Annotated in this window: 55 protein-coding genes, 2 tRNA genes and 2 other annotated features (2 of these 59 cut by a window edge); of the genes, 9 read left to right on the top strand and 48 right to left on the bottom strand. The window is 37.1% G+C overall.

Going from position 1 to position 57671, the window contains the following annotated elements:
- The 7 genes from FGL89_RS07755 to leuS all read right to left on the bottom strand — a co-directional run.
- On the bottom strand, positions 1–970 hold the 5' portion of the coding sequence (locus FGL89_RS07755) for a C40 family peptidase (protein ID WP_014974535.1). It extends 347 nt beyond the left edge of the window; only the first 970 of its 1317 coding nucleotides appear in the window; the start codon lies at positions 968–970; the stop codon falls past the left edge of the window.
- 186 nt (positions 971–1156) lie between these two features.
- Positions 1157–2050 carry a zinc metalloprotease HtpX gene (htpX, locus tag FGL89_RS07750; RefSeq protein WP_014974536.1) on the bottom strand — a complete coding sequence of 298 codons (894 nt, stop codon included), beginning with the start codon at positions 2048–2050 and terminating at the stop codon, positions 1157–1159.
- Entirely contained in the window at positions 2050–2598 is a 549-nt protein-coding gene (locus FGL89_RS07745; protein ID WP_014974537.1) for a LemA family protein, read from the bottom strand. Before FGL89_RS07745 ends, htpX begins: the two co-directional genes overlap by 1 nt.
- A gap of 77 nt (positions 2599–2675) precedes the next feature.
- Positions 2676–3593, bottom strand: a complete 918-nt coding sequence (locus FGL89_RS07740; protein WP_014974538.1) for a hypothetical protein — start codon at positions 3591–3593, stop codon at positions 2676–2678.
- A gap of 3 nt (positions 3594–3596) precedes the next feature.
- Positions 3597–4451, bottom strand: a complete 855-nt coding sequence (locus FGL89_RS07735) for a hypothetical protein (RefSeq protein ID WP_014974539.1) — start codon at positions 4449–4451, stop codon at positions 3597–3599.
- 115 nt (positions 4452–4566) lie between these two features.
- Positions 4567–6537 carry a putative polysaccharide biosynthesis protein gene (locus tag FGL89_RS07730; protein WP_014974540.1) on the bottom strand — a complete coding sequence of 657 codons (1971 nt, stop codon included), beginning with the start codon at positions 6535–6537 and terminating at the stop codon, positions 4567–4569.
- A 103-nt stretch (positions 6538–6640) separates the two neighbouring features.
- Entirely contained in the window at positions 6641–9052 is a 2412-nt protein-coding gene (gene leuS / locus FGL89_RS07725; protein WP_014974541.1) for a leucine--tRNA ligase, read from the bottom strand.
- A gap of 375 nt (positions 9053–9427) precedes the next feature.
- Here leuS and FGL89_RS07720 point away from each other — a divergent pair, with 375 nt between their 5' ends.
- From FGL89_RS07720 to FGL89_RS07710, 3 genes are read left to right on the top strand one after another with little or no spacing between them, the layout of a single operon-like run.
- Positions 9428–10063 carry a phosphatase PAP2 family protein gene (locus FGL89_RS07720; RefSeq protein WP_041773157.1) on the top strand — a complete coding sequence of 212 codons (636 nt, stop codon included), beginning with the start codon at positions 9428–9430 and terminating at the stop codon, positions 10061–10063.
- On the top strand, positions 10050–10571 hold the full coding sequence (locus tag FGL89_RS07715) for an SAM-dependent methyltransferase (RefSeq protein WP_014974544.1): 522 nt from the start codon (positions 10050–10052) through the stop codon (positions 10569–10571). Before FGL89_RS07720 ends, FGL89_RS07715 begins: the two co-directional genes overlap by 14 nt.
- A 17-nt stretch (positions 10572–10588) precedes the next feature.
- Entirely contained in the window at positions 10589–11347 is a 759-nt protein-coding gene (locus tag FGL89_RS07710) for a peptidylprolyl isomerase (protein ID WP_014974545.1), read from the top strand.
- Positions 11348–11396: 49 nt separating this feature from the next.
- Here FGL89_RS07710 and FGL89_RS07705 read toward each other — a convergent pair whose 3' ends face one another.
- From FGL89_RS07705 to FGL89_RS07695, 3 genes are all read right to left on the bottom strand, one after another.
- Positions 11397–11825, bottom strand: coding sequence for a universal stress protein (locus FGL89_RS07705; protein WP_014974546.1), 429 nt, complete (start codon positions 11823–11825; stop codon positions 11397–11399).
- Between the two features lie 100 nt (positions 11826–11925).
- Positions 11926–12624 carry a ribose-5-phosphate isomerase RpiA gene (gene rpiA, locus FGL89_RS07700; protein ID WP_014974547.1) on the bottom strand — a complete coding sequence of 233 codons (699 nt, stop codon included), beginning with the start codon at positions 12622–12624 and terminating at the stop codon, positions 11926–11928.
- 50 nt (positions 12625–12674) lie between these two features.
- Positions 12675–13409 carry an amino acid ABC transporter ATP-binding protein gene (locus FGL89_RS07695; RefSeq protein ID WP_014974548.1) on the bottom strand — a complete coding sequence of 245 codons (735 nt, stop codon included), beginning with the start codon at positions 13407–13409 and terminating at the stop codon, positions 12675–12677.
- A gap of 135 nt (positions 13410–13544) precedes the next feature.
- Between FGL89_RS07695 and FGL89_RS08665 the strand changes: the two genes are divergently transcribed.
- The gene (locus FGL89_RS08665; protein ID WP_014974549.1) at positions 13545–13682 is read left to right on the top strand and encodes a hypothetical protein; all 138 of its coding nucleotides are present in this window, start codon (positions 13545–13547) and stop codon (positions 13680–13682) included.
- 193 nt (positions 13683–13875) lie between these two features.
- Here the strand turns inward: FGL89_RS08665 and tuf are convergent, their stop codons facing one another.
- The 3 genes from tuf to FGL89_RS07680 form a co-directional block, all read right to left on the bottom strand.
- A complete protein-coding gene (gene tuf, locus FGL89_RS07690) occupies positions 13876–15063 on the bottom strand; it encodes an elongation factor Tu (protein ID WP_014974550.1) in 1188 nt (395 codons plus the stop codon).
- Positions 15064–15226: 163 nt separating this feature from the next.
- Complete coding sequence (locus FGL89_RS07685; protein ID WP_014974551.1) at positions 15227–16156, bottom strand: hypothetical protein; 930 nt, start codon at positions 16154–16156, stop codon at positions 15227–15229.
- A gap of 84 nt (positions 16157–16240) precedes the next feature.
- Positions 16241–18082: a ribonuclease J gene (locus tag FGL89_RS07680; protein WP_014974552.1), complete on the bottom strand. Its 1842-nt coding sequence runs from the start codon at positions 18080–18082 to the stop codon at positions 16241–16243.
- Between the two features lie 208 nt (positions 18083–18290).
- Here FGL89_RS07680 and FGL89_RS07675 point away from each other — a divergent pair, with 208 nt between their 5' ends.
- Entirely contained in the window at positions 18291–18932 is a 642-nt protein-coding gene (locus FGL89_RS07675; protein WP_041773221.1) for a hypothetical protein, read from the top strand.
- A gap of 73 nt (positions 18933–19005) precedes the next feature.
- Here the strand turns inward: FGL89_RS07675 and rplT are convergent, their stop codons facing one another.
- The 8 genes from rplT to larD all read right to left on the bottom strand — a co-directional run bounded on the left by rplT (position 19006) and on the right by larD (position 25896).
- The gene (rplT, locus tag FGL89_RS07670) at positions 19006–19425 is read right to left on the bottom strand and encodes a 50S ribosomal protein L20 (protein ID WP_014974554.1); all 420 of its coding nucleotides are present in this window, start codon (positions 19423–19425) and stop codon (positions 19006–19008) included.
- A gap of 83 nt (positions 19426–19508) precedes the next feature.
- On the bottom strand, positions 19509–19706 hold the full coding sequence (gene rpmI, locus FGL89_RS07665) for a 50S ribosomal protein L35 (protein ID WP_004900365.1): 198 nt from the start codon (positions 19704–19706) through the stop codon (positions 19509–19511).
- Positions 19707–19768: 62 nt separating this feature from the next.
- A complete protein-coding gene (gene infC, locus FGL89_RS07660; protein WP_373306179.1) occupies positions 19769–20308 on the bottom strand; it encodes a translation initiation factor IF-3 in 540 nt (179 codons plus the stop codon).
- Positions 20309–20479: 171 nt separating this feature from the next.
- The gene (locus FGL89_RS07655; protein WP_014974556.1) at positions 20480–21115 is read right to left on the bottom strand and encodes a DUF1361 domain-containing protein; all 636 of its coding nucleotides are present in this window, start codon (positions 21113–21115) and stop codon (positions 20480–20482) included.
- Between the two features lie 89 nt (positions 21116–21204).
- The gene (locus tag FGL89_RS07650) at positions 21205–22578 is read right to left on the bottom strand and encodes an amino acid permease (protein WP_014974557.1); all 1374 of its coding nucleotides are present in this window, start codon (positions 22576–22578) and stop codon (positions 21205–21207) included.
- An 85-nt stretch (positions 22579–22663) separates the two neighbouring features.
- Positions 22664–24628, bottom strand: a complete 1965-nt coding sequence (thrS, locus tag FGL89_RS07645; RefSeq protein ID WP_014974558.1) for a threonine--tRNA ligase — start codon at positions 24626–24628, stop codon at positions 22664–22666.
- 103 nt (positions 24629–24731) lie between these two features.
- Positions 24732–24939 (bottom strand) — a binding site (T-box leader).
- A gap of 37 nt (positions 24940–24976) precedes the next feature.
- Positions 24977–25099, bottom strand: coding sequence for a hypothetical protein (locus FGL89_RS08790; protein ID WP_014974559.1), 123 nt, complete (start codon positions 25097–25099; stop codon positions 24977–24979).
- Between the two features lie 77 nt (positions 25100–25176).
- Positions 25177–25896: a D/L-lactic acid transporter LarD gene (larD, locus tag FGL89_RS07640; protein ID WP_014974560.1), complete on the bottom strand. Its 720-nt coding sequence runs from the start codon at positions 25894–25896 to the stop codon at positions 25177–25179.
- Between the two features lie 255 nt (positions 25897–26151).
- On the opposite strand from larD, the gene FGL89_RS07635 reads away from it, so the two are divergent.
- Entirely contained in the window at positions 26152–26601 is a 450-nt protein-coding gene (locus FGL89_RS07635; protein WP_014974561.1) for a flavodoxin, read from the top strand.
- A 59-nt stretch (positions 26602–26660) separates the two neighbouring features.
- On the opposite strand, the gene FGL89_RS07630 is transcribed toward FGL89_RS07635, so the two are convergent.
- From FGL89_RS07630 to serC, 4 genes are all read right to left on the bottom strand, one after another.
- Positions 26661–27386, bottom strand: a complete 726-nt coding sequence (locus FGL89_RS07630; RefSeq protein ID WP_014974562.1) for a YebC/PmpR family DNA-binding transcriptional regulator — start codon at positions 27384–27386, stop codon at positions 26661–26663.
- 88 nt (positions 27387–27474) lie between these two features.
- Positions 27475–27960 carry a phosphatidylglycerophosphatase A family protein gene (locus tag FGL89_RS07625; protein WP_014974563.1) on the bottom strand — a complete coding sequence of 162 codons (486 nt, stop codon included), beginning with the start codon at positions 27958–27960 and terminating at the stop codon, positions 27475–27477.
- Positions 27961–27976: 16 nt separating this feature from the next.
- Positions 27977–29155, bottom strand: coding sequence for a 3-phosphoglycerate dehydrogenase family protein (locus tag FGL89_RS07620; RefSeq protein WP_014974564.1), 1179 nt, complete (start codon positions 29153–29155; stop codon positions 27977–27979).
- Between the two features lie 2 nt (positions 29156–29157).
- Positions 29158–30237: a 3-phosphoserine/phosphohydroxythreonine transaminase gene (gene serC / locus FGL89_RS07615; RefSeq protein ID WP_041773222.1), complete on the bottom strand. Its 1080-nt coding sequence runs from the start codon at positions 30235–30237 to the stop codon at positions 29158–29160.
- A 271-nt stretch (positions 30238–30508) separates the two neighbouring features.
- Between serC and FGL89_RS07610 the strand changes: the two genes are divergently transcribed.
- A tRNA-Leu gene (locus FGL89_RS07610) sits at positions 30509–30592 on the top strand.
- A gap of 398 nt (positions 30593–30990) precedes the next feature.
- Here the strand turns inward: FGL89_RS07610 and pta are convergent.
- Positions 30991–31977, bottom strand: a complete 987-nt coding sequence (pta, locus tag FGL89_RS07605) for a phosphate acetyltransferase (RefSeq protein ID WP_014974566.1) — start codon at positions 31975–31977, stop codon at positions 30991–30993.
- Positions 31978–32084: 107 nt separating this feature from the next.
- A complete protein-coding gene (locus FGL89_RS07600) occupies positions 32085–32744 on the bottom strand; it encodes a uracil-DNA glycosylase (protein ID WP_014974567.1) in 660 nt (219 codons plus the stop codon).
- A gap of 45 nt (positions 32745–32789) precedes the next feature.
- Between FGL89_RS07600 and FGL89_RS07595 the strand changes: the two genes are divergently transcribed.
- A complete protein-coding gene (locus FGL89_RS07595) occupies positions 32790–33326 on the top strand; it encodes an LURP-one-related/scramblase family protein (RefSeq protein WP_014974568.1) in 537 nt (178 codons plus the stop codon).
- Between the two features lie 97 nt (positions 33327–33423).
- On the opposite strand, the gene metE is transcribed toward FGL89_RS07595, so the two are convergent.
- The 11 genes from metE to FGL89_RS07540 form a co-directional block, all read right to left on the bottom strand.
- Positions 33424–35721, bottom strand: coding sequence for a 5-methyltetrahydropteroyltriglutamate--homocysteine S-methyltransferase (metE, locus tag FGL89_RS07590; RefSeq protein ID WP_014974569.1), 2298 nt, complete (start codon positions 35719–35721; stop codon positions 33424–33426).
- Positions 35722–36000: 279 nt separating this feature from the next.
- Positions 36001–36298: a binding site (T-box leader), on the bottom strand.
- Positions 36299–36335: 37 nt separating this feature from the next.
- Positions 36336–37232, bottom strand: coding sequence for a methylenetetrahydrofolate reductase (locus FGL89_RS07585; protein WP_014974570.1), 897 nt, complete (start codon positions 37230–37232; stop codon positions 36336–36338).
- Positions 37233–37996: 764 nt separating this feature from the next.
- Complete coding sequence (locus FGL89_RS07580; protein ID WP_041773159.1) at positions 37997–38713, bottom strand: ABC transporter ATP-binding protein; 717 nt, start codon at positions 38711–38713, stop codon at positions 37997–37999.
- Positions 38714–38715: 2 nt separating this feature from the next.
- Entirely contained in the window at positions 38716–39498 is a 783-nt protein-coding gene (locus FGL89_RS07575; RefSeq protein WP_014974573.1) for an ABC transporter ATP-binding protein, read from the bottom strand.
- Complete coding sequence (locus FGL89_RS07570) at positions 39470–40444, bottom strand: branched-chain amino acid ABC transporter permease (protein ID WP_014974574.1); 975 nt, start codon at positions 40442–40444, stop codon at positions 39470–39472. The genes FGL89_RS07575 and FGL89_RS07570 overlap by 29 nt, the downstream gene beginning before the upstream one ends.
- Before the next feature lie 4 nt (positions 40445–40448).
- On the bottom strand, positions 40449–41327 hold the full coding sequence (locus FGL89_RS07565; RefSeq protein ID WP_014974575.1) for a branched-chain amino acid ABC transporter permease: 879 nt from the start codon (positions 41325–41327) through the stop codon (positions 40449–40451).
- 12 nt (positions 41328–41339) lie between these two features.
- Positions 41340–42512, bottom strand: a complete 1173-nt coding sequence (locus tag FGL89_RS07560; RefSeq protein ID WP_014974576.1) for an ABC transporter substrate-binding protein — start codon at positions 42510–42512, stop codon at positions 41340–41342.
- A gap of 39 nt (positions 42513–42551) precedes the next feature.
- Complete coding sequence (locus FGL89_RS07555) at positions 42552–43694, bottom strand: PTS sugar transporter subunit IIC (RefSeq protein WP_014974577.1); 1143 nt, start codon at positions 43692–43694, stop codon at positions 42552–42554.
- 373 nt (positions 43695–44067) lie between these two features.
- On the bottom strand, positions 44068–44697 hold the full coding sequence (gene upp, locus FGL89_RS07550) for a uracil phosphoribosyltransferase (RefSeq protein WP_014974578.1): 630 nt from the start codon (positions 44695–44697) through the stop codon (positions 44068–44070).
- A 129-nt stretch (positions 44698–44826) separates the two neighbouring features.
- On the bottom strand, positions 44827–46206 hold the full coding sequence (gene brnQ, locus FGL89_RS07545) for a branched-chain amino acid transport system II carrier protein (protein ID WP_147000480.1): 1380 nt from the start codon (positions 46204–46206) through the stop codon (positions 44827–44829).
- A complete protein-coding gene (locus FGL89_RS07540) occupies positions 46206–46997 on the bottom strand; it encodes a 2-keto-4-pentenoate hydratase (RefSeq protein ID WP_014974579.1) in 792 nt (263 codons plus the stop codon). The genes brnQ and FGL89_RS07540 overlap by 1 nt, the downstream gene beginning before the upstream one ends.
- A 327-nt stretch (positions 46998–47324) precedes the next feature.
- Here FGL89_RS07540 and FGL89_RS07535 point away from each other — a divergent pair.
- A tRNA-Arg gene (locus FGL89_RS07535) sits at positions 47325–47397 on the top strand.
- 34 nt (positions 47398–47431) lie between these two features.
- Here the strand turns inward: FGL89_RS07535 and FGL89_RS07530 are convergent.
- The 10 genes from FGL89_RS07530 to murG all read right to left on the bottom strand — a co-directional run.
- Positions 47432–48046, bottom strand: coding sequence for an ECF transporter S component (locus FGL89_RS07530; RefSeq protein ID WP_014974580.1), 615 nt, complete (start codon positions 48044–48046; stop codon positions 47432–47434).
- Between the two features lie 203 nt (positions 48047–48249).
- Positions 48250–51042 (bottom strand): isoleucine--tRNA ligase, encoded by a 2793-nt coding sequence (gene ileS / locus FGL89_RS07525; RefSeq protein ID WP_014974581.1) that lies wholly within the window; start codon positions 51040–51042, stop codon positions 48250–48252.
- Positions 51043–51382: 340 nt separating this feature from the next.
- The gene (locus FGL89_RS07520) at positions 51383–52063 is read right to left on the bottom strand and encodes a DivIVA domain-containing protein (RefSeq protein ID WP_014974582.1); all 681 of its coding nucleotides are present in this window, start codon (positions 52061–52063) and stop codon (positions 51383–51385) included.
- Positions 52064–52099: 36 nt separating this feature from the next.
- On the bottom strand, positions 52100–52894 hold the full coding sequence (locus FGL89_RS07515; RefSeq protein ID WP_014974583.1) for a YlmH family RNA-binding protein: 795 nt from the start codon (positions 52892–52894) through the stop codon (positions 52100–52102).
- Position 52895: 1 nt separating this feature from the next.
- Complete coding sequence (locus FGL89_RS07510; protein WP_014974584.1) at positions 52896–53159, bottom strand: YggT family protein; 264 nt, start codon at positions 53157–53159, stop codon at positions 52896–52898.
- Positions 53160–53162: 3 nt separating this feature from the next.
- A complete protein-coding gene (locus tag FGL89_RS07505) occupies positions 53163–53615 on the bottom strand; it encodes a cell division protein SepF (RefSeq protein WP_014974585.1) in 453 nt (150 codons plus the stop codon).
- 62 nt (positions 53616–53677) lie between these two features.
- Positions 53678–54988, bottom strand: a complete 1311-nt coding sequence (gene ftsZ / locus FGL89_RS07500) for a cell division protein FtsZ (RefSeq protein WP_014974586.1) — start codon at positions 54986–54988, stop codon at positions 53678–53680.
- 21 nt (positions 54989–55009) lie between these two features.
- The gene (gene ftsA, locus FGL89_RS07495) at positions 55010–56353 is read right to left on the bottom strand and encodes a cell division protein FtsA (protein WP_014974587.1); all 1344 of its coding nucleotides are present in this window, start codon (positions 56351–56353) and stop codon (positions 55010–55012) included.
- Between the two features lie 98 nt (positions 56354–56451).
- The gene (locus FGL89_RS07490; RefSeq protein ID WP_147000479.1) at positions 56452–57195 is read right to left on the bottom strand and encodes a cell division protein FtsQ/DivIB; all 744 of its coding nucleotides are present in this window, start codon (positions 57193–57195) and stop codon (positions 56452–56454) included.
- A 6-nt stretch (positions 57196–57201) separates the two neighbouring features.
- Positions 57202–57671: the final stretch of an undecaprenyldiphospho-muramoylpentapeptide beta-N-acetylglucosaminyltransferase gene (gene murG / locus FGL89_RS07485; RefSeq protein ID WP_014974589.1), read on the bottom strand. The gene runs 640 nt beyond the window's last position; only the last 470 of its 1110 coding nucleotides appear in the window; the start codon falls outside the window, past its right edge; its stop codon occupies positions 57202–57204.

The following is a 57671-nucleotide window of genomic DNA, read 5'->3' as shown; positions in this document are numbered from 1 at the left end:
CAATACCGTTTATATTAGTGTCTGTTTTAGGTTGTGTTTTATTAACTGGCTGTACATTTGATGCACTTTCTGACTGTGAAATCAATGATTTGTCTGATCCTTCAGCCACTGAATTAGCTGTTATTGTTTCTGGTTCAGTCGCTGCCGTGACTGATTCCACTGTATTTTGTCCTTGATCAGCAATGTCACTTTTCTGACTAGCAGTTTGAACTACTGATGATGCAGTCGTATCATTTGTATTTTTAGATGTTGCCATATCAGGTAAAGTTTCACTAACCTGATTTGATGAGGTTTGTGTTAAAGACGTGTCCACTTGCGAAGAAACGCTACTTACTGAAGGAGCCGACGCCTGACTTACAACTGGTACATCACTACTTGTGATATTTTCACTCGCTGATGAACTATCAGTGGGTGCTTGCACCACTGATGGTTCGTTACCTACTTGTGAGTTTAAACTGTCATCAACGCTGACATCAGTTTTAGGCTCTAATGCTGTTTCCGCTGCAGTTGATTTTTCCGTATCAACAGTCACAGGTGACGGATCCGTTTTTTCTGATTCAACACTTGTAGTAGGCGTTTGACTTGGCAAAGTAATTTTTTGACCGACAGAAATTAAATCAGAGCCATTATTCGCCAATACCAGTTCATCAACATTTACGTTATGATGATTGGCAATAGACCATAGCGAATCACCACTTTTAACCGCATAAGTTTTTGAGTTCACTGCTGACTTAATAATCTGCTCTCTCTTAGAGTCAGACACTTGAGTAACTTTATTTTTAGCAATTTTCAAGGGTGATTTTGATAGTGCCGTTTTTTGTGTCGATAAATTAGAAGGCTCGGTGACTGATTCCACAGCTTTATCGACAACCTGTTGCGCTACATCTGCATGAGCTATCCCCGTCCCAATGGCAGCTATTCCCAACAAACTAAAACCTGATACAATAATTTTCTTATCAATTCTTTCCATATGTTAATCCTCTACTCGTTCGCATAAACTTTAACAATTCTTAACTACTTTAGTTTATCATAAACTTCATTAATAAAATTTAATATATAAAATTATTAATCAATCTAAAATAATTATGAAATATGATTGTAATATAGTTGTGATTATCACCGCAAAAAAACGATGAACGTAATTGTTCATCGTTTTTTACATTTTTTGTAGCCGCGCAATTCGTTCCTCAATAGGTGGATGCGTATCAAACAAGTGTTTCTTTTGTTTAAGCGGATTACTAATATATAAAGATGCTGAAGATGGATCGACATTTTCCATTGGTTTGGCAGACCCTAGTTTACTTAGCGCAGAAATTAATTCTTCAGGATTACGAGTTAATTCAACACTTCCTGCATCTGCTAAATATTCACGATTTCGTGAAATAGCTAATTGTACCACTGTCGCAACAAGTGGTGCTAATACCATAATAATAATGGAAAAAATCAGAAGGAAGATTTGAGCACCGTTACTCCCGCTTTCTCGGTTATCACGACGATTTGTCCCACTACCCCAAAACCACCAGTTACTCCCAAGATTGACAAGTAATGAAATAGCCGCTGTTAGAGCGAGGGCAATCGTAGAAATACGGATATCATAATTACGAATATGACTGATTTCATGCCCTATGACACCTTCCAATTCATGGCGGTTCATGATTTTTAATAAACCGGTTGTCGCGGCAACAGCAGAATTTTTAGGACTATTACCTGTCGCAAATGCATTAGGACTATCATCTTGAATAATAAAAACACGGGGCATTGGTACTTGTGCTACCATCGACATATCTTCAACTGTATGCCACAGTTCTGGTTCTTCATCAGCATTTTTTATCTCTGTACCATGGTTCATTGCCATAACCACACTAGTTGAGTTACTAATCATAATCAACGTATAGATCACACCAATGACAATAGCCGCAATAATGCCGAGTTCAAGAGAACCAAGTAATAGATATCCAACCGCAGCACCAACAATAGCTACCAAAATGAAAAAGCCAACCAATAGCACAATGGTACGGCGCTTATTTGATTGTATTTGCTCGTATAACATTAAAATTTAACCGTTGGTACTTCTTTTTCATTTTCTGGCACAACAATAAATTCACTAGGTTCAAAATGATGAATACCTGCAATAATATTACTTGGGAAAGATTGTAACTTCGTGTTGTAACTTGCAGTTGTTGTGTTAAATAATTGACGTGAATAAGCAATTTTGTTTTCTGTATTCGTTAACTCTTCCTGTAACTTATTAAAACTTGTACTTGCTTTTAAGTCAGGATATGCTTCTGCCACAGCAAACAAATGTGATAAAGCACCAGTTAATTGATCAGAAGCTGCCATTGTTGCAGCAGGTCCCTGCGCATTATTGACACTTGCTCGTGCATCTGTAACGGCTTGTAAAGTTGATTTTTCAAAATCAGCGTAACCTTTAACAGTATTGACAAGGTTAGGAATCAAATCATTTCGGCGCTTAAGTTGCACATCAATTTGACTCCACGCTTCTTGCGTAAGCATGCGTGATTTCACCAAGCCGTTATAAACAGCAACCCAAATGATAGCAATCACTGCGACAACAGCAATAATAATAATAATTGCCATAATTTACCTCTTCTTTTCTAAGTGTGAAAATAATACAATATATAAAACTTTATAACTCAATTGTCTCATATACCAACCTAATCCACAAATACTTCACGCTTATCTTTTAAAGCAACTACATTGAGATTGCCCATGTACCACCGATAAAAGAATGGTAATTGCTGCAATAACGTATAAATCGTCACCTTTTGATGGTCATCTACTATGTCATAATGCCATTGTGCATGTCCACCGTCAACACGTTGTTGTAGTAACTTGATGATAACATCGCCAACCGCTATTTCAGCGCCAGTTTGCTCATTTTGTATTCTTTTTAAAATGAATTGTTGCTTAGCAGCCGAAACGAAAAGAGCATCCAAAATATCTGCTGATAAGTCTTTTTGTGTCATAACTAAATTCCCCTGATTTGCAGCATCACTACCTGGTAAAACAATATCATAATCTGCCTCAGCAAGTTGTTCAGCAATGGCAGTTAAACGCTTTTGGAAAGTTGCTAATGCTTCCACTCCAGCAATTTGAAGTGCTTCTGTTTGTACTAAGGTTGCAAATTGCTGCGCATCAAGATAAAAACGTCTACGTACAACATCCCAATAAAGTACTCGTAAATTTTGAGCAGTCTCTTCCAAATAGTAACCGCCTGCAGCTAACGGCGCTTTGGTAAATCGAAATGAGGCATTTGGCCACTCTTCAAAATGAAGTTCAACCACTTTTTGTGCCTGAGGTAATGTCACCACAGTTGTTGATAAGGAAGCTGACATAGCAAATTTTGCAAACGCCAATGTGACCCAATGTGTATCAGGAAACCAAAAGGGGTTATCAATACGCACCATTTTTGATTGATGACTATCGAAATCTAAAATTTTTTGTAATACATCCAATATTTCTATTAAATTTTCAGTTGTTCCTAGCGTATCGATAAGTAGGTGTAAACGATCAAAAAGACGCAAATCCTTGCCTAATTGTTCACTATAATTTTCTATTTTAAAGTTATCCATAGTCTAATTTTTCTGCTGTAATGCGTGGATGTATGAGACGTAAATTTGATCTAGCGCTGCAATAAATGATGTTAAATCGGTAAATGTAGTAAAAATAGCTTGTAACTCCAGTTGCCGCAACACATCTATCTTTTCTAATTTTAATAGTTCTTTTTGCTGTTCATCAAGTTTATTTTGAACTTCTGGTACACGTTTTTGTGTCGCCAATAATAATTCTCGTTTCTTTTCAAGTGACTGCTTGGTCAACTTATCTCCTCTACCAAATAAACCAGCCTTATTGCTAATTAATTCTGCTAGTTGATCCTCAATCACTCGCAATTCTAATGATCGTTTAGTGTTGTCAGACAAGAAACCTTCTAATCCATCAATAATCTTATTAATTTCTTGTATTTTAATATCGTCAAGTGTTCCACCATCTGGTAATTTAGCTGTTGCTGTTAGTTCCGAAATCAAATGATTATCTAATGTTAATGACGCGGATAATATATCTAAAACACCTAATTGGCGATGATTCCACCAGTCACCAATATAAACATCATACAGTGTTGGCTCATCTTGTACTGGGTTAAAAGTTAAAAAGTCGAATTGACTAGTCAAATAATCAATCAATTCTGGGGCCAAAAATGAAGCGATATCATTTTGAAGATCTGAAACAAGCACAGATAGGTGTGCGTTACTATCGGCGTGTTCACGTTGTCTAATTTGTTCATTGAATTTTTGTGAGTCTAGTAATTCATAAACTTTTGAAACTTGGTTATTATTAATAGCCAACTCCAATTGATTTAAATATTGTATCTTACTGTCCAACCGATTAATTAAGACTGGTTGAAGTACAGTTTGTGTGTCTCGATTTGTCATATTTACGCCTCCATATAGCACAAAACTTAATTTTAGCATACACCAATTTATCACTTAAAAATAGCTTGTTAATGATTTTTTATCTTATTTTACAATAAAAAAACAGCAACACATGTCACTGTTTAGGTCGTAAAATACGTGGTATATAACGCATTTTATTTCCCAGTAATTCACTAACAAACCCCATACGTAAGTATAACGTAATAACAATGATACCACCAATTCCAGCTGATAATAAGGCTGTTATGGTCACTGATAATTTATTATCTTCGGGTAATATAAACTGACTAAAGCCAAAGACAATTAGATAAACAATTACGGCCATAATGGCTGCACCAACAAACATTTGCCATAGTTCATGGCTGACTGTTGACAGCGAAACGCCATAAACTGTATTCAGATAATCCAACATATAAGCAACTGCAACTGCCATACCAAGCACACTTGCCATTAATGCCCCCATCCCCTCAAAATAACGCACTAACGGTATTTGGAAAGCAAGTTTGATAACCAAGCCAATAACAAATGATTTAATAACAATAGACACTTCTGATAATGCTTGCAAGATGAATGACAAAAGCATAAATAAACTAAAGGCAATCGCTAGTATTGCTGAATATTCTAGCAAATAAATGCCCTCTTGATTTGTCACATCAATTGGATAAAACATTTTATACAGTGGCCCTGCGATTGCAAACATGCCTAGAGTACTTGGTAGCATAACCAAAGCAAATAATTTAATCACTTGCTCTAATTGGGCTTGAATCTTTTCACGAGTTAATGTGGCTTTACTACCTGACAACATAGGTAACGCCGTTGCTGCAATACTTGTTGAAAACGGTACAATAATCATAATCAGCTTATTGGGGTTAGCACTAAATAGAGCAAATTTAACTTCCAACTGCTCACTAGATAGTGTGAAAAAGTGATTCATAATATTAAAATACGTGTACTGATCAACAAGTTGAAAGAGCGTAATCGCTGAGCCAATAATAATAAACGGCCACGATTCCTTCAAAATATTAACTATCATACTAAACGTACGCGTTTTTTCTAGAGGTGCACTTGGATGCCATGAGCGCACAACAATGCTATGATACTTGATCCATCCCCAGCCAAGCACAATCATACTGAAAATAGCACCAATAAACGCCGCAAATGTAGATTGAACAACCACAGCGGTCCAATTATTTGGATTAATACTTAAAATAGTTATGGTAGTGACTAACATATATGCGATACGCGCAATTTGCTCAATAACCTGAGACAGCGCGGAAACACTCATTAGCTGATGCCCTTGAAAAATCCCACGGATCATGGACATCAAAGGAAATATAGCTACAGCAGGCGCTAGTGACCGTAATACGGGAATAAAGTTATCATGCCCATTAGATAACATTGGGGCCATAACATAAATTGCAATACCAAAGACAATACCCAGAACAACACCTAACATTAATGATTGTCTCGTGAGTTGTCGAGAACGATAAACATCATTACGTGAATCAAACTCTGCAACTAACTTTGAAATTGCGGCTGGTATACCAAACGTTGCAATAGCCAAGAACATACCATAAATGTTATATCCTTGCCCAAATAAAGCGTTAGCTCGGTTCGAATTAGTCCCTAATAAAGCCATCCAAGGTACAATATAAGCAGCACCAAGTACACGTGACACAATATTTCCTGCCGATAACCATGCGGATCCTTTAACTAAGGTCGCGCGATCATTATCTGATGCAGTATTTGGCGATGACGTGCTAACTTGACGATTATCTTTGGCAGATGTCTTTGGTTCTTGATTTTTCAAGCTAGGTTTTTTGCTAACAATGTTTGTCCGCGCACGATTATTTTTTGCTTTAATAGCATTAATCTCTTCCTGAGTAGGTTGAGAACTGACTTCTGTTTTTGGTTTTTTATGCCCATCAAAATGACCATCATAAGGACGCTGTTGGTGTTTTTGTTTTAAACGTTGACGGGCTTTTTCAAGTATTTCGTCGGCACTCAGTACCTTACCATCAACATTAACCTTATCTACATGTTGTCCGAGTTCATTCGGCGCACTTGGACGCTTTTTATCCGCCATTGAGTGTACTCCTTTGGAATTATGTACGTCAGTTACATCACATAACTGACTTTCGGAGTTAACTTAATTTCTCCATTTTATAAATTAACATAACTATATTATTTTATCCAACTACAATATTGATGAATTTACCTGGGATAGCAATAATTTTTCGTATTTCTTTACCATCGATAAAGTTTTGAACATTTTCATCCGCTTTAGCTAAATCAATCATACTGTTCTTATCAATGTCCCGTGTAACTTTTGCCTTACCACGTACTTTACCATTGACTTGGAAAATAATTTCTACTGTATCATCAACTATTTGTGTTTCATCATACTCTGGCCATGTTACGTAGGTTATTGATGACTCATGTCCCAAACGCAACCATAATTCTTCAGCCATATGTGGGGCAAATGGTGCTAATAACTGCGTAAATCCATTCATATAATCAATTGGCAACGCCTCTGATTTGTATGCTTCGTTAACAAATACCATCATCTGTGAAATGGCTGTGTTAAATCGCATATTTTCTACATCATCAGTTACTTTTTTAACTGTCTGATTATAAACCTTATCCAAATCACCTTGATTAACTGTTGTCACATGATCACGTAGTTGTCCGGCATCATCAACTAGCAAACGCCAAACACGATCAAGCCAACGACGTGAGCCAGTAATACCTTCCTCAGACCAAGGTTTACTCTGCGTCAAAGGTCCCATAAACATTTCATAGACGCGTAATGTATCGGCACCAAATTGTGCCACGATGTCATCTGGGTTAACAACATTACCCTTTGATTTAGACATTTTTTCATGATTGCCACCCAAAATCATCCCTTGGTTAACCAACTTTTGGAATGGCTCTTTTGTTGGCACAACACCTAAATTATATAAGAATTTATGCCAAAAACGCGCGTACAATAAGTGTAACACAGCATGTTCTGCACCACCAACATACAAATCGACATTCATCCAATACTTTAGCTTATCAGGGTCTGCTAGTTTTTCTTGGTTATGCGGATCAACAAAGCGTAAGAAGTACCAAGATGAGCCAGCCCATTGTGGCATTGTATTTGTCTCTCGACGTCCTTTAACACCATCCTCACGTGTTACTTCTAACCAGTCAGTCAGATTGGCTAGTGGTGACTCACCATTCCCAGAAGGACGTAATTCAGTCGCACGTGGCAGTAACAACGGCAATTCGTTTTCCGGCACTAAACTCTTTGTCCCATCTTCCCAATGAATAACTGGAATAGGTTCCCCCCAATAGCGTTGGCGTGAAAATATCCAATCGCGCAAACGGAAATTAGTCTGCGAATGACCTGCACCATGTTCTTCAAGCCAGCTAATAATGTTATCGATGGCAGTTACTTTGTCTAAACCATTCAAAAAGTCAGAATTAATATGCACGCCATCACCGATATAAGGCGCTTGAGTGATATCGCCACCTTCAATGACTGGTTTGATTGTTAAATTAAATTTGTTGGCAAATTCAAAATCACGTTCATCATGAGCAGGCACCGCCATAATTGCGCCAGTCCCATAGCTAGCCAAAACATAGTCAGCAATCCAAATAGGCAACTTTTCCCCATTTACAGGGTTAATACCATATGCTCCTGTAAATACACCAGTTTTATCTTTATTTAAGTCGGTCCGTTCCAAGTCAGATTTAGCAGATATCATCGCGCGGTAGTCACTAACTGCTTGACTTTGCTCGTCTGTCATAATCTCATTAACTAGCTCATGCTCAGGTGCTAATACCATGTAAGAGGCACCAAAAAGCGTATCAGGTCGTGTGGTATAGACCTCAATTTGTTTATCAGAATGATCAATGTTGAAAAATACGGCAGCACCTTTAGAACGGCCAATCCAATGACGTTGTTGTTCTTTAATGGCTTCTGGCCAATCTAACTCTTCTAAATCATCCACTAACCGGTCTGCGTAAGCAGTAATTTTCAAAACCCATTGACGCAAAGCCTTGCGCTCAACACGATTACCTGAGCGTTCTGACTTACCATCAATAACCTCTTCATTAGCTAAAACAACGCGGTCAATGGGATCCCAATTAACCATCATTTTAGATTCATATGCCAAACCTTTTTCGTACAATTTCTCAAAAATCCATTGTGTCCATTTATAATACTCTGGGTCCGTTGTATTAATTTCACGATCCCAATCGTATGATAAACCTAGTGATTGGATTTGTTCACGAAAGTGAGCAACATTTTGACTTGTGAAATCTGCCGGATTGTGTCCTGTTTTCATCGCATATTGTTCTGCTGGTAGACCAAAAGCATCCCAACCCATAGGATGTAGTACATTAAAGCCCTTAGCTCGCTTGAACCGGCTCATAATATCTGTTGCTGTATAGCCCTCAGGATGACCAACATGTAGGCCTTGTCCTGACGGATATGGAAACATGTCTAAGGCATAGTACTTGGGCTTACTTGTATCATCAGTAGTCTTAAAAGTATGATTGTCTGACCAAAACTTTTGCCATTTTTGTTCTATTTTTTGATGTTCGTATGTCATATTTCTAGCGTGTATCATTAATTCAACCAATCTCAGTGGCTTTATCTAAAAAATTAATGTTGATTAACACGTTTCCTCCTAAATTTGTTTTCTAAACAATAAAAAAATCCCCCTGTGTGACACTAAAAATGTCACATAGGGCGAATCATCGCGGTACCACCTATGTTCACGTATTGCTACGTCTCAAATGCCCTAACGCGACAACACGTTGAAAACTACTATAAGTTCATTTTCAAAAAAATTCAACCGAGTTCTACATCTTGCTTGGTAAACTTGCATTCCCGTTTACTTTCTGATGCCGCGCCATGTATAGTAATGTTGAACATAATGGTTTCATTATAACACGTTTCACATAAATCAGGTATACTATATGTTATGAATATAAAACACAAGCTACAATATTTATCTGTCGTTCTGGCACTATTATTATTTTTATGCTTAACAGTTGGTGTCATGTCAAATGCCACCTGGATTGATAGTTTAAATCGATTGGTTAGAAATATCATTCAACAACGGTCTCCACTAGCTGACAGTTTCTTTTTCAACGTCACACAGTTAGGCGGTGTAACTTTCACAATATTATTAACAATAATTTTATCAGCTATTTTAGGCTATTATCATCATTACCGACAACTTGGATTTTTAATAGTTAACGTTTTATTTTTTGCTGGCTTCATCACACAACTAGTGAAACGTTTTGTGCAAAATCCACGGCCCTTACCGCAATTAATACCAGAATCTGGTTTTAGCTTTCCTTCTGGACACACTATGATGGCCGTTCTATTATATGGCACGCTAATTATTTTAGCGCACATAAACATCAAACAACAGCATATTCGAAACATCATAATTGGTCTACTGGCTATACTGATGGTTCTTATCCCAATCAGTCGAATATATATTAATGTTCACCACCCCACCGACATTTTCGCTGGCGTAACTTTGGGCTATAGTTTACTTGTTTTATCAACAAAAATATTTCATATTGGAGGCACTTATGATTCCAAATAGTCAAGCATTCTCTCACGAATTAATTGAACAAACTGTAAAAGTCGGTGATATAGTCATTGATGGTACAACTGCTAATGGGTCGAATACTAGATTTTTAGCTACTCGAATAGGAAAATCTGGTCAAGTAATAAGTTATACCACTACTAAAGATAACGCTAATGCCACAGCTGCCTCATTATTTATGAGCGGTCTATTAGAACGCGTCACATTACTAAGTAAAAACATTGATGAGCAATTCATCACGGAACTTGGATCAAATAACCAAGTCAGCTTGGCTATCTTTGATTATTCTGAAGATGCACAAAACGAAAATAACCTGCCATTAGACTACCTCAATCAAGTTAATCATGTTTTGCCTCGCCTGACACACGGTGGTTTACTCATAATTAAATTTAATCATCAACCAGACAGTTGGCATAATTTTAGCGACAGCCTATTATCAGCAGATTATAAACAAGCCTGCTACTTAACTGAAAATATCACGACTTACTTGATAGAACGTATTTAAAAGAAAGATTTTCTAAAATGACTAAAAAAAATCAATACATACTACTTGCGACAATATCAACGTTACTTGTCATCATTATTGTCTCAGTCATCGTCATGATGTCAAACCAAACATCTAGTGATAATACCAAAAGCGATCCCGCTTTGAACAACGTTGCCTTACCTCAACTTAATCAAACTGTAACTGATAAAGAAAGTGAAGTTAAACTTGAAACCACTTATGGTGATGTCACAATTAAATTATTTAATCAATACGCACCACTGGCAGTTGAAAATTTCTTAACACATGCGAAAGCTGGCTACTACGATCATACAATCTTTCACCGTGTGATGGCTGACTTTATGATTCAAGGCGGAGATCCCAAAGGAAATGGTTCTGGCGGCGAGTCGATTTGGCATGATAAAGATAAGCAAATAGATAGTGGCAAAGGATTTAAAAATGAAATTAGCACATCACTATATAATATTCGTGGTGCTTTATCAATGGCAAATGCTGGTGAAAACACTAACGGTTCTCAATTCTTTATTAACCAAAACTCAAATAATCAAGCCCAAAAAATTGATAAAAATAACTATCCAAATAAAATTGCGACAGCCTATAAAAAAGGTGGTAACCCTCAATTAGATGGTAGCTACACCGTATTTGGACAAGTCATGAGTGGGATGAATGTTGTTGATAAAATTGCGAATGCAAAAGTGAAAACTACTGGTGAAGGTTCTGAACCAATAGCGCCAGTTAAAATTAATCATATTACAATTCTAAAAGAAGTGAAATAAAAAGCTACGAAAAATTATTTTTCGTAGTTTTTTCATTACTTTCAAATAATTATCGCATAACCAATACATCCATGTCAGCTACCTGGATTACGAAAGCGGGCACTGTACCTGCCATAACACGCTGTAACGGACTTAATCCTGTCTTACCCACAACAATCAAATCACTATTATGATCTTTTGGAAATTCACGTGCAATAACTTGCTTTGGTGAGCCAAAGCGAACGTGAACATCTGTATTGTCGTGACCCAAAGACTTAGCATATTCATAAGCTTTATTAATCACTTTTTCAGCATCTTGTTCCATTTGATAAATGATATCATCATTCATGACAACAGTACCAAAGTATCCGCCACTACGTGTATCAACAACTGTCAAAATATCTAAATGTGCTTGTGGTGCAAACTCAACCGCTTTTTTAATCAACACATTGGATACATCTGAGCCATCAATTGCTACTAAAATATTCTTATATGCCATAATCATTTATTCTGCTACGCTATCCAGCGTGACAAGCTCCTTATTTAATTTATTACATCTTTATTATACTGCTTTGTTTCATAAAATGTAAGCGCTTTTATTAAAATTTCTGAAAACCACCACGTTTAATTTTTTCTATACCATGACTTGTTCCAATAATAATTTCATCTACGGTGTCCAAAAAAAGTCCATGTTCCACGACACCCACACGCCGATCTAAATAATTTCCCAGCTCATGCGGTTGATCAATAGTTTCCAAATGTAAATCAACAATAAAATGTCCCATATCTGTGATAATCGGTTTACCGTCTTTTTCACGTAAAATTGGATACAAATGTTGCGTTGCAAATTCAGCTATTAATTTTCCGCTACCAAATGGCACAATTTCTACAGGTAATGGAAATTGGCCTAATTTTTCATGTACTTTTTGACTATCAACAATCCAAATGATTTTTTTAGAATTTTTGGCAACAATTTTTTCCATTAAAAAGGCTGCACCACCACCTTTAATGCCATTCATATGCTGATCAACTTCATCTGCGCCATCGATAGTTATATCAATCATTGGTGCATCATCAATATCTAAAACTTTTATGCCCAACTGTTGTGCTCTTGCCGCCGTTTTAAAAGACGTGGTGACACCAACAATACTCAAATGCTCAAGCTCTACACGTTCTGCCAATGCTTTCAAAAAGAAATCAACAGTTGAACCTGTTCCCAAGCCAACAACCATCCCATCATCTATCAGTTCTGAAGCTGCAACTCCAGCATGTTTCTTTTCTAAATTAATATTTGTCATAACTTTATCATAACAAAAAAACTCAACCTTTTTTGGCCAAGTCTCAATTATTATAATACTTTTTTCAAAAAGTCTTGCGCTCGAGCAGTTTTTGGTTGTTCAAAAAATGCTTCTGGCTCTGCAATCTCTTGTATTGCCCCATCAGCCATAAACCAAATTGTATCAGCAACTTCGCGAGCAAAACCCATTTCATGAGTCACTACTAACATAGTCATCCCACTTTCTGCCAAATCCTTCATGGTGTTTAATACTTCGCCAACCATTTCAGGGTCTAAGGCACTCGTTGGTTCATCAAAGAGTAAGACATCCGGTGACATCGCCAATGCACGAGCAATGGCCACACGCTGCTGCTGTCCACCTGATAAACTAGCTGGATAAACATCTGCCTTATCTGATAAACCAACCTGCTTCAACAAATCTTTAGCTAATTGTGTTGCCGAACTATTAGAAATATTTTTTACCTTCATAGGTGCTAATTTAATATTTTCTATAACCGATAAGTTAGGAAATAAGTTAAAACTTTGAAATACCATTCCCATTTTCTCACGTAATTTATCTAATTGTTTTTCACTCAAATTTGTTAATTCATTGTCTTCAAAAATGACTTGCCCACTAGTTGGTGCATCTAATAAATTGATTGCTCGTAAGAATGTTGATTTTCCAGCACCTGACGGTCCAAGAATAGCAATAACTTCGCCTTGCTTCACAGTTGTATTGACATTATCAAAAATGACTTTGTCACTATATTGCTTTTTTAAATTTTTTATTGTTAGTAAGTTAACCATCATAAAATTTCCTTTGATTTATTATGTTAAGTATACAACAATATATATAATATACACTTATTATTCATTTATTTTTTGAATAATTGTATATAATTGCATATAAAATGAGTTATACTAACAGGAACGGAGGACATTATGGCAAAAATTGTTAATCGCGAAGAGCAACTAAAAAATTCACTAGACGATTTAATTTCTTTTCCAACAGATCATGATGATGATAATGAACGTCAGAATGCATTAGGTCGTGATTTGGAGTCTAAGGACACAAAGTAAAAGTTTAAATTATAAATCAAACGCATAAAAGGTGCCCCATGAGATAGGTAATAAATCTCATGGGGCACCTTTTATAATATCTATACGTAATTTATTTAGTAAAAGAAAAGCGTCTCTAACTTTGGATAAATTAATAACCAAAGTTAGAGACGCACAACATAAAATTTAATTTTATATTGTAAATAAATATTTATTAATCTTCAATTTCAGTAACTGTTCCGGCACCAACAGTGTGGCCACCTTCACGAACAGTAAACTTCAATCCTTGTTCAATAGCAACTGGTGAAATCAATTCAATTTCAAATGTTACTTGGTCACCAGGCATAACCATTTCTACGCCAGCTGGTAATTCAACAACACCTGTAACATCAGTTGTGTGGAAGTAGAATTGTGGACGGTAGTTAGTGAAGAATGGTGTATGACGACCACCTTCTTCCTTAGAAAGGACATAAACTTCTGCCTTGAACTTCTTGTGTGTCTTAATTGAACCTGGTTGAGCCAAAACTTGACCACGTTCAATTTCGTTACGATCAACACCACGCAACAAAGCACCAATATTGTCACCCGCTTGAGCTTCATCTAAAGTCTTACGGAACATTTCGATACCAGTAACAGTAGTCTTCTTGACTTCATCCTTCATACCGATAATTTCAATTTCAGTACCAGTAGTCAATACACCACGGTCAACACGACCAGATGCAACAGTACCACGACCAGTAATTGTAAATACATCTTCAACTGGCATCAAGAAAGGCTTATCATTTTCACGCTTTGGTTCTGGAATATATGAATCAACAGTATCCATCAATTCTTCGATAACCTTAACTTGTTCAGGATCACCTTCAAGAGCCTTCAAAGCTGAACCCTTTAATACAGGAATATCATCGCCTGGGAAATCGTATTCTGATAATAGTTCACGAACTTCCATTTCAACTAAGTCGACTAATTCTTCATCATCAACCAAGTCTGTCTTGTTCAAGAAGACAACTAAGTAGTCAACACCAACTTGACGTGCCAACAAAATATGTTCACGTGTTTGTGGCATAGGACCATCAGTTGCAGCAACAACCAAGATAGCACCATCCATTTGAGCGGCACCAGTGATCATGTTTTTAACATAATCAGCGTGTCCTGGGGCATCAATATGAGCATAGTGACGTGCTTCTGTTTCATATTCGATATGAGAAGTGTTGATCGTGATTCCACGTTCCTTCTCTTCAGGAGCATTATCAATTTCAGCAAAATCAGTAGCTGTACGGCCCTGCTTTTCAGCCAATACCTTTGAGATTGCGGCTGTCAAAGTCGTCTTTCCGTGATCGACGTGTCCAATAGTACCAATGTTAACGTGGGGCTTAGTGCGAACGTAAGTTTCCTTAGCCAATGTAGTTTCCTCCAAAATTCATTTTTCAATAATTTGAAAAATGTTTATAATTATATTTTACAACGCAAGCCATCAAAAGACAACAGTTAATTGCGTTTTTCCGGCTTTTGAAGCCAGAAATTATTATACCTAGTTATTAAAAAAATGTAAAGAGTTTTGTCTATTATTTTTCAAAAAAATCTTCTGTCAAATTTCTTACTTTATCATGCCATTGTTTTTGTGATGATAATTCTAAGTTGTTTTGGCGACCATAGTAATGATCAATTGTTGCATTAACCCAGTTTTCTATATCGACCACAATTTCTTCTATCCTAGGATAAATTAAAGTTAATTCAAATCTGGCTTGTTGTGCTAACATATCTAATGCTATTGGGTCATCTTGACTTAATTTTTCATCTAATAAATCAGCGATTTGTTCAAAAACTTTAGAATTAGTTAACAAAGGTATTCGACTAAAATTAGCAGTATATAATTCATCATCTAACCAGCGATACTGAATATCTTCGTCTAACTTTAGTTTTTGCAAATCTTCAAGTAATGTTGCACGAATAATGGGTGTCGCATAAGGGTCAACTAGTATATACTTAGCCCCAATAATAAATTGATCTACAGGTAAATGCCTGCCCGACTCATAGCGATCACGCTGCTCAATAATATCAGTATCACTTAAATGATAGAATTGGCGAGCAATGGTTTTAAACGTCGCTGCCATTGTTATTTCAGCATTTTTTTCAGCATCTCTAATTTCTTGAATGACAGCTTCTCGTGTATCCACACCATCCCACAAAACAGCTAATTGTTGTGCATAAACAAAATTTTGATTTTGTATGGCTAACGCTACAACCATTCGAAAATTAGCTTCATCATCTAAATAGTTCAACAAGAAATCATCAGCATATGATGATGCTAATTGATATTGCTCATCCATGAATAACGCAGTAACTAATCGATAATTCACTTCAAAAGTGGATAATTTTTCATACAATTCAGCCAGTGTTTCGGCTGCGTCATGCCAATTTTCCTGAGTCATTTCAATATGTGCACGATCAATAAGGCTTTGTGTTTCCGGTGGTAAATGATTTTCTAAAGTCATATATTTATCAATGTATCAGCTGACTTTATTCAACCAATATCTCTCCTTCCCTAGTCATTTTTACAGGCAGAACCATAAAGATAGTTAAGATTTCTCTGTTACTTTAGTTACTGGCTTATTTTTAGCATGATTTTGTGGCCGTTTATTCGCCACTTGCTTTTCGGATACTTCTTTTTTGTTCTTTTTTACGACTTGGTTTTTATTTGGTTGTGTCCCCGACTGTGCTACTTTATGCGCTGTTGGTCGGCGATTTTGATTCACTTCCATCACAACTGGCATAACCATCGGACGTCGACGCGTTTGTTCAAATAAATAACGTGATAAGACTTCACGTACGCCATTCTTGAGTTCAGTCCAATCAAAACTTTTTGTGTTAGTCAAATAGTCTTCAATCTGTTTCACAGTTAATTCTGAAGCTTCCTTCATCAAGTCACGATTGGCTTTCACATAAACAAAGCCACGTGACGTTAGTTTGGGTTTTGAAACGACTTGACGTTTCTTACGATCAATTGTGACAACTGACACAAAAATACCATCTTCTGACAAAATACGACGATCTCTCAAAACGACATTCCCAATGTCACCAATACCAGAACCATCAATCAATGTTTCTCCTATGGTAAATGAATCTTGCAATTCAAAATGATCTTCTAACCACTTGAATTGATCTCCTTTCATAGCCATGAGAATATGATCTTCAGAAATATTAACCTCTTCAGCAGCTTTTTTAGCTGTTGTCATCACGCGGTATTCACCTTGAATGGGCATGAAATATTCAGGCTGTATGACATTAATCATCATTTGTAAATCATTACGTGATGCATGACCACTTGAACGTAAATCAGTGCTAATTTGTTTAACATCCGCTCCTTGCTTAAACAACATATCACGTGTTTTAGCAACAATACCTTCCATCGCAGTGGATGGTGTCGTAGTAATAAAGACCAAATCATCTTTACCAATACGAATGTAAGGATCTTCGCCATTCGCCATTCGATTTAAATGTTTAACAGGTTCGCCCATTCGGCCAGTTTCAAGAATGACAGTTTCTTCTGGTGCTAATTTTTTTGCATTTTTCAAATTAACGAAAAGTTTGCTCTCTGGTACCGGTAAATTTAATTTACGTAAACGAATTGCTGTACGCACAACATTCTCAATATCATTACCTGACAAAACTAATTGTCTTTTGGTGGCAACAGTTGCATCAATGACTTGCTGAATACGTTGCACGTTCGATGCCACAGCAGCAACAATAATTCGTTTCTTTTTATTATCACGGAAAGTTTCTAAAATGTAATCACTAATTTTAGATTCGTTGACTGAATTAGCATTATCACCCGTACCAGCTGCGTCAGCTAACAAGGCCAAGACTTTCCCTTTTCCAACCTCTACTAAACGAGAGATATCCGTTTGATAGTAACTTTTTGCTGTTTGATCAAACTTAAAATCACCTGTGTAAACAACTTGACCATAAGGTGTTCCCAATACAATACCCAATGATTCAGGTATTGAGTGCGTTGTATTGAAGAAGGATACGGTAACATCTCCAAATACAATTTCAGTTTTTTCATTGACAATGTGATAGTCATCATATGTGTTCAACGCTTCTTGATCTTTAATCGCTAGTTTAGCTAGCTCAATTGTCATCTGTGAACCAAAAATTGGTGCCTGTACTTGTTGTAAAAAGTATGGCAATGCACCGATAGCATCCGCATGACCGTGAGTCAAAAAAACACCAGCAATTTTATCTGAATTCTTTATAAGATATTCAAAATCTGGTACAACAACGTCCACACCTAATTGATCCGTTTCTGGATACTTTAGACCAGCATCTAGAATAAAAATCTCATCATTTACCGTTACGGCATACATGTTTTTACCGTTTTCGCGAACGCCGCCAAACGGAATAATACTTAAATCTGTCATGATTATTTCCTTTATAAATAGACTTATAGTAATAAGTCGAAATTTTTCGTAAATATAACAATTAGACGTTTTGGTTTCTAAAACACGGAAACATCCTATTTCTTGTCTCGATACGTAATTATATCTATTTTAACATACTTTTAAATTTTTCTGTTATCATTGTTACAGAAAGGAAATGCAGTAGGGATTCCATCTGCACAAAATGACTATGCAACGTAAACCATTTAAAAAATCACATAAAGTACGTAATATTATCATCTTTTCTCTGAGCATCATTATTATATTAGGTATTGCTTTCACATTTTTTGGACAAAATAACTCGAATAAAACCGAGCAAACAAGTAGCTCTTCTAGTACTCCTAAAAAGCAAAAATCTAAAGCGGAACCGACCACTCAATCCAGTTCATCAGAAGATTTGGCCAGTGAGTCGACCTCTATACCAGAAGCGCCTGCTGGTCCAGCAGTTTCATCAGCCATTAGCACTGTAACCGATGATGCCACACAGGCTCCCATAGAAGACAACACATCTAATAGCCCATCATCATCTTCAGTTGCAAGTAGCAGTGGTACATCTTCAGATTCTTCACAGGCCACATCAAGTTCACAACCAGCAGCATCTTTTGGTAACTGGTCGGCAACTACCTATGAGCAAATTGCTATTGGTTCCGCTACATATGATGACGTACGTAGCGCTTATGGTAACCCAACTTATTTAACAGCTAGTGATCGCGTCTATGCTACATGGCAAAGTAAAACTGGTATAAAAGTATCTATTGTATTTACCCCAACTGGTAATGATGACAATCTAAAATTAATCGCTAGTAGCAAATCTCAATCTGGACTACAATAACTATTACAGGACTTTCTAAATTAATTCAAATAAAAAACGCGCATTTGCGCGTTTTTTATTTGAATTAATAATCTTAACGATCAACCTTAACAGTTGTTTCCAATGTTGCAGCAATACGTTCTTGTACCAAAACATTGTCTGATGCCAAAGCTGACTTTGCTTGATCTGCTAAGTTTGAAAAAGTATCAAAATCAGAAACAGCAATTTCAGCCAACATCTTACGGTTTAATTCAACACCAGCTAATGTCAAACCATGCATTAGTTTTGAATATGACAAACCATTCATGCGTGCTGCTGCGTTGATACGTGCAATCCATAACTTACGGAAATTACGCTTTGTGTTCTTACGATCACGGTATGCATACAAATATGACTTCCATACTTGTTGCTTTGCAACCTTAAAATTAATACGACGTTGACCACGGTAACCCTTAGCCAACTTAACCATCTTTTTACGACGTGCGCGTGAAACTGTACCACCCTTAACTCGCATGGGTAATTCCTCCTAGAATTCTAAAAAATAAATTGCTGGATCTACGATCCAAAATGTAGATAGATGAACCATCGCAAGGCGAATTAGATGTTTGACAACATCTTAGCGTATGTCTTAACAGTCGTTGAATCCATCATGCGTGTACCACGCAATTGACGACGTTGCTTCTTTGTCTTACCATGGAAACGGTGTGATGTGTAAGCTGAAGCTGACTTCAACCCACCATTGGCTGTCTTCTTAAAGCGCTTTGCTGATGCGCGGTGTGTCTTCATCTTTGGCATGTGACTAATTCTCCTACTTTATAATTTTGTTTAAACTTGTAAACAAGCAATTAAACCCTTAATTACTTGGCATCCCTGGGAGCCAAGATCAAAAACATTTGGCGGCCATCCATTTTGGCACGTTGCTCAACCTTAGCAATATCATCCAGTTCTACAGCCATACGGTCTAATACTTGACGTCCAATATCTTGGTGCGTAATCATACGACCGCGGAAACGTAGATTAAGCTTAACCTTATTTCCTTGACTAAGAAACTTAATAGCTGCTTTTTTACGTGTCTCAAAGTCACCTGAATCAATAACTGGTGACATACGGACTTCTTTAACTTGCACAATTTTTTGGTTTTTGCGTTGTTCTTTTTGCTTCTTTTGAGCTTCGAACTTAGCCTTCCCCCAATCCATGATTTTAGCTACTGGTGGTTCAGCGTTAGCTTGTACCAGCACCAAATCTTGGTCTAAATCGTTAGCAATTTGTTGTGCGTCTCGAGTTGACATTTCTGTCTGCTTACCTTCATGGATAAGCAATACGCGAGGAACGCGAATATTTTCGTTGATTAAATCAACTTGTCTTGGTTGACGTGCTATTGTCAGGTACCTCCAAATTTATTTTGTGAATCAAGAAGAAAAGTGGATAAAGAAATTAATCTTCACCCACTCCGAATACTTGTAGTCCATAAGGACAACTGTATCTGCCAAGCAACATCATCACTTGGCGAGAAGCGGGCGCTTCTACTTGTTCAACAAATACCATTTTACGCTGTTATATCAATTCTGTCAAGCATCTATTCTTGATGTCTGAATTAAGCGTATGCCGTAATGAAAAATGACTAATACAGCAAACTGTGCACCGGCAAACAAAATCACAAAAGTAACCATATGATAACTCATAGACAATACAATATTTCTCATGACACCAGCAATATCAGTGAACACATCCCATGAATTCAATCGCAAATACCGGCCCAAATAAATTCCGATCGCCGATAATACGGACACAATAGCAGTAACACTCCAATATACCAAATGCATATGCTGTTGGAAGACTGAACTGGTAATAATCTCCAAACTTAAAATACCCAAGCCAACACCAATAAAAATGCCAGTGGCTAAAACCGCATAATTAAAATACTGTGTTGCTTGATCTAAGCTTGTCCCAATCGCATACAAATGAATGAAATCTGTCATCATATACATCGTATTTGGGAAAAACAGCAACCAAAAGCTAGCAAAAAGTATCTTAACTGATCGTGATTTTGTATAGGATACTATCAATGCAAAATCAAATGGCAGTAGTGATAAAAACACATTCCAATTTAAAAATGTGAATCGTGTTGGTGTTAAATGAACAAACAAGAAAAATAGGATGATTATAATGTGGACAATACTAATATTTAAAAACCTAGTGTTCATCAATTGCCCTCCTTTTTACAAAGTATTAAATGTATCATATCACAGAAAAATTATGCTATCTTAAATTACGGGTAAAATAGTTTTTCTATTTATTTTGTCAATGTTTTAGGCTGACGCATGGCAACTAATCCAAAGACTACTAACCAAATGGTTGCTCCAATTGCCGGCACACGTGATTCAGGATTAAAAAAGAGTGTAATAAAAACAAAAACAAAGAATGCAATTGCAGCAGGAACTAACGTTTTAGGGGCAATAACCAAAAAGCCATCAGCCATGTAACTATCAGATTTCCGATATTTGAGATAAGCAATTAAAATCAAAACATAAATCATCAAAAATAGATCTGTTGATGCACTCGTAACAAAACTGAACGCATTAGTAACGGCAGGAATAACCGAAATAATAGCTGAGAAGCCGACCATAAGTGCAGTAAATAGCACAGCGTTAACGGGTAACTTTGTTCTCGACATCTTTCTAAACGGTTGTAAAAATTTTGCTTTCGATTGAAAAGCTAATGCATAAAAATTTCGACTAGCACTAAAAAGTACTGAATTCAGAGCTGAAGCTGCACTAGTTAATACAACAAAATTAATCAATGCAGCAGCCCATTTAACACCTGCTAATTGAAACACCATGACAAATGGGCTTTGATCAGCGGGTATTTTTTGCCAAGGATAGATCGTCATAATAATAAATAATGCACCCAAGTAGAAAAATAAGATTCGCCATGGTATTTGGTTAATTGCTTTTGGTAAAACCGCACGAGGATTATCCGTCTCAGCAGTTGTCATACCAATAAATTCCATACCAACAAAAGCAAACATGACCATTTGAAAGGCATTAATGAAATTACCAACACCATTTGGAAATAAAGTAAAATGGTCAAAAACATTCCCAAAAGATACATCGCCTACTGGTGTTTTAAAACCGGTTAACGCCATAATAATACCAGTCATAATTAAAGCAAGAATCGCCACGATTTTAATCATAGCAAACCAAAATTCGGTTTCACCATATAACGCAACTGCAACCAAGTTTATACTGGTTAATATAATTAACATCAAAATTTGAATAAGCCATCCCGGAACGTTAGGAAGCCAATATTGTATATATTTGGCTACCGCAGTTAACTCTGCCATACCCATGAAGACAATCGTCAACCAGTAAGACCAACGCGCAAAAAAGCCAGCACGATTACCAATATATCTTGTTATAAACGTTATAAATGTGTGTTGTGATGGGTCGGCATATAATAATTCACCAATTGCTCGCATCATGACAAACATAAATAAACCAATAATTAAGTAAACAAATAAAATTGAGGGTCCAGCAAAATTTATCGAATGACCAGCTCCCATGAACAAGCCGGTACCAATGGTACCGCCAATTGCAATTAACTGAACATGCCTATTTTGTAGCCCACGTTTTGGTGGTTGCTTTGTACTTTCTGTTGCTTCTGTCATTAGTAAAAAAATCCTCCAGCGTTACTCAGCTTGTATATGATATACCGTATAAAGCACCCGACGAACAGTCGCCAGGTGCTTTATACTAATTGTTCGGCATTTGACGTGAATAGTTTGACACGTCTTCTAAAATCAAATTTTGGAATGCTGAATACGACATTGTTTCAGTTTTATCTTGACCATAACGACGTACTGTTACAGTATTATTATCGACTTCAGAATCCCCCAATACCAACGTATATGGTATTTTGTTAGTTTGAGCTTCACGAATCAAGTAGCCCATTTTGGCATCTTTTGTCTCAACATTTGCACGTAAACCAGCATCCTGTAAGTGCTTTTGCACACTAGTTGCATAATCGCCATGTGCACCCAAGTTAACAGGAATAATCTGAACTTGTAATGGTGATAACCATGTTGGAAAAGCACCCTTGTACATTTCAATCAAGTATGCAGTGAAACGTTCCATTGTGCCAACAATACCACGATGCAACATAACAGGGCGATGATTATCTTGACCATCAGCACCAATATAAGTCAGATTGAAACGCTCGGGCAACAAGAAATCCAACTGAATGGTTGACATTGTTTCTTCACCACCCAGAGCGGTTTTCGTTTGTACGTCCAGTTTAGGACCATAAAAAGCTGCTTCACCTTCTGCTTCAAAGTAATCAAGCTTAAGATCGTCCATCGCACGCTTTAACTGAGCCTGTGATTTTTCCCACATATCATCGTCATCAAAATATTTTTCTGTATTTTTAGGATCACGATAAGACAAGCGGAATCGATAATCTGTAATGTCAAAATCACGATAAACACCCATCATCATTGTCAAAATTGATTTGAATTCTTCTTCCAATTTTTCAGGTTCAACGAATGTGTGCCCATCATTCAATGTCATTTCACGGACTCGTGACAGACCAGTCAAGGCCCCAGACTTCTCGTAACGATGCATCATACCCAGTTCAGCAATCCGCATTGGTAACTCACGATATGAACGTGGCTTATGCTTGAATACCATGATATGAGATGGACAGTTCATTGGTCGTAATTCTAAGAATTCACCATCTCCCATGTCCATTGGTGGGAACATATCTTCACGATAATGATCCCAGTGCCCCGACGTTTTGTACAAATTCAAGTTTGATAATACTGGCGTATATACGTGTTGGTAGCCATTGGCCAATTCTTTATCGGTAATATACCGTTCTACTTGACGACGAATAGTTGCCCCATTAGGCAACCAAACGGGTAAACCAGATCCCACTTCTTGGCTCGTAAAGAATAAGTCCAAATCACGACCAATCGTTCGATGGTCACGTTCTTTCGCTTCTTCACGACGTTGTACTTCAGCATCAACATCAGCTTGTTTCCACTCAGCAATACCGTAAATACGCTGCATCATTGGGTTCGAAGACTTACCACGCCAATAGGCACCAGCCACTGATGTTAATTTAAAATGCTTAATCCAACCAGTGGATGGTACAAGACCACCTTTATCTAATTCAACATGATCACCTTGAACTGCAATAGTAATTTTTTCATCCACAGGTAAATCAGAAATTAATTCAACCTTATATGGATCTTCTGAAAATGTTTTCAAAGCTTCGTCACGTGTCAATTCTCGTGAAACAATCGGTAGATCTTCTGCAACGATTTTATGCATCATGGCTTCAATTTCAGAAAAATCTTCAACGGAAACTTGATTCCCTGCGCCATTATCTGTATCGTAATAAAAACCATTATCAATAAATGGACCAACCCCAAAATGCATGTTAGCAAATTTAGGTATGCGCTTAAGGGCCTGTGCTAATAAATGAGATGCTGAGTGACGTAACAGTGACACCGCTTCATCATCAGAAGTTGTAATTAATTGAAAGTCCCCTGATGCTGGAATAATATCATTCATACCAACATACTCACCATTTAATTTAGCAGAAACCGACTTTTTCGCCAATGATTTCGAAATACTCGCTGCAACTGCAAGAGGTGTGGTTGTTTCATCAAAGCGCTTTACTGCGCCATCTGGAAATGTAAGACTAATTTCTGACATGTGTAATATCCTCTTCAAATTTAAAATTAATTTTGAATCACAGTTCATATTATAGACTAGAAGATACCAAAACAAAAAGCATCCCTTTGTGCCAATATAGACACAAAGGGACGCTTTACCGTGGTACCACCCAAGTTTAACACGCTGAACGTGTGACTCAAATGACAATTAACGGTGTCACCCGGATACTTTTCGTTACCTACTCACCTATCACTCAAAGGTAGTCTGTCAAGTACAAATGACTCATTTTCACCAACCATGAGCTCTCTAAACATTTGCTACAATCGAGTTGTCCTTATCAACGTTCTTGAAACCCAGTTTAGCACGCTTTTTATGATTGTGCAATACTTATTTTGTCTTGATTTGAGATAAAACAGTTGCTAACGTGTCCTTAGCAACATCATCGTGATCTAGAATACCATTATCAAATGCTACTTTTAAAGCATCATATTGTTGTTGTGTTATCATCATTTGCCTTTTCCTTCAGAAATTTAATACTCTTAATTATAAACAAAATTAATAACTTTTCAAATCTACAAACATAGTTACTATAATCCAAGGTAATATTGCGCAAACAGTGCAGCAAAGATGGCACCTACAAAGGGCGCAATACCAGGAATTAATAAACCATATTGAAAGTCTGCATTCGCACGATTTTTCCATGGCAAAATAGTATAGGCAATCCGCGGTCCTAAATCACGTGCTAAATTCATAGCAAAACCGGTTGTACCACCCAGACCCATCCCAACAGCCCAGACTAGGAAACCAACACTTAAAGGCACCATCCCTGGTACATCCCCTACACGTTCAGAAATCGCCATGATGCTTGTTAAGAAAATAAAAGTTGCAAACGCTTCAACAAAAAAATTCCGGGGTAAATTTCGGATAGCTGGTGCCGTTGAAAAAATATTTCTGACAATAATTGGATCAATGTCTTTTTCAGATAATTTAAATTGATCCGCATACATCACATAGACAATCAATGAGCCAATAACTGCGCCGAGTACTTCAACCAGACTCACAATTAAAAAATACAGCAAACTAATATTACCTAAAATGAGTTGCGCCAATGCCATTGCTGGATTAATGAACACCTCACCAAAGATAAGTAAGACAATTGAAATACCGAAACCCCAAGTAGTAATTGAAAAAATATGTCCTGAACCATGGTATTTCGTACGGTTCAGTACTTCGTCGGCATGTACGCCAACACCAAAAATAATCATTAAAGCAGTTCCCATGAACTCAGCCAACAACTGGTGTAACATTTGTAATCTCCTAAGCGGTTGCAAATTAAAAAAAGTCGCAGTTTTTTTATGTGATTTACCATTCCTTATATTAAGGCTTCAACTCACTACTGTAAAGCATTTTGCTGATTTGTCTTGAAACTGTCACATTCAAAAAGAAATACCTGAAAAGTAATCTATACAATATTTTGGTAGTTAGTTATAATTAAAGAAAAACGTCGGAGGGAAAGTGATTGATACATTTATTTAAAATCGTATCAATCACAACTAATTAATATGAATGCTCAAGTTGTTTATGCAACAATCACCGGAAATAATGAAGAAGTCGCTGATGTCATTGTCGAAGCACTAGAAAGCGCTGAAGTCAGTGTGACAAAAACTGAAATATCACAAACAGAAGTTGACGAACTCGAAAGTACAGATATTGCCATTATCGTTCCTTACACATATGATCAAGGCTCATTACCAGATGAAGGATTAGATTTCTTCGAAGACCTTGCTGAGGCTGACCTAAGCGGTGTGGTATATGGTGTAGCCGGTTCGGGAGATACTTATTACCTATCAGATTTTTGTTTAGCTGTACCAAAATTTGAAACACAACTCGCACAAACGAATGCGATCAAAGGTGCTGAAGGTGTTAAAATTAATTTGCATCCGGACGAAAAAGATACAATTGTCCTACAAGCCTTTACGCAAAAGTTAATTCAAGTCGCAAAGAATCAATGAGAATAAAAAGAAGTATTTTGAAGGTTTCCTTCAAAATACTTCTTTTATACTTACCACATTTATTCATCAGCTGTTGTATAAACTGCCAAGACATCCTCATTTTCTTCTAGTTCGTCAACAAGCTTATCTAACTTTTCACGATCCTCATCAGAAATCACCATTGGATTTTGAGCAATCATTGTTACTTCGGCATCTTCAAAAATGTAACCTGCTTCAGTTAATGAAGCCTCTACAGTTTGGAAATCTCCCGATTCTGTATAAATTTCAAATACTTCATCTTGCGTTTGAACATCTTCAGCACCAGCTTCCAAAGCAGCTTCTAGTACCGTGTCTTCATCCAAATCTGGAAAGGCTTCCCGATCAATTGCTAAATACCCTTTTCGATCAAATTGAAAAGCCACTGAACCAGATGTTCCTAAAGCACCGCCATAATGTTTAAAAGAATTACGAATACTTGAAACAGTACGATTGATATTATCCGTTGACGTTTCAACCAAAACAGCTACACCTGCAGTACCATAACCTTCATAAGTTACTTCTTCAAACTTTTGTCCACCAGCGCCGGAAGCCTTATCTAGCGCACGCTGAATGTTATCTTTTGGCATGTTTGCCGCTTTAGCTTTATCCACAACTAAACGCAATGAAGCGTTCAAATCCGGATCAGCACCGCCTGCTTTTGCAGCAACGTATAAATCATGTGCCAATTTTTGAAAAATTTTACCACGCTTAGCATCTTGGGCATTTTTACGGCCCTGGATGTTATGCCACTTACTGTGTCCTGACATTATAACATCTCCTTGAATTTATCAATATCATCCTATTTTATCAAAAAAATACCCTTGTGACTAGCTTTGCAAGCTTTATAAATAAAGATTAATACTTATTTCCACCCAGTAACTCTAAATAAGTCATCGCTGAACTTGCAATCAAGGCAGCTAATATATCATCTAAGTAAACATTGATACTATCAGTTTTATCATTAATTATGCCAATTAACCCTGGTTTCAAGTCATCAAGCAACCCATAATGTACTGTTGCAGCGGCTGAAAATTGCTGTGTAATAGCGATTGCTAGAATTTCATCAACGTTGTGTCCATTAGCATCACGTTGCAAACGCGCCTTCAGCGGTTGGCTATCCGGCATGCTCTCTGCTTGTTCATCTAAATAAAGTGCCGTTAAAATAATATCAGCAACCTCATCTTTATGCAAAACACGAGTGATACTTTGAGTTAATACCTCTTCTTCAATGGCATCTTTATATTTTCCAGTTAAAAAGGTGCGTGTGCCATCTGTAATATCTCCTAAGCTGACACCACGTTGTGCTAATTTATTAATGGCTGCTTCTTGTAATTCTTTCATGAATTATATCTCCCTTTTAAAAATTATCATTCACATAGCGACGCGTTAAGATGACATGCGGAATACTATCTAATGCAACTTTCACATATTCTTGTTGATCAATTGTAAAATCATTGATAGCTACCAATGTGTAAGCATAATCACCAACAGCACGATTACTCAACTGTTCAATGTTAATATTCTTGTCACCAAAAAATGTCGATATTTGTCCAATCATATTTGGTACATTATCATGAATAATGCCCACACGGTATTTTGTAGTAAATGGTTCATCTATATCCGGATAATTAACTGAATTAACAATATTACCAGTAGTTAAATAATTATCAAGTTGGCGAGCGGCCATTAAGGCACTCATATCTTCTGCCTCAACAGTGGAACCACCAATATGTGGTGTAATAATAACTTTTGGATGATCAAATAATGCTTCATCAGCAAAATCTGTAATATAAACACGCAATTGATCTTGATCTAACGCTGATTTCGCTGCCAAATCATCCACTATCCCACCACGTGAAAAGTTTAATAAAGCTGCATCTGGTTTCATCAATTTAATACTTTCCCCACCAATAAAATATTTATTCTTATCAGTAAGTGGGATATGAACAGTAACATAATCAGATTGTCGTAAAACCTCTTCAACAGTTTTGGCATGCTTGATATGGCGATCAATGCGCCAAGCGGTATTAGCATTAAGTCCTGGATCATAACCAATGACATCCATGTCTAATGCTAACGCTGTGTTAGCTACTTTTGATCCCACATTTCCCAAACCAATAACGCCCAAAGTTTTCCCGGCTAATTCCGTACCACGGTAACCACCTTTATTTACCTCAGTACGTAATGATACATCACCACCACGAGTTTCGTTTGCAAACCCAATCGCCCCGACAACGGGACGAGCAGCTAATATTAAAGCTGCAATAGTTAATTCTTTTACAGCATTAGCATTTCCACCAGGTGTATTAAAAACAGCAACACCGCGCTTTGACAAGGTGTCAACAGGGATATTGTTAAACCCTGCACCTGCACGAACAACTGCACGAACACTACTAGGAATAACCTCATTGTGCAAATTCTGTGAACGCAAGAGGATACCCTTTGGCTCCTCTTGACCATTAATATCATAATGATGTGCATTTAAGTAAGCCAAACCTTTTTGGCTAATGGCGTTATATGTTTTAATATTTGTCATACTTATTTTTCTACTTTCTGTAAAAATGAAATCAGTGCATCCACTGCTTCTATAGGTTGCGCGTTATAAAGTGATGCCCTAAAGCCGCCAACGGAACGATGCCCTGCTAAGTTAAATAAGCCTTCTTGTGTTGCTTGCTTCGCAATGGCTTTGTCATTCTGAAGATCACCTGTTGTAAAAATAATATTCGTTAATGACCGCTCTTCAGTGGCTACCGGTGCTGAAAAATAATCAGATTGATCAATAAAATCATAAAGTCGTTGAGATTTCATCAAATTCCGACGATGCATCTCTGCCACCCCACCTTGTTGCGCAACCCAATTCAAAACTAAATCCATCACATATATTGAGAAAACGGGTGATGTATTGAACATCGACTGTTTATCGATATGATTTTGGTAACGCATCATCGGACCCACACCAGTAATATCTTGTTGATCTAACCATTCTTTGCGAACAATGGCCAGTGTCACACCTGCCGGTCCAAGATTCTTTTGCCCACCAGCAAATACAGCATCAAAAGTGTTAATATCATATGGTTCTGCTAAAATATTTGAACTCATATCTGCGACTAAACGACCAGAAGTCACTGGTAGATTATTTTGATGGAAAGTTGCACCTTCAATAGTGTTATTTGTAACAATATGTAAATAATCATAATCATCAGCATTAAAATCCGAAGGTAAACTCGGTAATTGTTGATAATGCTGTTGTTTAGTACTGTCAATAACCGTTAACTTTTTACCAAGTGCTTCAATAGCTTCACCAGCTTTAGCTGCAAAATTACCAGAATCCAGTAGCGCAACATTTTGCTGATGTGTTGCAAAATTTAAGGGTAACATTTCAAATTGCAGTGAACCACCCCCTTGTAAAAAGACTACTGCGTATTCATCTGGAATGGCCATTAATTCACGTAATTTTTGTTCAGCATCAAAAATAATATTTTGAAAAGTCCCTGAACGATGCGATATTTCCATAATACTAAGCTGCGTGTGTTCATTCTTTTCAAATTCATTCTTAACTTGTGTAACTACTTCTTCAGGAATCACACCAGGACCAGCAGAAAAATTATATGTTGTCATTGTCATTATATGCGCCCCTACGCAAAGCCCTATTTTGGGTATAAAAAAACCACACCGCGTCAAAATGACCGTGTGGCTATGTTTAACATCGCTGTATGTACGCGAAGAAAACTCGTCACACTTATGGACGAGTGGCGGATAAATTTTCGGTTAACATACTTAATCTTAACATCATTATCTCTTTTCAATATTACACTATAATCTTACTATATTTGCATTGAAAGTCAATGTTTTATTTTATTAATAAAACGCGTATAATATTAATAGTAATGCCGCTGTGGCGGAACTGGCAGACGCGTACCGTTCAGGTCGGTATGAGAGCAATCTCGTGCAGGTTCGATTCCTGTCAGCGGCATAAAAAAGCACTCTTAGAGTGCTTTTTTTGTAAGGTTTTTTAAAAAAGTATATAATTTTCTAAATATGAGTTTATTGTCATCCTTTTGTCACATATTAACGTTATATTTACAGTTAAAATGGTAGAAAGATGGGAGAGGACTATGCAACACTATCGAACACAATTTCACACCAAATTTTGGCGCATAGCCTGCTGGTTATATCTAATCGGCTTACTTATCTATGGCTTTTATGTTATTGTTATTTCTCTGTAAAATTAAATAAGCAATTTCAAAATAGATGAACTTTACCCTTTTTAGGTATTGCCTATTTTAAACATCACTTGATGTTTCTACCTGACAATTAATAAAAGCGCTTAATACTCGATTGAGTATTAAGCGCTTTTATTAATTGTTTATGCTATACCAATGCTTGTGCAGCAGTAATAATAGCTACTTTATATACATCTTCTTCATTAGCGCCACGCGATAAGTCAGATACAGGTTTTGCCAACCCTTGAAGAATGGGCCCAATTGCTTCATAGCCACCTAAGCGCTGTGCAATCTTATAACCGATGTTCCCTGCCTCTAAACTCGGAAAGACAAATGTATTTGCTTGTCCAGCTACAGATGAGTTGGGTGCTTTAGCTTCACCAACTGAAGGGACAAAGGCCGCATCAAACTGTAATTCACCATCAATTTGATCTGCTAACTCGGGTGCCATCTCTTTAGCCAATTTGGTTGCTTCAGCTACTTTATCAACCAAAGCCGATTTTGCTGACCCCTTAGTTGAAAATGATAACATAGCGATTTTTGGTTCAATATCAAAAACTTGAGCTGTTTTTGCTGATTGTATAGCAATTTCAGCCATTGTAGGTGCATCAATATCAATATTGATTGCAGCATCAGCAAATACATAACGTTCATCGCCTTTTTGCATGATAAATGCACCCGAAATACGTGATGAGCCTGGGGCAGTTTTAATTAATTGTAATGCTGGACGAACTGTGTCCCCTGTTGGATGTGTTGCACCAGAAACCATGCCATCTGCCTTACCAGTATAGACAAGCATTGTACCGAAGTAGTTTTCATCTTTTAACCACTTGGTAGCAGTGTCTACATCTGTTTTACCCTTACGACGTGCCACTAAAGCTGCATTTAGTTCTGCTAATAGAGAAGGATCATACTGTTTTGGATCAATAATTTCAATACCAGATAAATCAAATTGATGCCCAGCTGCAGTATGTTCAATAACCTTCTTATCGCCTAACAAAATTGGCTCAATCAATCCTTCACTTGCTAGTCTAACAGCAGCTCCTTGGATACGCACATCTGTGCCTTCTGGAAAAACAATACGCTTATTTTGTCCGTTAATTTTATGTTTTAATTGCTCAAATAATTCAACCATAATACTTCCTCCAGTATACTTTATCACTGTTTATTCTTTACATTTTCATTGTAACAGAAGCATTGGTATTTGTCTTTGATTTTCAGTATATTTGTGATTTTTTTCACTCAATCTAACCAATCAATTGCCTGTCGACCATTTTTGCTCAAAAAATCATTGGCTTTTGAGAACGGTTGGCTACCAAAAAAACCGCGATATGCTGATAAAGGGCTTGGATGCGCTGACACAATTACAAGATGTCTGGACTCGTCAATAAATTTACGTTTAGATTGTGCATATTTTCCCCATAGAATGAAGACTTTTGGATTTTCATCCTCCGAAGCAATTTGAATAACCGCATCGGTGAGCGGTTCCCACACACCACCGGCATGCGCATTAGCGTGTCCTTCAGGTACGGTCAAAACTGCGTTTAGTAACAATACACCTTGGGTTGCCCAAGATGTGAGATCATGTGATGCTCGTTTCCCAATATCAGTAGTTAACTCAGTCAAAATATTACGCAATGATGGCGGTGCTGTTGTCGTATCTGGTACTGAAAAACTCAGTCCTTGTGCTTGCCCAAACTCATGATAGGGATCTTGTCCCATGATCACTACTTTTGTATTTTTTAATTGGGTGGCGAACAGTGCCGCAAAAACTCTATCCCGTGGTGGGAAAATAGTTTGGCCTTGGTAAATATTATCTAGAAAGGCTTTTATTTCTGCCAACTGTTCTGATGATAACTTATGCTTAATATAAGGTGCCCAAGATGTATTTGTTAATAACATATTTAATCTGCTTTCGTGTTAGAATTATGGTAAAGAGGAATAACCATGACGCAATACTACTTAAGACAACGGCATAGCATTAGCGATGGCGTTAACATTGTATTTGATGAAAATTTCCAAGCAAGTTACCTAGTCTCTGGTCGTAGTGGTAAAAAACATGATGAATTACATGTGCAAGATATGTCCGGTACTGTTCTTGTCCGTATTAAACAAACCTCATTTGGTATTATACCAAGATTTATCTTAAAATACCGTGGTCATGTCGTTGGTTCCATCAGTTTGACTTTCGGTCATTTTGGCGATATTGTTTACGTACGCCACTTGAGTTGGTTGATTTCTGGTAATTTCATTGCTAATCGATACTTCATTACCCACAATACCAAAAAATTACTCAGTGTCAAGCCCGATACCCGCCCAGATGGTATTTATAATAAATTAACAGTAACATTTGATTCCCAGGCACCTGTTCATATCGCCATTGCTGCACTACTTGATATCTGGGGTACAAAATCAAATCCACTAACTCATCTCAAGTGGTTACCAGGTAATAACTTAAATTATCGTCAAACCTATATGAAATAAATAGTGCATTTAATAATCATAAAAAAACTCAGAAAAAATCTGAGTTTTTTTATATATATCATTTCAAAGGCAAATTAATTCACTAACTGAATAGTTATCAAGCCTCAGCTTCGAGCTCAGTTAACACCGTATTTCTAGCTTTTTCTAAGTTTGCTAAAGCTGATAACGTTTGTTCCTCATTGCGTGTTTTCAAACCACAATCTGGATTTACCCAGAACTGCTTATCGTCAATTACTTTTAGACCACGACGAATATTATCAGCAATTTCTTCAACGGTTGGAATACGTGGTGAATGGATATCATAGACACCCAAACCAATTTGCTTGTCATAATCAACCGCTTCAAAAGCTGAAATAATTTCACCGTGTGAACGCGATGTTTCAATTGAAATCACGTCCGCATCCAAGTCTGAAATGGTACTAATGATATCTTCAAAATCTGAATAACACATATGCGTATGAATTTGTGTTTCATCACGCACACCAGTCGTTGTAATTTTGAAAGAGTAAACTGCTTCGTCCAAATAGTTTTGCCAATTGCGTTTTTTCAATGGTAACCCTTCGCGCAACGCAGGTTCATCAACTTGAATAATATTAATTCCCGCTTTTTCCAAATTAATGACTTCTTGACGTAAGGCCAAAGCAATTTGATTTTGCACGTCAGCGCGTTTGATATCGTTACGGACAAATGACCAGTTGATTATCGTCAAAGGTGCTGTCAACATCCCCTTCACAGGCTTCTCTGTTTGTGATTGGGCATAAGTTGATGCTGCTACTGTAATTGGTTCTATGTAATCAACGTCTCCAAAAATAACTGGTGGGCGAACGCCACGAGAACCATAAGATTGTACCCAACCATTTTGTGTTGCATAAAAGCCATCAAGTTTCTGACCAAAATACTCAACCATGTCTGTTCGTTCAAATTCACCATGAACCAAAACATCCAAACCTAAATCTTCTTGTAATTTAATCCAACGTGTCGTTTCTAATTTAATGAATGCATCATATTGATCATCTGTGAGATGACCCTTACGCCATGCTGCACGTTTTGCACGCACTTCTGTAGATTGAGGAAAGGATCCAATTGTAGTTGTTGGTAACTTTGGCAAATGCAACTGTGCCTGTTGTAGCTTTGAACGCTCAGCATAAGTACTATGACGTTCAACATGTGACTGATCCAAATTTTTGATAGCTGTTTGAACTGTCACATTATTACGTGCTTTTGATTCGTTCAACGCTTTCAATGCTGCAGCATTTTCAGTAAAACTAACGCGCGTATCATCACCGTTTAATGTTTGCGTTAATGTCACAATTTCTGGCAGCTTTTCATCTGCAAAGGCTAAGCCACCAAGTAACTCTGGGGCTGCTGCTGTTTCGTATTTCGTGGTAATTGGTACATGCAACAATGTGTTTGATGGTTGAATCCATAATTCTGAAGAAATACCTTGCAATTCAGTAACTAATTGCAATTTTTTTGACAAATCAGCAGTCCAAACATTATGTCCATCAATCACACCAGCTGCCAAAATTTTTTCTTTTGGAAAACCAAATTCACGGATATGTCTCAAATTCTCACCATTACCATTAACAAAATCAAGACCCACAGCCTGAACAGGTAAATTAACGACTGATTGATATGGGTCAATGGCATCAAAATAAGTTTGTAATTCGATATTGAGCTTTGGTGCCGCCGCTCTGAGAGCTTCAACTGCGCGGCGATATGGTTTTACCTCTTCTTCATGTGCCACTTTAACCAAGCTTGGTTCATCAAGTTGCACCCAGTCCACACCCGCATCCTGTAATTCTTTAAACACTTGTTGATACAATGGTAAAATACTATCAAGTAAGATATCAATATCTTTTTCAGTTGAAACATAGTCGCCATGTAACTTACCCAATTTAATCAGTGTTACCGGTCCGACAATAACTGGCTTCCCATTAACTCCTAATTCATTTTTAGCTTCTTGCCAATACTTTAACCATCGATTTTCTAGCAAACGTGGTTGCGTATTATCAAATTCTGGCACAGTATAGTGGTAATTAATATTGAACCATTTCGTCATATCGGCAGCGACGTTGTCTTTATTCCCACGAGCAATATCATAGTATTGATCTAAGGTCAATTTTTTCGTGTAAGAACCAAAGCGTGTGGGTACAATATTGAAAGCTACTGAAGTATCTAGTACATGATCATAATTTGAATTATCAGCAACAGGAACAATATCAATGCCTGCATCAATTTGCTTTTTTAAATTCGTTAAGCGAATTTCTTTTGACGTAGCATGAAATTCTTTTTCTGTCACGTCACCTTTCCAGTAAGATTCTAATAATTTTTTCCATTCACGATGTTCACCCAAACGTGGATAACCAAGGTTTGATGATTTTACTGTTGTCATATTTTTCTCCTAATTAGCTCAAGTTAAAAGTGATAGTCTTCGTAAACATGAATGTCACTTTTAACACGGTATGATATCTATTAACTGACAGCATCACATGACATAATCCATCGCACCACTACCTGTCAAAAATATTGCAGTCACAATTTTATCAGCATGTAAATAATAAATTTTTTGACAATAACTGGTCATCGCCGACCCCTTTCTAATAAGTTGTAAAGCCAATTTTTTCGTTTCTTAAAACTCAACAAACAAAAATCCCGCAGACTAAAAATTAGTCTGCGGGACGAAATCTCGTGTTACCACCCGGTTTTTATGTATCTGCAAAAAAAACAATACACCTCTCTATTGATCGCAAGGGTATGGTTCGAAAATATCTGTACATACCCCTTAAGGAATCAATGGCGCTGTAACGGGCTCACCCGAGCATGACTTATATCGTATCGGCTAATGAGCCGGCGTGTACTCGCCACACAGTAACTCCAAGACCATTTTCCTGATTCTCAGCTGTTTACTCTCACCAAACGTAAACTCTCTTTTAGCTCTAAATCAATACTTATCTCTTCACTGTTATGAATATATTATCAAAATCTCATTTTATTGTCAATAAAATTTTATGGAAAATCCAAAGATTTTGATTGAATGTCCTGATTGATTACTGGTAACATGCTTTTCAGCACACTCGGACGATTCATTGCGTATAAATGTATCCCATCAACACCATGGTTTAATAGATCATGAATTTGTTCAAGTGCGTACTCAATGCCAGCTTGCTTCAAACTATCTGGCTGGTTTTCATATTTATGAATAATTTTAACTAAACGTGATGGTAGGGATGACCCTATCATGTACGTCATACGTTCTACCTGTGCTTTACTAATAATAGGCATCACACCTGCAGAAACAGGCACTTTAATGTAATTGCTTTTTAAGGCATCTTGCATATTGTAATACACATCATTTTCAAAGAAAAATTGGGAAATCAAGAAATCAGTGCCACTGACAACCTTTTCTTTGACACCCGCCACACTAATACCAGTCACAGGATTGTCAACATGTCCTTCAGGATAGATTGCTGCACCAATATTAAATTGATTAAATTGCTTGATATCACGTATTAAATCTTTGGCATAAGGATAATATGCGTTCACGTAATCTGCATCTGGTAAATCACCACGTAATGCCAGAATGTTTTCAATGCCGGCTTGTTTGATATCGGCTAACTGATCCTGCAAAACTTCCGGTGTTTGATTGATACCTGTTAAATGATGAAGCGCTGTCACCCCAAAATGTTCTTGAATGTATTGCGCCAAATCACGTGTTTTGATATTATTACCAGAACCACCCGCACCATATGTCACACTAATGTAGTCCACGCCTAAAGCAAGTGGATCAACGTCGTTCAAAGTTTGATACAGTGATTCAATATCACCTTCTTTTTTTGGTGGGAAAATTTCAAATGATAATACTGGCGCTGGTTTTGTGTGATATATTTCAGATATTTTAGTCATAGTTCTTATCCTTTATAATTAATTGTGTTATCAATTCTATTCAGAACATGACTGCATCTACTGCTCCACACCCTTTCAAAAAAACATTCGTAGTTATCTTCTCACCGTGCAAATAATATATTTTAAAAGCTGTTACCATTGTCGTCTCTCTTCATTCGTTATTATCCAACCACATAAATTTATCCAGTTGCCGTCCCAATTAGTTTTTGTGCATGATAATAGAAAGCCCCGCCGTATGAATCGTATAAGCCGATGATAAAAATAATCCTGTGCCAATACCACTAGCCAAACCAATCATTTGTATTTGTCTTGAACTCATTGCACGCTTTAATTATTTTGCCATATTGCCCTTATATTTTCTATCCAATTATTCATTTTATAATGCAACAAAAAATCCCACAGTTTGAACCTAATCAAACTGTGGGACGAATTATCGTGTTACCACCCAGCATTTATATATTTAAAAAACATACCTCACACAATCACTTTTATTTTGCTTTGAAAATATCTGAACAAAATAATAGGAATTATGGTAGCTATAACGGGCTCTCCCGGACATTGCTCACACCGTATCAACATATGAGTTGGCGTATGCTCACAATGACATTTCTCCAAGACCATTTTCATATAATCACGTCATCTACTTGCACCAAACGTAGACTCTCTTAGAACGCTTATCACATTACTTATCTTTTCATCGTTGAACACATGTTATCAAGTATAACTTCATGTGTCAAGCTTTAATTTGTAATTGATTACTAACCTTAACCGCCAAGATAAGCTTGACGAACATCAGCTGATGCTAATAATTCTTCTCCGGTGCCTGTTGCAGTAATTTTACCACCTTCAATTACATAGCCCCGATCAGCTATTTTTAACGCCTGATTAGCATTTTGCTCAATCACTAGCACCGTCACACCAGTATCTCGGATATTTTGAATAATATCAAATATTTTTTGAATGTAAAGTGGCGCAAGTCCCATTGAAGGTTCGTCTAATAAAATGATTTTTGGCTTTGCCATTAAGGCACGACCAATAGCGAGCATTTGTTGCTCCCCTCCTGACAACGTTGCTGCATCCTGATTTCGACGATCTTTTAAAATTGGAAAATGCTCATATACAGCTTCATAAGCCGCATTATTTTGAGATTTACCAGAAATCGTAAAAGCGCCAAGTTGTAGGTTTTCTTGAACACTCATACCCGGAAACACACGACGTCCCTCCGGTACGTGAACAATGCCACTGCGAACACGCCTTTCAGATGGCATACGATTTAAAATTTGGTGTTCAAAAGAAATAATACCGTCAGCGACTTTCTCTAATCCAGAAATTGTACGTAAAATTGTACTTTTCCCTGCACCATTAGCCCCGATTAATGTGACGATTTCACCACTATTAACAGAAAAACTCACACCACGAACGGCCTTAATCGCACCGTAATTCACACTTAAATTATCCACTTTCAACAATTCTTCAGCCATTATCAACCTTCTTCCCCCAGGTAAGCTTTAATTACTGCTGGATTATTTTGAATTTCAATTGGTGTTCCCGTTGCCAAAACTTTGCCATATTCTAATACATAAAGTCTTTCACTGACAGCCATGACCAAGTTCATATCATGCTCTATCAAAATAATGGTCATTTTAAACTGCACTTGAATTTGCTTGATTAAATCTGTCAATTCTTTCGTTTCTTGAGGATTCATACCAGCGGCAGGCTCGTCTAAAAATAGAATTGCCGGTTTAGTCGCCAATGCACGAACAATTTCTAACCGTCGTTGTTGACCATAAGATAAATTATCTGCTAACTCATCTGCTACATTTGTCATACCAAAAATGTCGAGCAATGCCATCGCCTGTTGTTGACGTTTTTCTTCATTTTTATAGAAACTTGGTGTACGTAATATTGCCTGCAAAGAATATGACTTATTTTTAGCAGTCATAGCAATCAATACATTTTCTAACACTGTTCTACTTTTAAATAAGCGAATATTTTGAAAAGTACGGGCAATACCTAATTGTGAACGTTTATATGGTGATAATTGATTAATATTGATCAGTTTATCATTACTAAAAATTGATACTTCACCATTAGTTGGTTTATAAACACCTGTTAGTAAATTAAATAATGTTGTTTTTCCAGCACCGTTTGGTCCAATAAGTCCAACAAGCTCATTTTCACGTGCTTCTATTGATACTTGATCAACAGCTGTCACACCACCAAATCTCACACTCAGATCACGCGTTTTTAGAATGGTCCTTGTCATTATCGCCTCCTGAACTAAATAGCATTGTCTTTAAAGAAAATTCGAACGTACCAAGCAAACCTTGTGGTCTAAATAGCATCACAATAATTAAGATTAAAGCATAAATAACCATACGTAATGAACCAAAGCTTTGTAATACAACATCCAAAATTCCCAACGCAACAGCTGTTATTACAGTACCGCTAATTGACCCAATACCACCTAAAACAACAATAATCAAAATTGTAATACTTTGCATAAAGGAATAATCTTGTGGTGAAACCGATTGGATAAAGCTAGCACGTAAGCCACCTGCAAGTGCTGCTAACATCGCTCCAATAACAAACGCAATAACTTTATATTTTGTCGTGTTAATACCTAAAGATTCAGCTGCAATTTCATTATCACGAACTGCAATAATTGCACGTCCTGTTGTACTACGAACTAAATTCACAACAACAATAATCGTTAATACACTTAATCCAAACACTACTTGCCAATTCACAAAAGATGGAATAGCAAAAATACCGGCCGGACCGCGAGTAATTTTTAAATTCATAATTAAAATACGAATAATTTCTGCAACACCAAGTGTTGCAATGGCTAAATAATCTCCACGTAAACGTAATGTTGGTATACCCACAATTAAAGCAACAATGCCACTTAACGTGGCGCCAATCAATAAGCTAATAACAAAACCAAATACTGTTGGAATAGCTGTAGCAATTAATGCGGTAGCATAAGCGCCAATGGCCATAAATCCAGCATGTCCAAGTGAGAATTGACCAGACATTCCAATTACCAAATTTAGACCAACCGCTGCAATTAAATTAATCCCAATCAATACAATAGTTGTCATGCCATATGGACCAATAATATTGAAAATGGTCATAACAAAAATTAAAATAAATATCATCAAAGCCAATGTAGCCCAGCTCAACGTATACTTTATATGCGTTTTATCCATGAACTTACACCTTTTCCCGCTTATTTTTACCTAAAATACCAGTAGGCTTTAACAACAAAATAATAATTAATATTGCATAAACAATAGCATCTTTGTAGTTCGATAAACCAACCGCTTGCGCCATTGTTTCTAATATGCCAATTAACCAACCACCCAGCGCTGCGCCAGGAATAATCCCAATACCACCTAACACGGCCGCAACAAAGGCTTTAATTCCTGGTGTCATGCCCATCAATGGATCAATATTATTGTAGTAAAGGCCAATTAATACACCACCCGCAGCTGCTAAGGCAGACCCGATCGCAAAGGTAAATGAAATCGTACGACTAACGTTAATACCCATTAAAATGGCTGCTTCTTCATCAGCAGAGACAGCGCGCATGGCACGTCCCATTTTTGTCCTTTTAACAATTAGATGCAATAATATCATCAAAGCAACTGCTGTTGTCACAATAATAATTTGAATATTGGAAATTTGTAAAGCACCAAAATGATATTGTGTTGTTTCAATTGCCTGTGGAAACGCTCTTTTATCGGAACCATAAAGGTAACTCATCCCATTTTGCAAAAAAAACGAGACCCCTAAAGCAGAAATTAACACAGCAATTCTTGGTGAGTGACGCAGTGGTCGATAAGCTATAAATTCAATCAACATACCCAAAACCGAACAGATAGCCATTGATAAAATTAAAGCAATAAAGAAATTCAAATGCATGACTCTAATAAAAAAATAACCAAAATATGCACCCAGCATGTAAACATCACCATGCGCAAAATTAATTAGTTTAATAATACCGTAAACCATCGTGTATCCTAAAGCTAATAATGCATAGACGCTTCCAAGAATGACACCGTTGATTAATTGTTGAATTATACTCGACACAACATCCACCTTTTATTTAACAACCGTTGCGGTTGTATCTTTTCCATCTTTTACGCCAACCATAACAATGGGTTTCTGAGGATTATGGAATTCATCCATTGTCATTTCACCAGTTGCACCTTCAAAATTCTTAATATTAGCTAAACCAGTTGTAATTTTAGCCTTATCTATTGATTTTTCATCTTCAATGGCTTGCTTAATCATATAAACAGCATCATATGTTAATGCAGTAAATTGTGAAGGTTCTTGCTTATATTCCTTACGATATGCAGTCACAAATTTTTTAGCAGCATCAGTCGATAAAGCTTGTGTTGAAAAATGTGCGGCATAATAAACATCACTTGTATTTTTATTACCAGCAATTTCAGCCAACTTTGGATCACCCAATCCATCTGGGCCAATAACTGGCACATCAATACCCATATCACGTGCTTGCTTCAAAATTGCACCGGCTTCAGTATAGTAACCATTAATTACGATTGCATCAAATTTTTTATTCTTAATCTTTGTCAAAATTGCTTGGAAATCAGTATCACCTGCTTGATATGAATCAGTTTCAACAATATTTCCTGTATAAGCTTTTTTGAAAGCTGCTGTGATACCTGTACCATAGTCAGAAGAATTATCTTGGAAAACAATGACATTCTTAGCTTTAATGTTATCTGTTGCAAACTTGGCCATCTTAGTACCTAAATATGAATTTTTGAATTGTGCACGGAAAACATAAGGCTGTACTTTACCATTTTTTTGAACTGAAATATTATCAGCCCCAGCAGTTGGAGAAATCATGGGTGTTTTACCTTTGGTAGTAGCTGGAATCGCTGCTTGAACAGCTGAAGTAACAACTGGTCCCACAATGGCATTTACTTGATTATTGTTTATCAAGTTTGTGGTTACAGAGGCTGCCTCAGTATTATCTGATTTACTGTCCTTGTTAACCATTTTGAATTTGTAGTTTTTACCATCGACTTTAACGCCGCCGTCATCATTAATACGTTTAACAGCAAAGTTAGCACCCTTTTGCTCGGCTTGCCCATATGCCGAAATATTACCAGATGTATCAAATACACCTCCAATTTTGATCGTATTACTTGACTTAGTGTCAGATTTTTTTGCAACACCAATCCCAATAACTGCGCCGACAATCACGACAAATGCTGATATAATGATAATAATTTTTTTCATCTTATTTATTTCTCCCAAGAGTTTTTTGAATTCAGTGTATTAAATCATTTCTAAATGTAATTGTTCTGGTTTCGCCCAGCCCATTTTACGCATGATACGATATCCGACAAACGATACAATCACCGGCACCCCAACACCAACGCCCATATATGCAGCAAACGCTACTGGGTTCGATCCGGCCAAAGCCAATGGTACAATAAATGAATTGAAGCCAATACCAGCCATAGCAAATGGTGCGGTCACATGAAATACCATTGTCGCAATAGGTGCTGCAATAGCGGCACCTATCATTGGTGGTATGATCAAAGCTGGATTTTTAGTTAAATTAGGAAATTGAATTTTCGGTGTAACAATACCTTGTGCGATTGTAGCGCCAATTTTGTTTTCGTGAAATGACATTGCAGGAAAACCGACAAATACGGCTGTTGTACCAATCAAGATTGCACCTGCTGCTTCAGGTGAAGTCACACCTGTTGCACCAATGGCAACTGCCAATGCTGCAGCAGAAGCTGGTGTCATTGTCATAGCACCAAATGCCATTGCTACAATGGCCGTACCAATCACTGGATTGATTGCAACACTTGAAGCAATAAATTGTCCAACTGCCACCAAAGCCGGTGTTGTCACTGCAGCCAAGTAATAACCACTTACTGTACCAACAATCGTTGTGGCTGCTGGTACAATCACCATATCTAATGGTGTTTTACCACTTAACCATTTTCCAAACAAAACTGCGATAATAGCAGCAATGACAGCTGATATGGGTTGACCCGTTGTAATAATAGTTGAACCTGCTGCTTGCATTCCGGCATAACCTGTAGCAGTAACACCTTGAACAGCTGAATCACTGAAGAATACCGCATTAGCACCTACTGTTGAAGCAGCCATGGCACTAAACATAACCATTGTATTCGTCTTCATTTGTGAAGCAACTGCAGCACCAAATGCAGCTGGCAACAATATTTTTGTGATTGCACCCATCTGAACCATTGGTTCCCATTGGATAAAACCTGCAATGGTCTGCAATAATAATCCCATACCCAATGTTACCAAAATAGCATTGGAAACGGCAGCCGAGGTATTATATACAATATCGCGTACAGATTCTTTGGCCTCACCAACTTTTTCTTGAATCACTTCTTTGTCAACTTGACTATCTTTCATCATTGCATTTTGTGCCATAACTCTAATCTCCCTTTAATCTACACTCCAATTAAGCAGTGTAGTCATTAGGACAAAATAAAACGTCCTAACGACTACTGGTTAGGACGTTTTCACGTATATTTCCTAACCAACCACTAAGCCTGTACAAGTTTAGTGGTTGGTTCTGCTCAAATAACAACCAACTAAACTCAGATGAGAAGGAGGTTGAGGAGGAGTGTGTTATTAATTTGGTTAGTAGATACTTTGATCATAATGACTCTCCTTGTTTGAGCAATTACTTGCTTGTTTCTTGATGTTTATTACTATACATAGATTAATTTAAAATGTCAATACTTTTGATTAACTTCGTCAAAATAATTAAATTATCATTTGATTGCAAGACAATATTCACTTACATTGTACCAAATAGTCTGTCTCCTGCATCACCTAAACCAGGAACAATATAACCATGTTCATTAAGCTTTTCGTCTAATGAGCCAGTGTAAATATCAACATCTGGGTGTGCTTGTTGCACTGCCTCAACACCTTCAGGTGCTGAAACAAGCGTAATCAATTTAATATGTTTTGCGCCACGCTTCTTTAGTGCCAAAATAGCATCCTTCGCTGAACCTCCAGTCGCAAGCATTGGGTCAACCAATAAAACATCACGCTGATCAATATCTTCTGGCAATTTAATAAAATATTCAACCGGTTCTAGTGTTTGTTCATCACGATACATGCCTATATGCCCAATTTTTGCAGCCGGAATAAGTTGCACAATACCATCAACCATTCCTAATCCAGCACGTAAAATAGGTACAACAGCTAATTTTTTACCAGCTAACTGTTTTTTAGTTGTTGTTGCAACAGGTGTCTCAACAACAACGTCTTCCAATTGCAGATCACGACTAGCTTCATAAGTCATTAGCATAGCAATTTCATCTACTAAAGCCCGAAAGTCTTTGGTACCGACGTTCTTATTACGAATCATCGTCAGCTTATGCTGGATTAAGGGGTGATCCATTTCAACAAATTTTCCCATGGTATTAAAGATTATACTTAACATGACCCTCCCGCCAAGCTAACTGGTGTGGTCTGCCAAATATATTTCCTTTCAATTTAGTTCCAATCCTATTATAACAAAAAAGCCCCCATAACGGGGACTTTCTCATTATCTATCAGAAACTGTACCCACTGATAAACTTGTTTGCTGCTTCTGGGTTGTCGCCGCAAAAGCATATAAGACAAAGCCTACTATTGTACCAAGCAATCCGGGAACTAACCAACCAAATCCCAAAGCTGAAAACGGTATATATTGATGGTATGCTGAGACAAGGCCTTGAACAACAGTATTACTCATAAACGGTGAATTAGCCAGAGCATCTAATACGGCAGGTAATGCAACACCTACTACAACACTACGATAAACCAAGCTCGAGCGGTTAAAGTAATTAGAAAAGAGCGATAATAATATCAGAACCAAGGCAAAAGGATATAATAACATTAATACTGGAACTGACCATGCCACAATGTTGGTTAATCCGGCATTTGCAGTAACGAATGAACCAAAGGCAATAAGACGTAAAAACCAAAGATAACTTACTTTAGGAAAAGCTAAATGTAAATCTTGTGCAAATGAGACGAATAATCCCATAGCTGTCGTAAAGACAGCTAAAGTGACCAAAACACCAGTTAACGCTGTACCAAAATTACCAGCAAAATGTGCAATGATTTGTGCAAAAGCATCACCACCGTTAGCAGCAGCTTTAAATTTACCTAAGCTAGAAACACCTAGCAAAACTAAACTAGTGTAGATGACTGCTTCAAAAATAATACTCAATAAACCTGCTTTAGCTAATACTTTTGATATTTGATGATCTCTAAATCCAAGACCTTTAACAGCATAAACAACTGATACAGCTAGCGCTAGTAATGCCAAACCGTCCATTGTGTTATAACCATCAAGTACACCTTGTAATCCAGCATTATTTTGATACGCTGTATTCACAACTTGATGTGTACCGCCCATTGGCATAAATAATGCGACCAATAAAACAACAATTAACAAACCAATAAACAATGGATTTAAATATTTACCAATATGCTTGGTAAGCTGTGACTGCTTAATTGTTAGAAAATATGCTAGTCCAAAAAACAAAGCAGAAAAAACTAACATCCCTAATTGCTGATCACGTGGGGCTAAAAATGGTGCCACTCCCATTGAAAATGCTGTTGCAGCTGTACGTGGTGTGCCAAAAAAAGGGCCAATAGTTAGATGAATAGTAACTAAAAATAATACACCAAACAAGTGTCCAACAGGTTGTGCGACATCGTAAACACTACGACTGCGCGTTACACTGACAGCTAACATGGCTAAAAATGGTACAACTGTGCCAGTTACTAAAAATCCCAAGGTAGCAGGAATCCAATTTGATCCAGATAGTTGTCCAAGTTGTACCGGAAAAATTAAATTTCCAGCACCAAAGAACATGCCAAAAATTAATGATGCGATGAGTAATAGTTGACGCCATGTTAACTTTTTTTCTACCATTATTTCTCTCCCTCAACCTTGAGTACAACTTCACCAAATCCACCAGTAAAATCAACACGCCATTCGCCAACAGTTAAATTTGGTGGTAGCAAGAATGTACCTGTTGAAGCATGTGTTCCTGCTGGAAAATTTTTCCCCTGTACTGCTAACTTTGCCACCAACCACTTTAATGATTCAACTGGATTTCCTAAGACTTCGCTGCCTTTCCCGTAACCTTTCTTGTTACCATCATGGGTTAAAGTGGCACTAACTTCTGCCAGTTCGTCAACAGTAAGTGTTGCGCCATCCCTCACTTTACCTGATACGACAGCACCACCAACAGCTGTGTCACTTAAAACAAGATATTTATCTAATTTTGGAAACCAATTTTTAAAACGGGCATCTGGCACTTCTAACGCAGGTGCCACAGTTGTATTTTGTAATAATTCTTCTTTGGTCATTTTAGGTGTCAAATCAACTTTAGCTGTAAATTGAAACTCCACTTCAACTAATGGTTCATTATAATCTGCTAAATTTAAGACGTAGGGCGCTTGCACAAAACGCTGCGCTACTTGTGCACCATACAATGGTGAATCTGATGAAAACATTGCCTGTGTCTCAGGCGAAGTCAGTGAGACTTTGTATCCAGCAGTGGGTTCTTTTTTTAATGCCATCACAGCTTCTTGGACTGCGTAAGCTGTATCAAAATCATTTACTACCCCAACATATTCATCTCGATCTAGAGGTGTATTCGTTTTAAATGCCTCAAATAATTTTTGTGCGAGTGCCTGTTGTTCTAATGTTAATGTCATAATATTCTCCTTTAAAATAAAACAAAAAAGGACAAGCTACTTACGAAAGCAGCTTGTCCTTTTCGACTATCATCAGCTGCCTATCAATAGAATTGATAGGCACTGCAAAGTATCAGCACCTATCACTAAATAATGATAATGCTGATAATAATTTGTGCAGTTGTTGTAACTGATGTTGTCATTTGTTTATCTCTTCTTTTATTTAATATAATAATTAAAACATATTAATTTTAAACTGTCAACCTCTAATTATTATCACACTATTGTTTAGCCTTTAATAACTGATATTTTGTTTTTTAATCACTTTAAGGTATAATAGTATAGTTCGCACTAATAGTTTAACAGGATAAAACGGGGACCTCCTAAGTCTTTGATCCCAGTTCGAGTCTGGGTTAGTGCATAAAAAAACTGTGAATATTATATTCACAGTTTTTTTAACCTTTTATTTCTGAACGTTCAGCTATTGGTAATAAAATGTTACCAATGACACTCACTAGAATAAAACCAACGATCATTTCAAATATTGCATTAAATGAGACAATGCTTATCAGCCAACCCAGTAAGTTATGCTGCGGTATACCAGTAAAATTTGTTTGCATAATGGTGAAACCAAGCGTCGTTAACAAAACAACACCTATGGTGTTGATTAGCGCAGCCAGCACCCCTAATCCACCCAAACCAAGTAGTTTAATACGGTTTGGTTGTTGACGAAGTAAACGATTAAACAACCAGCCCACAAGATACCCTACTAAAATACGTGGTAATAATGCTGTCAATGGATTTTGGAACATTAACGAACCAATCGTTCCAGGATGAGTTATTGCGTTGATAAAAGAAAATAAACCCCAAAACATACCCACTACTGCCCCGTACTTTGGACCTAATATGACACCGGCAATAGCAACAGTGAAAGGAATGATCGTAGCACTAGCGCCAATAACAAATGCCCCTAGTGGTAATAATCCTAGCCAAGGTACGAAAAATTGTAACATGACTATCGCCACAAAAAGTGTCGTCACCACATAATATTTTATTTTATGATTTGTCATAATTAGTTTCACAATAGCTAGTACTTGATCAATAAATCACTAGCTTCTTTCCGATTAATATTTATATTATAAACTATCTTATGATATAAATATACTAAGGATTCACTCATTAAACAATAACGTATTTAATTTGACCATCTCTATGCATTAAAAAAATCCTGAAAGTATTACTATCAGGATTTTTTATTCAGATAACTTTTATTTTATTCAAATCCTTCAACTAAAGCCTCTGGATAAAACTCACGAACGATTTCTGCTTCATGTTTTGATAATTCTGGGAAATCAGCATCAGCACCAAGATCTTCGTGGTACAAACGGTCACGTGGTGAAACACCGCCAACAGCGTGTGACACAGCCACCTTTACACCATCATAATCCTTCACATCAGCGCCGTTTTCAACGGTATCAACGTGTAATTGTGATACCATCAAAATTAAGCGGACATTGATATCTAAATCATCTACCAATTGCTTTTGATCTTTTGTCAAATATAATGTTAGAGCTGCCTCAGCATTTTTACCAATAAGATCTGTTGCACGTGCCTCTTCCAATGCTTTATTGACAGAATCACGTAGATTCATAAACTGCTTCCAGTTAGCCAATAATTCATGCGTTTCACCATAATCTTGGACTTCTGGCATGTCAGTTAAGTAAGCAAATTCTGCTGTTTCATTTGGCAAATATTCCCATACCTCTTCTGCAGTGTGTGGCAAAATTGGCAATAGTAACTTCGTTAATGCCGTTAATGTCTCATAAAACACTGTCTGCATAGAACGACGTACCAGACTAGTAGGTGCTTCAACATAAACGACATCTTTGGCAATATCTAAGTAGAATGCTGATAAATCAACGTTAACAAAATTAATCAGACGCTTAAAGATGTCATTAAATTGATAATTATCATAATAATTTCGAACATCTTTAACAAAATCATTCAATAATACTGAGAAGTAACGATCATGACCAGCACGCTGGGCAAATGGCACCGCATCTTGATCATAATTAAAGTCTGATGTATTAGCCATAAGGAAACGCAATGTATTACGCACTTTACGATAGTTTTCAGAAACCTGTTTCAAAATTTCATGAGATACAGGCATATCTTGTGAAGTATCAACAGAAATTGTCCATAAACGCAAGATTTCAATTCCCATTTTATCTGCAACTTCAAGTGGTGAAATAGTGTTCCCCAAAGACTTAGACATCTTATTGCCATTACCGTCTAAAGTAAATCCTTGTGACAAAACATTTTTGTAAGGTGCATGTCCCGTAACAGCAACAGACGTAATTAATGATGAATTAAACCAACCACGATACTGATCGGAACCTTCTAAGTATAGGTCAGCTGGATAATCTAAGTAATCGCGCGTAGCCATAACACCAGACCAAGATGACCCAGAATCAAACCAAACGTCCATGATGTCTTCTTCTTTTTTAAATACACCATTTGGTGAGTGCTCATTCGTATAGCCTTCTGGTAATAAGTCTTTAGCATCATGTTCAAACCAATAATTTGAACCATGTTCAGCAAACAAATCAGCTACGTGATTAATAATCTTTTGATCCAAAATTGGTGTTTGATCTTCAGCATAAAAAATTGGTAGCGGAACACCCCAAACACGTTGCCGTGAAATAACCCAATCGCCACGATCGCGAATCATATTATATAATCGTTTCTTCCCCCATTCAGGGTAGAACTTCACATTATCAATTTCATTCAAAATTTGCTGACGGAACTTTTCTACAGAAGCAAACCATTGTGGTACAGCTCGCCAAATAATTGGTTTCTTTGTACGCCAATCAAATGGGTATGAATGCGTAATCTTTTCCTTCGCTAAAAACAAATTTGCTTCAGTCAGCTTATTAATTACAGTATCAGCTACATCATCGTAAAACTGTCCTTCAAAATCAGGACCAGCATTTTTTGTCATATAACCTTTTTCATCAACAGTAACCTTGATTTCCAAGCCATATTTTTGTCCAACATTAAAATCGTCTTCACCAAATCCAGGAGCTGTATGAACTAAGCCAGTACCAGAATCCAGTGTGACATGATCTGCATTCATCACTAATTCTTCTGCATCAGTATCCCATGGATGATAGGCTGTAATGCGATCTAATTCTTGACCTTTGTATGTAGCTAATGTTGTATAAGATTCCCAACCAAATTTTGAGGTAATGGCTTCTAGGCGTCCAGTGGCAACTACAAATTTACGTGTATCACCGACGGGCTGAATTACTGAATATTCGAAGTCAGGGCCTAATGTAATACCACGCGATGCCGTTACTGTAAACGGCGTCGTTGTCCATACAACAAAGTAAGTATCGTCATCAAGAATTCCCTTCCCATCTTTTACTTTGTTTGCATAATACAATGATGTTGAGTCAATATCGTGATACTCAATTTCAGCTTCAGCCAAGGCTGATTCAGATGACCAAGACCAATAAACAGGTTTTTGGCCTTTGAAAATATAACCTTTTCCTGCCATTTCACCAAAAACGCGTATCTGTGCTGCTTCAAATTCAGGCAGTAATGTAATGTATGGTCGTTGCCAATCAGCCATAACACCTAAACGCTTGAAATCATTACGTTGTTTATCTACCTGTTCTAGTGCAAAGTCTTTAGCCAGGTCACGCCATTTTGATTTTGGCATTGATTTGCGATCATAGCCAGCTTTAGTCAACTGTTGTTCAATTGGCAAACCATGAGTATCCCATCCAGGAACATAAGGCGCATAAAAACCAGCCATATTCTTATAACGCAAAATAATATCTTTTGAAATCTTGTTCATCGCATGACCCAAATGAATGTTACCATTAGCATATGGTGGTCCATCGTGCAAATTAAAATGAGGCTTTTGCTCATTTTGAATCAAACGCTTTTCATATAATTCGCCATCATCCCATTTCTTTTGACGGACAGGTTCTGTCTTCGGTAATGAACCACGCATCGGAAAACCGGTTTTCCCTAAATTCAATGTATCTTTATATTTCATATGCTCTTCTCCTCATAATATCGTTCGCATGTTTGACAATGTGAAGTAACACCGATGATTCACCTTAGATTGATAATAAGATGAATCAAATAACAGTATCAAATAAAAAAAGTCCCTATGTCTTACGACATAGGGACGCTAAAGCGTGGTACCACCCAATATTTGATCACACTAACATATGATCCTCAATTCAGTAATAACGACCTGCGCCGATTGAACTTACGTGAAATTTCAGTTCAACAAACTAGTAACTGATCTGAAGGACTACAGGGACGATCATCTCTAACCACCATGACTCGCTGCGCGTATGTATGCCCATCTTGCTGTGTTACGCTTTTTATTATTTATTATTCGTTTTGTCTTCTGCCTCTGGCAGCACAACTACTGGGCCATCTTGTTCAGAAATACTTTCAGGCGCCGTTATAGTTTCAGAAACTTCTGAATCATCTTTAATCATTTCAGAAGTTTCTAGTTGGTTTTCTTGCTGTACCACACGTTGCGCGGTTACTTCACCCATTGGCAAATGATGCACTGCTTCTGCTAGTTCATCATTTTCTAATAGTTTACTCTGAAGTGACAATAGTTTCAAGAAGGAATTTTTGAAATTTTCAACTTCAGTCCGTAACTGATTCTGTTCTTTAACTAAACCAGCGTTTTCCTGTGCTAAATGAATGGCTTCTGACTCCGCTTTTGTACGTGCATCACTAATAATTTTTGTTGCTGCTTCTTGTGCGTGCGTTAATTGTTTCTTAACTTCACTATCTGCCTCTTTTTTGAGACGATCAGCTGCTTCTTGTGCTACGAAAATAGACTGGTTTACTTGTTCACGTTTGGCTTCTAGTTCATCAACAGTACTTTTCAATTTAGCATTTTCAGCAATTAGTTGTTCACGATCAGCAATAACTGATTGATAATCAGTATTTACTTGATCCAAAAATACATCAACTTCAGATGCTACATATGCTCGTGAGCCCTTTTTAGTAAAATCATGATCTAAAATTTCGTCAGGTGTTAATACCATTATGATCTCCTTTAGTTTGACCTATATTTATTTGTTTCAACGACGAATAATATTTACAACTGTCTTAATTTTATCTTTTTTGCTAAATCCGTCAAGTAGAGTTAATTGTAAGCGACCATATTTCCTAACAGACACTATATCACCGACACTAATCATAAAATCAGGTTTATCAATAACCGTCCAATTAATTCGAACACGACGCTGCTCTACTAGTGATTTTGCCAAACTACGGGAGATAGCAAATGCAGCTGCAATAACTGTATCCACACGTAATGAAGATGATAATAAAAATATTTCTTCCCAGTCATCATGCTTTTGAATCACATGACTGAAATCAGCAACACTTAACGTTATTTTAACATGACCTACTTTCTCAATAGTCTGTTGTAAATAAGGCACCATTTTTGCATCGACAATAATTTGCCATTGCTGACTATCATCAAATAAAATGTCACCGATGACATCTCGTGTAATACCAGCGTTCATCAATGATCCTAGCAAAGTAGAATGATGCAATTCAACAAATTTTACAGGGTATTTCACCTCTAGTAGTGCCAATTCAAAATCAGATAAATTAAATTGATAAAAATCAGGTGCAATGATGGCGCGTTGATTTTCAGCACCAATAGTACCACCATTATACGTCACAGTTAAATCTTTAACACGATTAACCAGTGTCTGTAAAATGTATTGTTCGCGTGGATTTAAAAATTTCGTTAAAATACCACGATACTCATCTTCACTTTGGCGAATCCATTCACCAACTTGTTGGATGAATTCAGATTCTTCAGGTCTAAAATGCTGTTCAATTGTCGATAATTTGTCTGTCATTTTAGAACAAAAGCAGTATCAGATGTGACAATCCACTCACAGCAAAATTCAAAACTAAAATAGCAATGATTGGAGAAATATCAATCATCCCACCAATTGGTGGAATGACACGAAATAAATTCAAATATGGTAATACAATTCGTCCTAGCCATTGCCCCAACTTTGATTGCTGAGCACCTGGTAACCAAGACATTAAAACATAAATAACAATTGCATATTCATAATAACGTGCAATACGAAGAATCCAACTTAATATTTCAATCATATATTAATACCGTGTGTTGGGTTCTAAATTATCTGTTAACGTTCCTGAAATTTCAAACGTGTCAGGTGTTACCAGGAAAATAGATTGCCCAATACGCTCAATTTCACCATTAACTGCATATACTGCGCCACCCAAAAAATCCAATATGCGCTTAGCTTGTGCTTCGTCAATTTGCGTAAAGTTAACAATAACAGCTTCACCACCTAAAATTTGAGAAGCAATTGCACGTGAATCTGAATATACTTTCGGCTCAAATAACGCAATTTTACTGTTTTCATTATTTGAATCCATCATAGCTTGTGATGATGGCGTCGTTTGACGACCAAAACGTGTTGGCTGTTGTGATGTTACTGCTTGCTGTGGTTGCTCTTGATAATCATTGTTATCATAACCATCTTCATAATAATCGTCATCATCATTGCTGAAAAGACGCTTCAATGTTTCACCAAATGCCATGTAATCTCCTTAACCCTGTCTATTAGAATATAAAGTTACGCTACCTGATAGACATTCTCTTATTAACGTTTCTTGAAAAATGGTGGTTGATCGTTGTCATCATCATTACTTGAGAAATCAACTGTTTCAGAATTTGATGTTGGTGTGTTAAATACATCAAACGATTGTTTTTGTACACCATCAAATCGGTCTTCTTCAGCAAAGGCATCTTTTGAACTACCACTAATATTCCAATCAGCAAATGGGTCATTTTGCTTTTGTGCTGAATTTGATTTAACAGCCTCTGTATTAATCTTATCAAACATTGCGTTATTATTTGATGGTTGTGCTGGCATCTTATCATTGGTTGGTATACCAAATACCTTAGCAGCATTAGCTTTAGGTGTAGCCGCCTTGTTTGCTGCATTATCACCACCGATATTTTGTAGACCAGTTGCAATAACTGTAACGCGAATTGAATCACCTAAATCTTCATCAATTGATGTACCAAAAATAACGTTAACCTCACGGCCAGCTTCTTGTGCAATAACCTCAGAAGCAGTTTGTGCTTCAAATAATGACATATCTAAGCCACCAGTAATATTTAACAACACATCCTCAGCACCAGACATATCAACTTCGAGCAAAGGTGATGAAATTGCTTGTTTTGTAGCATCTGCAGCACGTGTTTCACCACTAGCTTGTCCGACACCCATTAATGCTGGTCCAGCATCTTGCATCACTGTCTTCACATCAGCAAAATCCAAGTTAATAAATCCAGGATTGGTAATCAATTCTGAAATACCACGAACACCTTGTGCCACAACTTCATCGACAACTTTGAAAGCTTCTGACAAAGGCGTACGTAAATCAATACGATCTTTTAAGCGTTCGTTTGTAATGACGATTAATGAATCGACAGATTCTGATAATGCTTGTAACCCTTCAGCAGCAAATCGGCCACGTTTTGGCCCTTCCCATTTAAATGGACGGGTTACCACCGCAACGGTTAGCGCACCCTGTTCTTTTGCGATACGAGCAACAACAGGGGCAGCACCGTTACCGGTACCACCACCCATACCAGCAGTAATCACAACCATATCAGCACCAGAAATTGCTGATGCAATATCTTCAGATGATTCTTCGGCAGCTTTTGTACCGCGTTCTGGATTAGATCCGGCACCTAGACCACCTGTCAGTTTAGGGCCAATTTGAATCTTAATATCCGCTTTTGACTTATCTAAGGCTTGTACATCAGTGTTGGCAACGATAAATTCAACACCGCTAACACCTTCTTCAATCATATGGTTAACAGCGTTTGAACCACCACCACCAACACCAATAACTTTAATGATTGCTCCAGACTCCTGAGCGTCATCTATTGAAAAATCCATGAGTTATCTCCTTAACTATTGTTAATCTTCAGTAAATAAATTCTTGACTGCTTGTACTAAACGACTGAAAAATCCTCTTCGAGGTGTAACATCAACATCTGCACTATAATTATAGTTATCAAACTGTTCAGTTGTCGATTCTGGTACTTCTACATACTCGCGAACTTCACCGCCAACCGGTTGTATATCTATATCATCCCGTCGAGTCATAATTGCTTGCTTGATGATTTGTTGCGTCATACTTTCACGTGACACAAAAATAGCATAAGACAAAGCTCGTGTATACGATGGATGACGTAAGCCAATTTGATCTGGGACAAACAGCCGTACATTTTCGCCAAGAATTGTCTTAGCAAAATCTACCATCCGCGGCAAAGCAGCATTACCTCCAGTTAGAACAAAACCACCCGGCATATTTAATGCATTTACTGCAGCTAAATGTTCAAATGAACGCTTGTATATTTGTTCTAAACGAGCCGATATAATTTCCGACAAATAACGTTCATCAACAGTTTTTGGTGCACTATCTCCAACTACTTCGACTAAAAATTCATTATCAGCATTTGCTTGTGTTGGGTCAGCATATCCGTAGTCCCGTTTAATTTTTTCAGCATGTGAATAAGATGTACTCAAAACAGTTGAAATATCTTTGGTTATACTATCTCCACCTTCAAGATCAACATAATTAAACTTTAATTTACGATCATGCATTACTGACGTTGTAGTTTGTCCGCCACCTAAATCAATTAAGACTGTACCAAAGTCTTGCTCACCATCATTTAAAATATTAGTCCCCATAGCTAGTGGTGACAAAACGAATTCGCGCAAGGACAGACCTGCTTTTTGGATAGCCATTCGTGTATTATCAAGTATTTTACTAGGAACGGTATACGCTGTTCCCTGCATTTCAAGACGCACACCAATCATTTCATGTGGATCTTTAATACCATCAAAACCATCAACGCTAAACTCTTCTGCGATTAAATCGACCACATCCCGATCAGAAGGTAAATTATGAGACAATGCTTGTTTAGTAACATTTTTCACATCATCATAAGTAATACGTTTATTTTGATTAGCAATTGACACTAATCCTTCAACACGGACCATTTCAATTTTATTCGCCGGAATACCTGCAACCACTTCGTGAATTTGAAAATTAGCTTTTTCTTGTGCCTGGTCTATTGCTGCTCGAATTGCACTGGCAGTGGCATCAATATCAACAATAACACCTTGACGCAAACCACGAGATGGTGCGTTTCCTGCACCAATGACATTGAACTGATTACTAGCTGTTTGCGCAATGACAACTTTGATAGATGTTGTGCCGATATCTAATCCTACCGTCACGCCTGAATTATTCATGCGTCGTGCCCCTTTATAAATTTATTTTTAATAAAACATACCCAATAATAATAATATCATAAATGAGGGCTGTTTCGCCACCAATTATAGCTACTGCTTCACTTGCTTTTTTTACTCTTTGATGCTGGTGTGTTATTTTGCGAACCATATGCATAAGAATACGCACCAAATTGTAAATCTATAACACCTTTTTTAGGCATTTGAGCCACAATACCTGGATAAAAACTGATCTTTTTACCAAATGTATCTAACGTAGCATAAACCATATTACCATCGTTCATAACCACTTCTAAGCGTTTATGATTATCTTTATTCGGTGAAAAAATAATTTGACTAATATTTTGGCGTAGTGTTAATTCTAACACAACAAACTGCTGACCGACTATTTGAATGTCTTTTTCAGATTTAAATCCTGAATATGTGGGTGCATCACCATTTGGCTTACCCACTTTATTTAGTTTACCTTGCCGATTAATAACGAACCACTGCCCTTTTTTTTGGACATAGCCGGCTTTTATTTTTTCAACAACATCAATGATAACTTGATCATTGTGGAGTGTTACTGTTGCCGCATCAATACGTTTATCCTGTTGAATAATATGATGTGCAATAAATGCCGTCTGCCCAGCAACACGCCAATATGGCGTATGCTTTTCCACATTAGCATATTTTTTCACTTGTTGTTCAGATAATTGCAGCGTATTAACTTGAACCTCGTTGATTTTACGCCATGGTTGTAAGAACAATAAAATAATGATAATGAAGACGATAAAAGCCGCTAGACTTATCCAAAGTTTTAGCGGGTGCTTTTTTGATTTTTGATTATTAGTCGCCACACCCAATATCTTTTAAACCTTCTTTTCTGCAATAGCATCTAAAATGATACTGTATAATCGATCACCAGCATCTGGCATGCCAATCTTCGTTGTTTGTGCTGCCATCTTTTCACTAACCGATTCATCTAACAACAATATATCAGCCGCTGCCATTAAACTTTGTCCAGTTAATTCTGGTTCACTAATAACCACGGCTGCTCCAGCATCCACTAAACTTTGAGCATTCTTTGTTTGATGATCACCTGTCACATAAGGACTTGGTATTAAAATAGAAGGAATGCCCAAAGCAGTAATTTCTGCGATAGATGTAGCACCAGCACGTGAAACAATGGCCGCAGTTTGAACCAAAACTTCCGGCATGTTATCAATGTACGGCACAATACGAACATTATCTGCTGCTGCAATATTTTTTTCTTTTAGCTTATTTAGTACATTGTCATATCGCTTTGGTCCAGTCACAATAACAACTTGATAAGATCGCT

It is taken from the genome of Leuconostoc carnosum, from assembly GCF_007954525.1.
GTDB classification, from domain to species: domain Bacteria; phylum Bacillota; class Bacilli; order Lactobacillales; family Lactobacillaceae; genus Leuconostoc; species Leuconostoc carnosum.
Note: the sequence above shows the minus strand (reverse complement) of the source record. Positions and strands in the feature narration are given on the sequence as shown.

Bases quoted from the DNA above. Each gene is read 5' to 3' on its own strand.
- serC (WP_041773222.1), bottom strand. From the start codon at position 30,237: ATGACAACATATAATTTTTCTGCTGGTCCTGGTGTGATTCCTGAAGAA.
- FGL89_RS07685 (WP_014974551.1), bottom strand. From the start codon at position 16,156: ATGACTTTAGAAAATCATTTACCACCGGAAACACAAAGCCTTATTGAT.
- FGL89_RS07520 (WP_014974582.1), bottom strand. From the start codon at position 52,063: ATGGTATTAACACCTGACGAAATTTTAGATCATGATTTTACTAAAAAG.
- rplT (WP_014974554.1), bottom strand. From the start codon at position 19,425: ATGCGAGTTAAGGGTGGTACAGTTTCACGCGCACGTCGTAAAAAGATG.
- metE (WP_014974569.1), bottom strand. From the start codon at position 35,721: ATGACAACAGTAAAATCATCAAACCTTGGTTATCCACGTTTGGGTGAA.
- rpmI (WP_004900365.1), bottom strand. From the start codon at position 19,706: ATGCCAAAGATGAAGACACACCGCGCATCAGCAAAGCGCTTTAAGAAG.
- FGL89_RS07705 (WP_014974546.1), bottom strand. From the start codon at position 11,825: ATGGCATATAAGAATATTTTAGTAGCAATTGATGGCTCAGATGTATCC.
- brnQ (WP_147000480.1), bottom strand. From the start codon at position 46,206: ATGGTAGAAAAAAAGTTAACATGGCGTCAACTATTACTCATCGCATCA.
- ftsA (WP_014974587.1), bottom strand. From the start codon at position 56,353: ATGAATAATTCAGGCGTGACGGTAGGATTAGATATCGGCACAACATCT.
- FGL89_RS07735 (WP_014974539.1), bottom strand. From the start codon at position 4,451: ATGACAAATCGAGACACACAAACTGTACTTCAACCAGTCTTAATTAAT.
- leuS (WP_014974541.1), bottom strand. From the start codon at position 9,052: ATGACATACGAACATCAAAAAATAGAACAAAAATGGCAAAAGTTTTGG.
- FGL89_RS07710 (WP_014974545.1), top strand. From the start codon at position 10,589: ATGACTAAAAAAAATCAATACATACTACTTGCGACAATATCAACGTTA.
- FGL89_RS07600 (WP_014974567.1), bottom strand. From the start codon at position 32,744: ATGTTATTAACAAATACATCTTGGGCACCTTATATTAAGCATAAGTTA.
- FGL89_RS07695 (WP_014974548.1), bottom strand. From the start codon at position 13,409: ATGGTTAACTTACTAACAATAAAAAATTTAAAAAAGCAATATAGTGAC.
- FGL89_RS07625 (WP_014974563.1), bottom strand. From the start codon at position 27,960: ATGAAAGAATTACAAGAAGCAGCCATTAATAAATTAGCACAACGTGGT.
- FGL89_RS07570 (WP_014974574.1), bottom strand. From the start codon at position 40,444: ATGGATAAAACGCATATAAAGTATACGTTGAGCTGGGCTACATTGGCT.
- FGL89_RS07505 (WP_014974585.1), bottom strand. From the start codon at position 53,615: ATGGCATTTGGTGAAACATTGAAGCGTCTTTTCAGCAATGATGATGAC.
- FGL89_RS07650 (WP_014974557.1), bottom strand. From the start codon at position 22,578: ATGACAGAAGCAACAGAAAGTACAAAGCAACCACCAAAACGTGGGCTA.
- FGL89_RS07555 (WP_014974577.1), bottom strand. From the start codon at position 43,694: ATGGCACAAAATGCAATGATGAAAGATAGTCAAGTTGACAAAGAAGTG.
- FGL89_RS07635 (WP_014974561.1), top strand. From the start codon at position 26,152: ATGAATGCTCAAGTTGTTTATGCAACAATCACCGGAAATAATGAAGAA.
- FGL89_RS07530 (WP_014974580.1), bottom strand. From the start codon at position 48,046: ATGACAAATCATAAAATAAAATATTATGTGGTGACGACACTTTTTGTG.
- FGL89_RS07715 (WP_014974544.1), top strand. From the start codon at position 10,050: ATGATTCCAAATAGTCAAGCATTCTCTCACGAATTAATTGAACAAACT.
- FGL89_RS07655 (WP_014974556.1), bottom strand. From the start codon at position 21,115: ATGAACACTAGGTTTTTAAATATTAGTATTGTCCACATTATAATCATC.
- FGL89_RS07515 (WP_014974583.1), bottom strand. From the start codon at position 52,894: ATGACAGACAAATTATCGACAATTGAACAGCATTTTAGACCTGAAGAA.
- FGL89_RS07580 (WP_041773159.1), bottom strand. From the start codon at position 38,713: ATGGCTGAAGAATTGTTGAAAGTGGATAATTTAAGTGTGAATTACGGT.
- thrS (WP_014974558.1), bottom strand. From the start codon at position 24,628: ATGTCAGAAATTAGTCTTACATTTCCAGATGGCGCAGTAAAGCGCTTT.
- FGL89_RS07510 (WP_014974584.1), bottom strand. From the start codon at position 53,159: ATGATTGAAATATTAAGTTGGATTCTTCGTATTGCACGTTATTATGAA.
- htpX (WP_014974536.1), bottom strand. From the start codon at position 2,050: ATGTTATACGAGCAAATACAATCAAATAAGCGCCGTACCATTGTGCTA.
- FGL89_RS07720 (WP_041773157.1), top strand. From the start codon at position 9,428: ATGAATATAAAACACAAGCTACAATATTTATCTGTCGTTCTGGCACTA.
- FGL89_RS07675 (WP_041773221.1), top strand. From the start codon at position 18,291: ATGCAACGTAAACCATTTAAAAAATCACATAAAGTACGTAATATTATC.
- larD (WP_014974560.1), bottom strand. From the start codon at position 25,896: ATGTTACACCAGTTGTTGGCTGAGTTCATGGGAACTGCTTTAATGATT.
- FGL89_RS07620 (WP_014974564.1), bottom strand. From the start codon at position 29,155: ATGACAAATATTAAAACATATAACGCCATTAGCCAAAAAGGTTTGGCT.
- FGL89_RS07540 (WP_014974579.1), bottom strand. From the start codon at position 46,997: ATGACATTAACATTAGAACAACAGGCACTCGCACAAAAATTATTTGAG.
- FGL89_RS07585 (WP_014974570.1), bottom strand. From the start codon at position 37,232: ATGACTAAAATATCTGAAATATATCACACAAAACCAGCGCCAGTATTA.
- FGL89_RS08665 (WP_014974549.1), top strand. From the start codon at position 13,545: ATGGCAAAAATTGTTAATCGCGAAGAGCAACTAAAAAATTCACTAGAC.
- FGL89_RS08790 (WP_014974559.1), bottom strand. From the start codon at position 25,099: ATGATGATAACACAACAACAATATGATGCTTTAAAAGTAGCATTTGAT.
- FGL89_RS07740 (WP_014974538.1), bottom strand. From the start codon at position 3,593: ATGGATAACTTTAAAATAGAAAATTATAGTGAACAATTAGGCAAGGAT.
- FGL89_RS07745 (WP_014974537.1), bottom strand. From the start codon at position 2,598: ATGGCAATTATTATTATTATTGCTGTTGTCGCAGTGATTGCTATCATT.
- FGL89_RS07680 (WP_014974552.1), bottom strand. From the start codon at position 18,082: ATGACAGATTTAAGTATTATTCCGTTTGGCGGCGTTCGCGAAAACGGT.
- upp (WP_014974578.1), bottom strand. From the start codon at position 44,697: ATGGGAAAATTTGTTGAAATGGATCACCCCTTAATCCAGCATAAGCTG.
- FGL89_RS07560 (WP_014974576.1), bottom strand. From the start codon at position 42,512: ATGAAAAAAATTATTATCATTATATCAGCATTTGTCGTGATTGTCGGC.
- FGL89_RS07575 (WP_014974573.1), bottom strand. From the start codon at position 39,498: ATGACAAGGACCATTCTAAAAACGCGTGATCTGAGTGTGAGATTTGGT.
- ileS (WP_014974581.1), bottom strand. From the start codon at position 51,042: ATGAAATATAAAGATACATTGAATTTAGGGAAAACCGGTTTTCCGATG.
- pta (WP_014974566.1), bottom strand. From the start codon at position 31,977: ATGGTTGAATTATTTGAGCAATTAAAACATAAAATTAACGGACAAAAT.
- FGL89_RS07595 (WP_014974568.1), top strand. From the start codon at position 32,790: ATGACGCAATACTACTTAAGACAACGGCATAGCATTAGCGATGGCGTT.
- FGL89_RS07730 (WP_014974540.1), bottom strand. From the start codon at position 6,537: ATGGCGGATAAAAAGCGTCCAAGTGCGCCGAATGAACTCGGACAACAT.
- ftsZ (WP_014974586.1), bottom strand. From the start codon at position 54,988: ATGGATTTTTCAATAGATGACGCTCAGGAGTCTGGAGCAATCATTAAA.
- FGL89_RS07630 (WP_014974562.1), bottom strand. From the start codon at position 27,386: ATGTCAGGACACAGTAAGTGGCATAACATCCAGGGCCGTAAAAATGCC.
- rpiA (WP_014974547.1), bottom strand. From the start codon at position 12,624: ATGACAAATATTAATTTAGAAAAGAAACATGCTGGAGTTGCAGCTTCA.